The sequence below is a fragment of the Arthrobacter sp. Bz4 genome (assembly GCF_003075455.1).
In the GTDB taxonomy this organism is placed as follows: domain Bacteria; phylum Actinomycetota; class Actinomycetes; order Actinomycetales; family Micrococcaceae; genus Arthrobacter_D.
On the sequence record NZ_QDAE01000001.1, the window covers coordinates 230,687 to 287,376 of the forward strand.

The 56,690-nt window shown below is 64.3% G+C and carries 51 protein-coding genes, 6 tRNA genes, 2 pseudogenes and 1 riboswitch (1 of these 60 cut by a window edge); of the genes and pseudogenes, 24 read left to right on the forward strand and 35 right to left on the reverse strand.

Annotated features, from left to right (window positions below; all coding sequences use genetic code 11):
• The 9 genes from DDA93_RS01080 to DDA93_RS01115 form a co-directional block, all read right to left on the reverse strand.
• A protein-coding gene (locus tag DDA93_RS01080) for a shikimate dehydrogenase (RefSeq protein WP_116777857.1) crosses the window boundary here: on the reverse strand, positions 1-289 show its 5' portion. 623 nt of this gene lie to the left of the window's left edge; 289 of the gene's 912 nt are visible here — the first part of the coding sequence; its start codon is at positions 287-289; its stop codon lies off the left edge, out of view.
• On the reverse strand, positions 290-646 hold the full coding sequence (locus DDA93_RS16585) for an endolytic transglycosylase MltG (RefSeq protein WP_243400480.1): 357 nt from the start codon (positions 644-646) through the stop codon (positions 290-292).
• Positions 601-1,527 (reverse strand): endolytic transglycosylase MltG, encoded by a 927-nt coding sequence (locus DDA93_RS01085; RefSeq protein WP_243400473.1) that lies wholly within the window; start codon positions 1,525-1,527, stop codon positions 601-603. Before DDA93_RS01085 ends, DDA93_RS16585 begins: the two co-directional genes overlap by 46 nt.
• Entirely contained in the window at positions 1,524-2,117 is a 594-nt protein-coding gene (ruvX, locus tag DDA93_RS01090) for a Holliday junction resolvase RuvX (RefSeq protein WP_019482824.1), read from the reverse strand. The genes DDA93_RS01085 and ruvX overlap by 4 nt, the downstream gene beginning before the upstream one ends.
• Positions 2,118-2,135: 18 nt before the next feature.
• Entirely contained in the window at positions 2,136-4,814 is a 2,679-nt protein-coding gene (gene alaS, locus DDA93_RS01095) for an alanine--tRNA ligase (RefSeq protein WP_024476970.1), read from the reverse strand.
• A gap of 98 nt (positions 4,815-4,912) precedes the next feature.
• On the reverse strand, positions 4,913-5,170 hold the full coding sequence (locus tag DDA93_RS01100) for a DUF6167 family protein (RefSeq protein WP_237715275.1): 258 nt from the start codon (positions 5,168-5,170) through the stop codon (positions 4,913-4,915).
• Between the two features lie 7 nt (positions 5,171-5,177).
• On the reverse strand, positions 5,178-5,552 hold the full coding sequence (locus DDA93_RS01105) for a DUF948 domain-containing protein (RefSeq protein ID WP_019482827.1): 375 nt from the start codon (positions 5,550-5,552) through the stop codon (positions 5,178-5,180).
• A 147-nt stretch (positions 5,553-5,699) separates the two neighbouring features.
• Positions 5,700-6,326: a 30S ribosomal protein S4 gene (gene rpsD / locus DDA93_RS01110; protein ID WP_019482828.1), complete on the reverse strand. Its 627-nt coding sequence runs from the start codon at positions 6,324-6,326 to the stop codon at positions 5,700-5,702.
• 277 nt (positions 6,327-6,603) lie between these two features.
• Positions 6,604-7,998 (reverse strand): replication-associated recombination protein A, encoded by a 1,395-nt coding sequence (locus tag DDA93_RS01115; protein WP_024477095.1) that lies wholly within the window; start codon positions 7,996-7,998, stop codon positions 6,604-6,606.
• A gap of 92 nt (positions 7,999-8,090) precedes the next feature.
• On the opposite strand from DDA93_RS01115, the gene DDA93_RS01120 reads away from it, so the two are divergent.
• Complete coding sequence (locus DDA93_RS01120; RefSeq protein WP_024477094.1) at positions 8,091-8,768, forward strand: acVLRF1 family peptidyl-tRNA hydrolase; 678 nt, start codon at positions 8,091-8,093, stop codon at positions 8,766-8,768.
• A 114-nt stretch (positions 8,769-8,882) separates the two neighbouring features.
• Here DDA93_RS01120 and rpe read toward each other — a convergent pair whose 3' ends face one another.
• The 5 genes from rpe to DDA93_RS01145 all read right to left on the reverse strand — a co-directional run bounded on the left by rpe (position 8,883) and on the right by DDA93_RS01145 (position 13,774).
• Positions 8,883-9,557, reverse strand: a complete 675-nt coding sequence (gene rpe, locus DDA93_RS01125) for a ribulose-phosphate 3-epimerase (protein WP_116777858.1) — start codon at positions 9,555-9,557, stop codon at positions 8,883-8,885.
• Between the two features lie 120 nt (positions 9,558-9,677).
• Positions 9,678-11,246, reverse strand: coding sequence for a transcription antitermination factor NusB (locus DDA93_RS01130; RefSeq protein WP_024477092.1), 1,569 nt, complete (start codon positions 11,244-11,246; stop codon positions 9,678-9,680).
• 13 nt (positions 11,247-11,259) lie between these two features.
• Positions 11,260-12,204: a methionyl-tRNA formyltransferase gene (gene fmt / locus DDA93_RS01135; protein WP_024477091.1), complete on the reverse strand. Its 945-nt coding sequence runs from the start codon at positions 12,202-12,204 to the stop codon at positions 11,260-11,262.
• Positions 12,201-12,809, reverse strand: coding sequence for a peptide deformylase (gene def, locus DDA93_RS01140; protein WP_019482834.1), 609 nt, complete (start codon positions 12,807-12,809; stop codon positions 12,201-12,203). The genes fmt and def overlap by 4 nt, the downstream gene beginning before the upstream one ends.
• A 104-nt stretch (positions 12,810-12,913) precedes the next feature.
• A complete protein-coding gene (locus tag DDA93_RS01145; protein WP_116777859.1) occupies positions 12,914-13,774 on the reverse strand; it encodes a cytochrome in 861 nt (286 codons plus the stop codon).
• A 173-nt stretch (positions 13,775-13,947) separates the two neighbouring features.
• Here DDA93_RS01145 and DDA93_RS01150 point away from each other — a divergent pair.
• From DDA93_RS01150 to DDA93_RS01165, 4 genes are all read left to right on the forward strand, one after another.
• Positions 13,948-14,021, forward strand: a tRNA-Gly gene (locus DDA93_RS01150).
• A 55-nt stretch (positions 14,022-14,076) separates the two neighbouring features.
• A tRNA-Cys gene (locus DDA93_RS01155) sits at positions 14,077-14,150 on the forward strand.
• 26 nt (positions 14,151-14,176) lie between these two features.
• Positions 14,177-14,248: transfer RNA gene (locus DDA93_RS01160), tRNA-Val, on the forward strand.
• A gap of 51 nt (positions 14,249-14,299) precedes the next feature.
• Positions 14,300-14,376: transfer RNA gene (locus DDA93_RS01165), tRNA-Gly, on the forward strand.
• Between the two features lie 172 nt (positions 14,377-14,548).
• On the opposite strand, the gene DDA93_RS01170 is transcribed toward DDA93_RS01165, so the two are convergent.
• A complete protein-coding gene (locus DDA93_RS01170) occupies positions 14,549-14,863 on the reverse strand; it encodes an SMR family transporter (protein WP_024477089.1) in 315 nt (104 codons plus the stop codon).
• A 15-nt stretch (positions 14,864-14,878) separates the two neighbouring features.
• Positions 14,879-14,940, reverse strand: a riboswitch (guanidine-III (ykkC-III) riboswitch).
• Positions 14,941-15,110: 170 nt separating this feature from the next.
• Here DDA93_RS01170 and DDA93_RS01175 point away from each other — a divergent pair.
• Complete coding sequence (locus DDA93_RS01175; protein ID WP_019482837.1) at positions 15,111-15,362, forward strand: antitoxin; 252 nt, start codon at positions 15,111-15,113, stop codon at positions 15,360-15,362.
• A gap of 90 nt (positions 15,363-15,452) precedes the next feature.
• On the opposite strand, the gene zapE is transcribed toward DDA93_RS01175, so the two are convergent.
• Positions 15,453-16,487 carry a cell division protein ZapE gene (gene zapE / locus DDA93_RS01180; RefSeq protein ID WP_116777860.1) on the reverse strand — a complete coding sequence of 345 codons (1,035 nt, stop codon included), beginning with the start codon at positions 16,485-16,487 and terminating at the stop codon, positions 15,453-15,455.
• Positions 16,488-16,643: 156 nt separating this feature from the next.
• Between zapE and DDA93_RS01185 the strand changes: the two genes are divergently transcribed.
• Positions 16,644-17,543 (forward strand): sulfurtransferase, encoded by a 900-nt coding sequence (locus DDA93_RS01185; protein ID WP_116777861.1) that lies wholly within the window; start codon positions 16,644-16,646, stop codon positions 17,541-17,543.
• Positions 17,540-17,983 carry a SufE family protein gene (locus DDA93_RS01190; RefSeq protein WP_024477086.1) on the forward strand — a complete coding sequence of 148 codons (444 nt, stop codon included), beginning with the start codon at positions 17,540-17,542 and terminating at the stop codon, positions 17,981-17,983. Before DDA93_RS01185 ends, DDA93_RS01190 begins: the two co-directional genes overlap by 4 nt.
• Here DDA93_RS01190 and DDA93_RS01195 read toward each other — a convergent pair.
• Positions 17,980-19,233 carry an alpha/beta fold hydrolase gene (locus DDA93_RS01195; RefSeq protein ID WP_116777862.1) on the reverse strand — a complete coding sequence of 418 codons (1,254 nt, stop codon included), beginning with the start codon at positions 19,231-19,233 and terminating at the stop codon, positions 17,980-17,982. The genes DDA93_RS01190 and DDA93_RS01195 overlap by 4 nt on opposite strands.
• Positions 19,234-19,347: 114 nt before the next feature.
• Between DDA93_RS01195 and DDA93_RS01200 the strand changes: the two genes are divergently transcribed.
• The 4 genes from DDA93_RS01200 to DDA93_RS01215 all read left to right on the forward strand — a co-directional run bounded on the left by DDA93_RS01200 (position 19,348) and on the right by DDA93_RS01215 (position 22,528).
• Entirely contained in the window at positions 19,348-19,839 is a 492-nt protein-coding gene (locus DDA93_RS01200; protein WP_116777863.1) for a hypothetical protein, read from the forward strand.
• A gap of 14 nt (positions 19,840-19,853) precedes the next feature.
• Positions 19,854-20,276 carry a peptide-methionine (R)-S-oxide reductase MsrB gene (msrB, locus tag DDA93_RS01205; RefSeq protein WP_116777864.1) on the forward strand — a complete coding sequence of 141 codons (423 nt, stop codon included), beginning with the start codon at positions 19,854-19,856 and terminating at the stop codon, positions 20,274-20,276.
• 126 nt (positions 20,277-20,402) lie between these two features.
• Positions 20,403-21,779, forward strand: a complete 1,377-nt coding sequence (locus DDA93_RS01210) for a DUF6421 family protein (RefSeq protein ID WP_243400474.1) — start codon at positions 20,403-20,405, stop codon at positions 21,777-21,779.
• Positions 21,776-22,528, forward strand: coding sequence for an SDR family NAD(P)-dependent oxidoreductase (locus tag DDA93_RS01215; RefSeq protein ID WP_116777865.1), 753 nt, complete (start codon positions 21,776-21,778; stop codon positions 22,526-22,528). The genes DDA93_RS01210 and DDA93_RS01215 overlap by 4 nt, the downstream gene beginning before the upstream one ends.
• Positions 22,529-22,536: 8 nt before the next feature.
• Here DDA93_RS01215 and DDA93_RS01220 read toward each other — a convergent pair whose 3' ends face one another.
• On the reverse strand, positions 22,537-24,096 hold the full coding sequence (locus tag DDA93_RS01220; RefSeq protein ID WP_243400475.1) for an LTA synthase family protein: 1,560 nt from the start codon (positions 24,094-24,096) through the stop codon (positions 22,537-22,539).
• 249 nt (positions 24,097-24,345) lie between these two features.
• On the opposite strand from DDA93_RS01220, the gene DDA93_RS01225 reads away from it, so the two are divergent.
• The 5 genes from DDA93_RS01225 to DDA93_RS01245 all read left to right on the forward strand — a co-directional run bounded on the left by DDA93_RS01225 (position 24,346) and on the right by DDA93_RS01245 (position 31,013).
• Positions 24,346-25,446 carry a beta-eliminating lyase-related protein gene (locus DDA93_RS01225; RefSeq protein WP_116777867.1) on the forward strand — a complete coding sequence of 367 codons (1,101 nt, stop codon included), beginning with the start codon at positions 24,346-24,348 and terminating at the stop codon, positions 25,444-25,446.
• Between the two features lie 67 nt (positions 25,447-25,513).
• Positions 25,514-26,149 (forward strand): DUF3000 domain-containing protein, encoded by a 636-nt coding sequence (locus DDA93_RS01230; protein WP_116777868.1) that lies wholly within the window; start codon positions 25,514-25,516, stop codon positions 26,147-26,149.
• Between the two features lie 74 nt (positions 26,150-26,223).
• On the forward strand, positions 26,224-27,531 hold the full coding sequence (locus DDA93_RS01235; protein WP_019482849.1) for an HRDC domain-containing protein: 1,308 nt from the start codon (positions 26,224-26,226) through the stop codon (positions 27,529-27,531).
• 114 nt (positions 27,532-27,645) lie between these two features.
• Entirely contained in the window at positions 27,646-28,905 is a 1,260-nt protein-coding gene (locus DDA93_RS01240; RefSeq protein WP_207771294.1) for an acetyl-CoA C-acyltransferase, read from the forward strand.
• Positions 28,902-31,013 (forward strand): 3-hydroxyacyl-CoA dehydrogenase NAD-binding domain-containing protein, encoded by a 2,112-nt coding sequence (locus DDA93_RS01245; protein WP_116777869.1) that lies wholly within the window; start codon positions 28,902-28,904, stop codon positions 31,011-31,013. Before DDA93_RS01240 ends, DDA93_RS01245 begins: the two co-directional genes overlap by 4 nt.
• Positions 31,014-31,313: 300 nt before the next feature.
• Here DDA93_RS01245 and DDA93_RS01255 read toward each other — a convergent pair whose 3' ends face one another.
• From DDA93_RS01255 to DDA93_RS01285, 7 genes are all read right to left on the reverse strand, one after another.
• Positions 31,314-32,033 carry an EAL domain-containing protein gene (locus DDA93_RS01255; RefSeq protein WP_237742126.1) on the reverse strand — a complete coding sequence of 240 codons (720 nt, stop codon included), beginning with the start codon at positions 32,031-32,033 and terminating at the stop codon, positions 31,314-31,316.
• Between the two features lie 36 nt (positions 32,034-32,069).
• Positions 32,070-33,032: an aldo/keto reductase gene (locus tag DDA93_RS01260; RefSeq protein ID WP_116777870.1), complete on the reverse strand. Its 963-nt coding sequence runs from the start codon at positions 33,030-33,032 to the stop codon at positions 32,070-32,072.
• 73 nt (positions 33,033-33,105) lie between these two features.
• Positions 33,106-33,522, reverse strand: a complete 417-nt coding sequence (ndk, locus tag DDA93_RS01265; protein WP_019482854.1) for a nucleoside-diphosphate kinase — start codon at positions 33,520-33,522, stop codon at positions 33,106-33,108.
• A 47-nt stretch (positions 33,523-33,569) separates the two neighbouring features.
• Complete coding sequence (locus DDA93_RS01270) at positions 33,570-34,037, reverse strand: DUF4233 domain-containing protein (protein WP_035747804.1); 468 nt, start codon at positions 34,035-34,037, stop codon at positions 33,570-33,572.
• An 11-nt stretch (positions 34,038-34,048) separates the two neighbouring features.
• Positions 34,049-35,401 (reverse strand): Mur ligase family protein, encoded by a 1,353-nt coding sequence (locus DDA93_RS01275; RefSeq protein ID WP_116777943.1) that lies wholly within the window; start codon positions 35,399-35,401, stop codon positions 34,049-34,051.
• 83 nt (positions 35,402-35,484) lie between these two features.
• Positions 35,485-38,832 carry an isoleucine--tRNA ligase gene (gene ileS, locus DDA93_RS01280; RefSeq protein WP_116777871.1) on the reverse strand — a complete coding sequence of 1,116 codons (3,348 nt, stop codon included), beginning with the start codon at positions 38,830-38,832 and terminating at the stop codon, positions 35,485-35,487.
• A 300-nt stretch (positions 38,833-39,132) separates the two neighbouring features.
• Positions 39,133-39,903 (reverse strand): SDR family oxidoreductase, encoded by a 771-nt coding sequence (locus tag DDA93_RS01285; RefSeq protein ID WP_116777872.1) that lies wholly within the window; start codon positions 39,901-39,903, stop codon positions 39,133-39,135.
• Between the two features lie 31 nt (positions 39,904-39,934).
• On the opposite strand from DDA93_RS01285, the gene valS reads away from it, so the two are divergent.
• Entirely contained in the window at positions 39,935-42,553 is a 2,619-nt protein-coding gene (gene valS / locus DDA93_RS01290) for a valine--tRNA ligase (protein WP_035747805.1), read from the forward strand.
• Between the two features lie 85 nt (positions 42,554-42,638).
• Here valS and DDA93_RS01295 read toward each other — a convergent pair whose 3' ends face one another.
• The 6 genes and pseudogenes from DDA93_RS01295 to DDA93_RS01320 all read right to left on the reverse strand — a co-directional run bounded on the left by DDA93_RS01295 (position 42,639) and on the right by DDA93_RS01320 (position 48,035).
• On the reverse strand, positions 42,639-43,268 hold the full coding sequence (locus DDA93_RS01295) for a DsbA family protein (RefSeq protein WP_024475454.1): 630 nt from the start codon (positions 43,266-43,268) through the stop codon (positions 42,639-42,641).
• Positions 43,269-43,327: 59 nt separating this feature from the next.
• A complete protein-coding gene (gene clpX, locus DDA93_RS01300; RefSeq protein ID WP_024475453.1) occupies positions 43,328-44,620 on the reverse strand; it encodes an ATP-dependent Clp protease ATP-binding subunit ClpX in 1,293 nt (430 codons plus the stop codon).
• 163 nt (positions 44,621-44,783) lie between these two features.
• Entirely contained in the window at positions 44,784-45,458 is a 675-nt protein-coding gene (locus DDA93_RS01305) for an ATP-dependent Clp protease proteolytic subunit (protein ID WP_019482862.1), read from the reverse strand.
• A gap of 52 nt (positions 45,459-45,510) precedes the next feature.
• Entirely contained in the window at positions 45,511-46,107 is a 597-nt protein-coding gene (locus tag DDA93_RS01310; protein ID WP_024475965.1) for an ATP-dependent Clp protease proteolytic subunit, read from the reverse strand.
• A 235-nt stretch (positions 46,108-46,342) separates the two neighbouring features.
• Positions 46,343-47,874 (reverse strand): annotated as a pseudogene (gene tig / locus DDA93_RS01315) (trigger factor).
• 87 nt (positions 47,875-47,961) lie between these two features.
• A tRNA-Pro gene (locus DDA93_RS01320) sits at positions 47,962-48,035 on the reverse strand.
• Positions 48,036-48,167: 132 nt separating this feature from the next.
• Between DDA93_RS01320 and DDA93_RS01325 the strand changes: the two genes are divergently transcribed.
• A tRNA-Gly gene (locus tag DDA93_RS01325) sits at positions 48,168-48,241 on the forward strand.
• Positions 48,242-48,331: 90 nt separating this feature from the next.
• Here the strand turns inward: DDA93_RS01325 and DDA93_RS01330 are convergent.
• Positions 48,332-49,255, reverse strand: a complete 924-nt coding sequence (locus tag DDA93_RS01330; RefSeq protein WP_116777873.1) for a zinc finger domain-containing protein — start codon at positions 49,253-49,255, stop codon at positions 48,332-48,334.
• 4 nt (positions 49,256-49,259) lie between these two features.
• Entirely contained in the window at positions 49,260-49,733 is a 474-nt protein-coding gene (locus DDA93_RS01335; RefSeq protein WP_019482866.1) for a ribose-5-phosphate isomerase, read from the reverse strand.
• Positions 49,734-49,909: 176 nt separating this feature from the next.
• On the opposite strand from DDA93_RS01335, the gene pepN reads away from it, so the two are divergent.
• From pepN to DDA93_RS01355, 4 genes and pseudogenes are all read left to right on the forward strand, one after another.
• Positions 49,910-52,462: an aminopeptidase N gene (gene pepN / locus DDA93_RS01340; protein WP_116777874.1), complete on the forward strand. Its 2,553-nt coding sequence runs from the start codon at positions 49,910-49,912 to the stop codon at positions 52,460-52,462.
• 31 nt (positions 52,463-52,493) lie between these two features.
• A pseudogene (locus DDA93_RS01345) lies at positions 52,494-52,987 on the forward strand (OsmC family protein).
• Positions 52,988-53,300: 313 nt separating this feature from the next.
• Complete coding sequence (locus DDA93_RS01350; RefSeq protein WP_024475970.1) at positions 53,301-53,948, forward strand: mechanosensitive ion channel domain-containing protein; 648 nt, start codon at positions 53,301-53,303, stop codon at positions 53,946-53,948.
• On the forward strand, positions 53,945-54,430 hold the full coding sequence (locus DDA93_RS01355; RefSeq protein WP_116777875.1) for a globin: 486 nt from the start codon (positions 53,945-53,947) through the stop codon (positions 54,428-54,430). The genes DDA93_RS01350 and DDA93_RS01355 overlap by 4 nt, the downstream gene beginning before the upstream one ends.
• 7 nt (positions 54,431-54,437) lie before the next feature.
• On the opposite strand, the gene DDA93_RS01360 is transcribed toward DDA93_RS01355, so the two are convergent.
• Positions 54,438-55,106, reverse strand: coding sequence for a hypothetical protein (locus DDA93_RS01360; RefSeq protein ID WP_116777876.1), 669 nt, complete (start codon positions 55,104-55,106; stop codon positions 54,438-54,440).
• 3 nt (positions 55,107-55,109) lie between these two features.
• Complete coding sequence (locus tag DDA93_RS01365; RefSeq protein ID WP_116777877.1) at positions 55,110-55,592, reverse strand: thioesterase family protein; 483 nt, start codon at positions 55,590-55,592, stop codon at positions 55,110-55,112.
• A 156-nt stretch (positions 55,593-55,748) separates the two neighbouring features.
• Here DDA93_RS01365 and DDA93_RS01370 point away from each other — a divergent pair, with 156 nt between their 5' ends.
• Positions 55,749-56,630: an acyl-CoA thioesterase II gene (locus DDA93_RS01370; RefSeq protein ID WP_019482873.1), complete on the forward strand. Its 882-nt coding sequence runs from the start codon at positions 55,749-55,751 to the stop codon at positions 56,628-56,630.
• The last annotated feature ends 60 nt before the right edge of the window (positions 56,631-56,690 follow it).

Genomic DNA, 56,690 nt, shown 5'->3' on the forward strand with positions numbered 1-56,690 from the left:
CTGCGTGCCCACTCACCTGGTCGACCAGGTCAACCATCGCAGCCTTGTGCGGCATGGTCACCGACAGTCCACGCCAGCCGTCAGCCGTCCGGACCTGGCTGACAAACGACTGGAGGTCTTCGGGCAACACCTCGATGGCCTCATAGCTGCAATCAAACCCCAGGAGCCGATAGGCGGCCCGGTGAAGCGCAGGCGATTTTGAGTGTCCGATCGGTGACCCAATCACTGCTGCCCGCAGTGGCTGCCGGGCGCGCGCTGTGCTGGCGGCGGCGTGCGCCGACCGATTCACCTAGCTGCACCGGCCGGGGTTGTCAGCGCACCAGGCCTGGTATTCCGCGACATAGACGGCGTGCTCGGCGAGTGTTTCCGAGAACTTTGTTTCGCCTGTGTCGAGGTTAACGGTGACCCAGTAGTAGAAGGGCACGTCCGCGGGATTCACCGCGGCATCGATTGCTTCGGCACCGGGTGACCCGATTGGCCCCACCGGCAGACCCGGGTTGGCGAAGGTGTTGTACGGGTTGGACTCGTCGGCGCGTTCCTCTTCGGTGAAGTCGAAGCTGCGCCGGTCCAGCCCATAGGTGACCGTCGCATCCGACTGGATTAGCCCGTTCGTCTCGGTGTTGTCTTCTCCGAGCCGATTCTCGATAGCCCCGGAGACCGCGGCGTAGTCGCTTCGCCGGCCTCGGCTTCGATGATGCTGCCGATCGTCAGAATTCTGAACTGCTCCTCCGGGTCGGTGACCCCTGCGTCCTCGAGGAGGGCGAATGTCCCATCGACCATCGTCTGGATCATCTCAATTGCGGTAGCGTCGACGTCGAACCGGTACTCTCCCGGAGCGAGATAGCCTTCAAGGCTCAGAGCGTCGTCGGGAAGCCCGAACTGGGTGGGATCGGCGGCCAATTCTTCAAACTCGTCCCGCGCGATGCCGGTCGACTCGGCGAGAATGTCAAGCGTTTCCCCCTGCCGGAGTCCCTGCGCGACAGCCGCGTAGAGGACCTTGTTCGCTTCGACGTCCAGCAGTGCCAGCGCCGCACCCTCGGAGGACATCTGGTAGCTGAGTTCGTACTCGCCGGGCTGCACTTCGCGTCCGTCTGCCACTTGTTGCAGCGCGGAAACGAATTCGGAGCCGTCAGCGACAATATCGACAGATTCCAGGCCGTTGCCGATGGCGAGTGGGCCCGCACCCTCGGGCACCGTGAAGACAACGCTGCCTTCGCCGGGTCCGGGATAGTCGGTGATGTCGTTCAGTCCAAGCAGATCGCGAAGCATCAGGGACACCGCAACGACTACCCCGATGAATCCGAGGATGACCACCAGCATGACGATGGTGCGACGACGGCGGCGACGCTGCCTGGCTTTCGACGGACGGCGGTTGCGCCGGTGGCCCGACCGGGGTTCGAAGAACTGTTCGACGGGTTCGACTGTTTCGTCGTGGGAACCCTCGTACCCGTCGTCGTGCTGGGCGTCGTCGGTGTGACGCTCCGGTTCGCTGTCGGCGGCCGGGAACTGGGGGTGGTGGTGGCTCACAGTTCCAGGTTCCTTTCGCGGCTGTTCTCCGTAATGTCCTGCTCCTTGTTAAGGGTCAGCGGGTCCCCTTGTGGGCGGGCCCGCTGTCGCGCTGCAACCGGATCCCCCACATCCCGCATTTGTGACCTTTGCATATCCATGGCGTGCTGCAGAATTTCGACAGCCGCCGCCTGATCTACCACCTTACGGTGATCGCGGGTATTCAAGCCAGCTTGCCTCAGGGAACGATGTGCCGAAACGGTGCTCAACCGTTCGTCGATCAGCCGGACGCTGGCGGTGAGACCGGCCCTCTGGATCGCGTTCGCCAGCTCCAGCGCATAGCCGCGGGCCATCTCGGCGGACGCCGATTCGGTGCCGCTCAGGTTCCGCGGCAGACCCACGAACACCTGGACGGCCTCCCGTTCGGCAATCTCCCGGACCAGAATGTTGAGGTCCGATTTTTTCTTCAGATCCCGTTTCATCGTCCGGACGGGGGTGGCGAGCAGCGACCCGCTGTCGCTGCTGGCTACCCCCACCCGTACCATTCCGACGTCGACGCCAATTTTGACGCCCCGCGGGTAGTCCCCGGTGCCGGGTGAAGTGTCAGTCATCGCTGTGCAGGCGGGTGATCAGCGGGACGCGACAGCGGACCGGATGGCGGTCAGGGCAGCCTCGATCTGCGCTGGATCGGACCCTCCGCCCTGGGCCACGTCGTCCTTACCGCCGCCGCCGCCGCCGAGGATTCCAGCGGCGACGCGGACCAGCGCGCCGGCCTTCACGCCGGCGGCGCGGGCGTCCTCGTTGGTCGCGACCAGGACAAGCGGACGGTCGTTGCTGATTCCGGCGGTAGCCACCACTGCAGCGCCTGATCCTAGCCGGCTTCTGAGGTCGAGAGCGAGAATCCGCAGGTCGTCGGCGCCGCTCACCGTTCCAGCGTCGTGCGCAAGGAGGCGGACGCCGTCGACGTCGACCGCGGAGCCCACCAGGGCCGCAGCCGACGCGCTGAGCGCTTCCTTCCGCAGCCGTTCAAGTTCCTTTTCGGCGGTCTTGAGCTTCGCCAGGGTGGCTGCGAGCCGTTCCGGCAGCTGGACTGACGGCACCTTGAGCATGTCCGACAGCTCGGTCACCAGGGCACGCTCAGCCGCGAGGTGGCGGAACGCGTCCATTCCAACGAACGCCTCAACCCGGCGGTTACCTGAACCGACCGACTGTTCGCCCAGCAGGGTCAACGATCCGATGAGCGACGTCGATCCGACGTGGGTGCCTCCACAGAGTTCCCTTGACCAGTCACCGTCAATTTCGACCACCCGGACGGTGTCGCCGTAGGCTTCGCCGAACAGGGCGGTCGCGCCGAGTGCTTTCGCCTCGTCCAGCTTCATCAGCTTGGTTTCTACCGTGTGGTTGTTGCGGATGGCGATATTGGAGACTTCTTCGATCTCCGACTTGGCGCTGGCGCTGATGCCTTCGCCCCAGGAGAAGTCGAACCGCAGGTACCCGGCCTTGTTGAAGGAGCCGCGCTGCAGCGCTTCGGGGCCGAGGATCTGGTGGAGGGCGGCGTGCACGATGTGGGTACCCGAGTGGGCCTGCTCCCCGGCGTGACGGCGCTGCCGGTCCACGGCCGCCACCACGGGTGCGGTGACCGAAATGTCGCCTTCCCGGACAACCGCGCGGTGGACGCTGAGGCCTTTGATGGGGCGTTGCACGTCGAGGACTTCGACCACGAAGCCGTTGCCGGTGATGAGCCCGGCGTCTGCGGCCTGGCCGCCTGCCTCAGCGTAGAACGGCGTCTGGTCCAGGATCAGGTCGATCTCTTCGCCCTGCGATGCCGCGGGCACGGCAACGCCGTCGCGGACAATTCCGGTGACGATGGCTTCGGTGGTCAGCTCGTCGTACCCGGTGAACACGGTCTGGCCGCTGGCCAGCAACTCGGTGAAGACGGACAGATCGGCCTGGCCAGCCTTCTTACCGCGGGCGTCAGCCTGGGCGCGTTGGCGTTGCTCGAGCATCAGCGATCGGAACCCGTCGGCGTCGACCGCGAGGCCGGCTTCGGCAGCCATTTCGAGGGTCAGGTCGATGGGGAAGCCGAAGGTGTCATGCAGCGCGAAGGCGTCCTCACCGGACAGCGGGCGTCCTGCGGCCTTCGATTCCAGGACCGCGCCCTCAAGGCGGGCGGTACCGGAGGCGATGGTGCGCAGGAAAGCACGTTCCTCGGCGTAGGCGATCCGGCTGATCCGTTCGAAGTCCTTCTCCACCTCGGGGTAGGTGCCCTTCATCGCGTCCCGGGACGCCGGCAGCAGTTCGGGGAGGCAGGCGCGTTCGACGCCGAGCAGACGCATGGCACGGACGGCCCGCCGGATCAGGCGGCGCAGCACGTACCCGCGGCCCTCGTTGGAGGGGGTCACACCGTCGGCTATGAGCATCAGAGCTGAACGGATGTGGTCGGCCACGACGCGCATCCGCACGTCATCGGTGTGGTGCGGGTCCGTGTCTGATTCGGCACTGGTGTAGGTCTTGCCCGAGAGTTCCGCGGCGCGGTCCAGCACCGGACGCACCTGGTCGGTCTCATACATGTTCTCGACACCCTGCAGCACCATGGCGAGGCGCTCGAGGCCGAGCCCGGTGTCGATGTTCTTGGCCGGCAGTTCGCCGGCGATGTCGAAATCTTCCTTGCTACGGACTGCTGACAGCTGGTATTGCATGAACACCAGGTTCCAGATTTCGATGTACCGCGGGGAGTCGGTGGCCGGTCCGCCGGCAATGCCGTACTCGGGGCCCCGGTCGTAGAAGATTTCCGAGCAGGGTCCGCCGGGCCCGGGCTGCCCGGTGCTCCAGTAGTTTTCCGCTTCGCCGAGCTTCTGGATGCGTTCAACGGGGATACCGACCTGGTCGCGCCAGATGGCGAGGGCCTCGTCGTCATCCTGGTAGACGGTGACCCAGAGACGATCGGGGTCCAGCCCGAAGCCTCCGGCGTCGAGTGGGGAGGTCAGGAGCTCCCACGCCATCGGGATGGCGCCTTCCTTGAAATAGTCTCCGAAGGAGAAGTTGCCGCACATCTGGAAGAACGTTCCGTGGCGGGCCGTTTTGCCTACTTCTTCAATGTCGCCGGTCCGGATGCACTTCTGGATGCTGGTGGCCCGGTCGAAGGGTGCCTTCTCACGAGCCGTCAGGTACGGGATGAACGGGACCATTCCAGCGATGTTGAAGAGCAGCGACGGGTCGGTCGATACCAGCGACGCCGACGGCACAACCGTGTGCCCCTTGCCCTCGAAAAACGCGAGCCAGCGCCGTGCAATCTCATGGGATTTCATTGAAGCTTTCAGTCCTTATGGTTTTTTCAGGGCCAGGATCCTGTGGGTCGCACCCCAGCTCGGGGCGCGGGACGGGCTGCCAGGCAGCCCCGGTCCGGTTACTGGCCGGGACGTTCCGGGCGAACTTCGGCGGGGTCGATGCCGAGGGCGGCACGGAGGTCGGATTCGCGCTCCTGCATCCCTGTCCGCAGCGCATCAGCGAAGTTGGCGACACCATCAGTCACTTCGCCCATCGCACGGTTCAACCCGGCAGGCCCGTAGCTGTCGGCGACGGAGGCGAGTTTCCGTACGGCGATGACGCCGATGGCAACTCCTGCGCCCATCCAGATGACGCGCATGATCATTGTGTTTTTCATCGTTTCCTTAGCGGCTGCGGCGGCGGGGAGCGGGCTTGCCTCGACCGGCCAGGGCGGTGCGCACCCCGTAGGAGAACGCGGCAACCTTGATCAACGGCGCGCCGACGGTAGCGGCGATCAGGGATGACAGGGCCGAGAGGTTGGCGGTCGCGTCGGAGACGTTGGACGTGATTCCGTCGACATTCTTCAGCTGCTGATGCGTGGTGGTGACGGTGCTTGTCACTTCCTCGATCAGGGGTGTGGTTTCGTTGCTGACACTCCTGATGGTGGTCCGCAGTTCGTCAAACACTTTGCCGAGCTTCCACACCGGTATAGCCAGCAGTGCGACCAGCACCGCGAACACACCGGCTGCGATGAGACCGGCGATATCTCCACCAGACATGGATCGTGTCTCCTTTTGAATCAGGTAGGCCGCCTGGGCGTCGATAGCTCAGCGGCGATAACTTACCTATGTACCTTACCTACTCAAAGGCCCGCGGCGTGTGCCGCGGGCCTTTGAGCGCCGGTCCTTGCTGTAAAAGCTAAGGAACTAGCGTGCGTAGTACTCCACCACGAGCTGCTCTTCGCAGGTCACTGGGACCTCGGAGCGCTTCGGGCGGCGCACCAGGCGCGCCTGGAGCTTGTCCAGCTGGACCTCCAGGTAGCCGGGTACTGCGGGCAGCACATCGCGGTGCGCGCCTGCGGCGGCAACCTGCAGTGGGTCGAGGACCTCACTGCGTGGGTGTACGTGAATGAGCTGTCCTTCGGCGACGCGGTAGGACGGGCGGTCAACGCGTGAACCGTCGACCATGATGTGACGGTGAACGACGAGCTGGCGAGCCTGCGCGCTGGTGCGGGCGAAGCCGGCGCGGAGCACCAGGGCATCGAGACGCATTTCGAGCAGTTCAATCAGGTTCTCACCGGTCAGGCCCTTGGTGCGGCGAGCTTCCTCGAAGACCCGGGTCATCTGGGCTTCGCGGATGCCGTACTGGGCGCGCAGACGCTGCTTTTCGCGCAACCGTACAGCGTAATCGCTGTCCTGCTTGCGGCGGGCGCGTCCGTGCTGGCCGGGCGCGTACGGCCGACGTTCCAGATACTTTTCGGCCTTAGGGGTCAAAGCAATGCCGAGGGCACGCGAAATGCGAACCTTACGGCGGGCACGTGTGTTGTTAGCCACGAATACCTTCCATTATTTTTGCGGCAAAGTTGCGCTGCTGCCCAGTTGGTTTCCCAGTTGAACGGCAGGCACTTTCAGTGTCGCTGGCCTCCACTTGCGGAGAGCCGGGAGTGGCCGCTTCCCGGTACTACAGTTCGCAGTGCGCGCAGCCCTGCCCCGAAGTGAACCGCCGGAGCGGGTCATGCCTGAATGAACCAAACCTTCGATGGTGGGTTGCGCAGAACGCGACTTGCCAGTCAACCGTCAATCCTAGCAGTGCTGCGGGCACCGAGCTGAATCACTTGCCGCGGATGATCCGCCGCAGTCGGGCGAGCCTGGAGCCAATGTCCCGTTCGGCCCCACGATCGGTGGGCTGGTAGTAGTCGTGGCCGGTCAGATCATCAGGTGCGTATTGCTGCGCGGCGATGCCGTGCGGCTCGTCGTGGGAGTAGAGGTAGCCGCTGCCGTGCCCCAGTTGTTTGGCCCCCGGGTAGTGGGCGTCCCGCAGGTGCTGCGGAATGCCCTGCCCCCGCCCGGCGCGCACATCGGCAACGGCTGCGTTGATTCCGTTGTACGAGGCATTGGATTTGGGCGCCGTCGCGATATGCACCACCGCCTCGGCCAGGATGATCCGCCCCTCGGGCATGCCGATCAACGCGACGGCCTGTGCTGCAGCGACGGCCGTTTGCAGGGCGGTCGGATCGGCCATCCCGACGTCCTCGGCGGCCGAGATCATCAGCCTCCTAGCCACGAAGCGAGGGTCCTCCCCCGCCTCCAGCATCTTCGCTAGATAATGCAGCGCCGCGTCGACGTCGGACCCCCTCAACGATTTGATGAAGGCACTGGCGACGTCGTAGTGCTGGTCGCCGGCACGGTCGTAGCGCAGGGCGGCCACGTCGACTGCTTTCTCGGCATGTTCGAGCTGCACCAGAACCTGCTCCCCGGGCTCGTCGGTGGCCGAGTGGGCCACCCCGGCTGCGGCTTCGAGGGCGGTCAGTCCCCGGCGTGCGTCCCCTGCGGCCAGCCGAACCAGGTGTTCGAGAGCGTCGTCGCTGACCCGAACCGACCCGTCGAGTCCCCGCGGATCATTCACCGCGCGGGTCAGGAGATCGGCGATGTCCGCCTCGGTGAGAGGTTTCAGGGTTTGCAGCAGGGACCGGGACAGCAGGGGTGATACCACCGAGAAGGAGGGGTTTTCGGTGGTGGCGGCGATAAGCACCACCCAGCGGTTCTCGACCCCGGGCAGCAGCGCGTCCTGTTGTGCCTTATTGAAGCGGTGAATTTCATCGAGGAAGAGGACCGTGGTGGTGCGGTGCAGATCGCGGGCGGTGAGGGCCTCGTCCATCACCCGGCGGACGTCCTTCACCCCGGCGGTAATGGCCGACAGCTCAACAAAGGTCCGGCCGCGACCCCGCGCAATCACATGTGCGAGGGTGGTCTTACCGGTGCCTGGCGGCCCCCAGAGGATCACCGAGGACGGTCCTGCCGGGCCGGTACGGTCGGCGTCGCCCGCCAGGGTCCGCAGCGGCGACCCTGGGCCGAGGAGGTGTTGCTGACCCACCACTTCGTCAATTGAACGCGGCCGCATCCTCACGGCCAGGGGGCTGCGGTGGCGTTCGGCACTGCTGACGCTGTGGCTGGTGACGTCGTCGTCGTCGTCGGACCCGTACGCCGCGCTGAATAGATCATTCACACAGCCAAGGCTACTGTGAAGCACTGACGGTCGGGCTATCGGCAGCCGGCCCAGCTGAGGGACAACCAGTCGCAGAGGAAACGGAGACGCTAGTGGGATCACCGCGCCAGGTGCTGGTGTCACCCGAGCGGCTGCCCGGCTGGGTGGAGCGGTTCAGTGCGGGGAACGGCGGTTTGGCTCCGACCGACGGGCTCGACCACGACGCCCGGTCGCGCGGGGCGCTCATGCTCCGCGGCGCCAACGGCTGCGTGGCCGTGCTCCACCCGCCCGGGGAGTCCGGCGGGGAGTCCGGCGGGGAGTCCGCCGGGGACAGCCCGGGGGGCCCAACGGTCGATGACCTGGTCGCGGCGGCCACCAGCCAGCGTCTCATTGGGCTGCTGCTGGTACGCCGGGGCGGCTATGCGGTGGGTGTGGCCGAGCACGGCAAGCTGGTGGCGTCGAAGACCGGCACCAAATATGTCCAGTCCCGGACCGCGGCCGGCGGCTGGTCACAGCAGCGCTTCGCGCGGCGGCGGGCCAATCAGGCGGCCGGGTTGGCCGATGCAGCAGCGGTTCATGCGGCGCGGCTGTTCGCCGAGCACAGCCCCGGCAGCCTGCAGCTGGGCGGAGACCGGCCGCTGGCCAGCGAAACCCTGGCGAACCCGGTCCTGCGCAGCTATCGGGCGCTGCCGCAGCTGGCATTCCTGGTGGTACCCGATCCGCGGCTGGACATCCTCAAGCAGGCAGCAATCGACGCCCGCTCGATCAGGATTACCATCACCGACCCGTGACTCGGGTGCGGGTTGATGCATCGCTGAGCCGGTTGCGGTGCCGGTTACCGGTTGATGCGTCGGTTGACCTGCCTCAGCCGGTTGATGCGTCGGTTGACCTACCGGTTGCCGGGCTTACCGGCGTTCGTCCGAGGCGCGTTGGGCGGCGTCGCGGAGACGTATGACAGCCTGATCGGGATCGTCCGCACCGTACACCGCGGAGCCTGCGACAAAGACTGTTGCCCCGGCGTCGGCGGCCCGGAGGATGGTGTCCCCGGTGATGCCACCGTCCACCTGAAGTGCCACCGGCAGACCGCTCCCCCTGATCGCTTCGGCCGCGCGCCGGATTTTGGGCAGCATGACGTCGAGGAACGGCTGGCCGCCGAAACCGGGTTCGACCGTCATGATCAGCAGGAGATCCAGTTCGCCCAGGAGGTCGAGGTAGGGTTCGACGGGTGTCGCCGGGCGTAGCGCCATGCCTGCCTTGGAGCCGATGCTGCGCAGTTCGCGGGCCAACCGGATCGGCGCCGCCGCTGCTTCGGCATGGAACGTCACTGAGGCTGCACCGAGTTCGGCGTAACCGGGAGCCCACCGGTCGGCGTCGTCAATCATGAGGTGCACGTCCAGCGGAAGGCTACTGACTTCGTGGATCCGTTTGACCACCGGAAGACCAAGGGTCAGGTTGGGGACGAAACTGTTGTCCATGACGTCCACGTGCACCGCATCAGCCGACGCAATACGTGCGAGCTCTGCCTGCAGGTTGGCAAAGTCGGCGGACAGGATGCTCGGGTTGATGCAACAGGCGGTCATGGCGCTCCTTGGGCGGGGACAACTTCGGGTGGCTTCCCTCAACCTACCCGCCGAACCGTGAGCTCTGGCGACTTCCGTAGCGTTTCCAGGGTTTACTCGTCGTCGGAGTTGTGGATATCTTTACGCAGTGCGGCGGATCAGGGCCAGATACATCGCATCCGTGCCATGGACGTGTGGCCAGAGCTGGGCTGTCGACTCGTGCCCGGCGGCCAGCGACCCGGTGAGGCTGACGCCGTCGAGGACAGCGCCCGCGTCGATGAGTTCGACGTCGTCACGGCGGCGCAGGCAATCCTGGACCACCGCCGAGGTCTCGGCCGGGTGCGGGGAACAGGTCACGTAGGCCACAACTCCCCCGGGTCGGACGGCCGTCAGCGCCGCGGCCAGGAGTTCACGCTGCAGCTTTCCGAGTCCGGCAATGTCGGAAGGCTTGCGCCGCCAGCGGGCTTCCGGGCGGCGGCGCAGCGCGCCGAGTCCGGTGCAGGGGGCGTCCACCAGGACGCGGTCAAAGGTGTCGGGAAAATCCTCGGCGACCGTTCGACCGTCGCCGACCCGGACGGACCAGACCGCAGGGTCGAGCGGCCGGAGTGCCTGCCGCACCAGCTGGGCCCGGTGCTCCAACGGCTCATTGGCCACCAGCGTGTTGCCCCGCTGCTGTGCCAGGGCACCCAGCAGTGCCGACTTGCCGCCGGGGCCAGCGCACAGGTCCAGCCACTGCTCGGAGTGGCCGGCAGCGCCGGTTTTCACCGACCCCGCTCCGTCTTCCGCCGCCTCCGGTTTCACGGCTTCCGACTCAACTGGCTCCAGCTTCACTGCCGCGAGGGCACGGGCAACCAACTGGGATCCGGCATCCTGGACCCGGGTGGTGCCGGTCCTGATGCTTTCCAGGCGGCCGACGTCGCCCGCTGAGAACAGTGCCGATCCTTCGGCCAGCTCCCCGGGAACAGCCCCGGCTTCGAACGCCTCATCGAGGGACCCCAGCCCGGGGAGTGCCAGTAAATTGACTACCGGTGCCGCGTTGTTCGCCGCGAGCAGCGTTTCTATCTCGGACACGTCCCGGCCGTGGTCGACGAGGGCCTGCCGGAGCGCCCGGACAATCCACTCCGGGTGGCTGTGGGTAAGCGAACTGATCTTGGTGGCATCGGTCAGGCCAGCGGTGAGTTCTGCTGTCCACTCCTCAAGGGATTTCGATGAAACCCGCCGCAGGACTGCATTGATCAGAGCCGACGGTCCGGCACCGATGACGGCGCGGGCGAGGCCGACGGTCTGGTCCAGTGCAGCATGAGCGGGAACCCGCATGGCGAGCAGCTGGTGCGTGCCGATCCGCAGGGCATCGAGGATGGCAGGATCGAGCTTCTCCAGGGGGCGGTCGACGCACTTCGCCAACACCGCGTCATACGTGCCCTGGCCGCGCAACGCTCCGTAGGCCAGTTCGGTGGCAAAGCCTGCGTCGCGCTTGTCGAGCTTGTGTTTGCGGATGCTGACCGGCAGCACCAGGTTGGCGTAGGCGTCGTCGGCGGCGACGGCGCGGAGCACCTCGAAGGCGACCAGTCGTGCCGGGTCGGCGCGTCGGGTCCGCTCCGATGGTGCGGCGGTGGAGAACCCGCGCGGCTCTGACCTGTTACGTTCCCGTCCGGCCGCATTGCGACGGCGGTCGGAACCGCCCGCTTTGCCCTGCCCTGGATTGCTCACGAAAATAACCTCGTCACGAAAAAACCAGCTCTCCTTGTTGAAGGGCGCCGCGCGCCCAGTCCTGTGCACGCATCATCTTTTTCCCAGCAGGCTGAATATCGCCCAGCACCACGGGAGTGGAGCCTGTTCCGACCAGCACGGCAGCGCCGGCCATCGTCACTTCGCCCGGGGCGAGAGCCGCAACCGCGTCCGCACCCACATCGGGATTCGCGACCCACGGCGACACCGGGCCCACCTTTACCCGCTGATCACCCAGCTGGGCCCAGGCGCCCGGCTCGGGTGTCACACCATTGATCCGTCGGCGGACAGCAAGAGCCGGCTGGCCCCAATCCACCCGGGCATCGTCGATGGTGAGTTTGGGTGCCAGGCTGATATCTCCCTGTTGGGGAACTGCCACGGCCTGGCCGGCCGCGATGGCCGACAGGGTCTGGACCAGCAGGACGGCGCCACTGTGGGCTAGCCGTTCCAGCAACTCGCCACTGGTGTCGCTGGGTTGCACCGTTTCGGTCATGGTACCGAAGACCGGCCCCGTGTCGAGGCCCGCTTCCAGGCGGAAGGTGGAGGCTCCGGTGATTTCGTCGCCGGCGATGACTGAGTGCTGCACCGGGGCGGCACCGCGCCAGGACGGCAGCAGCGAGAAATGGAGGTTGATCCAGCCATGCTGCGGCAGCTCCAGCGCTGGCTGCGGAACCAGCCCGCCGTAGGCAACGATGGCTGCCACTGCGATATTGAGGTCGGCAATCTGCGCGGTGACTGCGCCGTCAATCCGGTTGGCGCGAATGACCGGGAGATTTAGTTTAGCTGCTCGGGCGGCTACCGGACTGGGCGTCATGATCCGTTTACGGCCCAGTGGCGCGTCTTCACGTGTCAGCACCGCGACGACGTCGAACCCGGCAACCACCAGCGCGTCGAGGGAGGGCACCGCCACGGCCGGAGTGCCTGCAAAGAGCACCCTCATGATCGTCTGGCCCCACTCCGGCTCGTCCCAGTGGTCGGTCGGGCGGTTGACGCTCCGAGCCCGAAACTGGAACCGAGTGACTGTGACCGGTCACGGGTGGTCTGGTCGGCAACCGAGGAGTAGGCCGAGCTCCGGATGGCACGCATGGCGGCTTTGCGGTGCTCCCCGTCGAGGCGTTCGATGTACAGGGAGCCGTTGAGGTGGTCGGTCTCGTGCTGGAAGCAGCGGGCGAGCATACCGGTGCCCTCATAGGCGACAGCGTCACCATGGATATCCACGCCAGTCACCCGCGCCCAGTCCGCGCGCTTCAACGGGTAGCCGAGTCCGGGGATCGACAGGCAACCTTCCAGTTCCTCGTCCCCGGTCCCGGTTTTTACCTCCAGGACAGGGTTGATGACGTACCCGGAAACGTCGTCGATCCTGAAGGTGAAGACCCTCAGGCTCACCCCCACCTGGGGCGCTGCGAGTCCGGCGCCATGCACGTCGTCCATGGTTTCCATCATGTCGGAAACCAGTCTGGCGAGCTCGGGTCCAAAACTGGTGACCTCGGCAGAGGGGGTTCTCAGTACCGGGTCGCCGATGATCCGAATGCTCAAGACGGCCATGCTCTCCGTGGTCCTAACGTTGGGAATACTTCACTTTGGGTCGATGCCATTCTAGGCGCGAACCTCGTCGACCTCGGTCAAAGGAAGGCTAGCGACCATCCCGCCTACCGTGCGCCCGCGGCGGGTACCGGCGGTGGGCCGATGGGCAGCAGCGCGCGGCCGGCGGCGGCGGCGTCGAGCCCGGCCTCCCAGGACCGGCGCAGGGCGCAGAACCGGAACCAGTGCTCTTTCAGGACCTCGGGGTTGGCGCGCATGGCGCGTACCTCGGTCTTACCGATTGCGACTCCCAACAGGATCAGCTCGTGGTCATACTTCCACGGCTCCCAGACCCCCTTCTCACCGTCGACCAGGCTTTCCTGAGCTTTCATGCCGGCCACCAGCTGCATCACCACTTTGTCGTCCAGCGGCTTGACCTGTCCGTCACGGTCGGTGTTCTTGGTCTTGAAGTCGATCAGGCACAGCCGTCCCCCAATCTCGGCCAGTAGGTCAAGTGTCCCGGCGTAGCCGACCTCGTCGTTCCAGACGGTCAATTCAGCAGCGATCGGGCGGACCTGGTAGAGCGTCCACCATTCGTCAAACCGGTCAGCGAAGGCTTCCTCGCCGTTCTCCACCAGGGCTAGCCGGGCGGCGTCGACGTCGTGCGCCTGTTCCAGCTCACGAAGCGCCACCTGTTCGCAGTAGTAGTGCACCCGGGTGCCTCTGCCCGCTGCCTCATCGCGGTACCGCTCCGCAGCGACGGATGCGTCCTTCACGACGGTCCGGAGCTGCGCCGGATTGCCCAGTGCCGCGGGGACGCGGGGATCATTGGCGACGGCGTTGGCAGCCATGTAGCCGATCCACCCGTCCAGCGACGCAGCAGCCTGCGAGATCACTGTGGTGATCGAGGGGACTATCGGGCGGTCCCTGGTGGAGCGGGAATACATGCGTCCGTGCTCTGTTGAGTGAGCCAGCAGCGGTTGTGTCATGCTTCCAGTCTGACATCGGATACTGACAATCTACATTTGGCCCGAATCTGACGCTGGTGGACGCGGATTGGACGAACCCCATTTCCTCCTATAGAGTTTTTACTCGTTGGAAAACGACGAATAACCCTGCAAATCCAAGGATTTTCACAGGGTTATGGATCATCACTCAACATGCGGACGTAGCTCAGCTGGCTAGAGCACCACCTTGCCAAGGTGGATGTCGCGGGTTCGAATCCCGTCGTCCGCTCGCAAGTCACTGTAGCTGTTGAAGTACGTTTCGGCAGTCCTGGTTTACTAGGCACGGTGGGGTGGCCGAGAGGCGAGGCAGCGGCCTGCAAAGCCGTATACGCGGGTTCGAATCCCGTCCCCACCTCCAGTACAGAAGCTTGCACCCATCTCGATGGGCGATTGGCGCAGCGGTAGCGCGCTTCCCTGACACGGAAGAGGTCACTGGTTCGATCCCAGTATCGCCCACTCAAAGCGGTTCCCGTGGTTTCTTCGGAATTCACCGGGTACCGCTTTTTCGCGGACGTAGCTCAGCTGGCTAGAGCACCACCTTGCCAAGGTGGATGTCGCGGGTTCGAATCCCGTCGTCCGCTCCACACCACGCAGCACCCAGGACACCCCCAGCTTCGTTTGGGGGTGTTTTTTCTTGCTGGTTCGGCTGCATGCGACCCCGATGCCCTCGCGGTGGACGGTTTCACTGGGCCTGAGCACCTCCGCCCAGCGACAGCCCGCCGGTAGCGGGCCTCCGTGCAGGGCTTGGCCCCGGGGTCAGTGCAGCAGTTTCAGGCCCACCACGCAGGCCACAATCCCGAGGACCAGCAGCACTTTGATGACGGACGCGGATTCGCCGTCGAAAATCATCGCGTAGGCCACGGTCAGCGAGGCGCCGATTCCCACCCACACCGCATAGGCGGTCCCGACGGGCAGTGTGCGCATGGCCCAGGCCAACCCGACCATGCTCAGCGTCACCGCGACACCGAAAACGATTGAGGGCACCAGCCGGGTGAACCCCTCGGACTTTCCCAGGGCCGTAGCCCAGACGGCTTCAAGTACGCCGGATATCACTAGAACAATCCATGCCATGACAGTCTCACTCCTGAAACGCCGTCTTGTCGCTGACCGGGTACGGCGCACCTCGTCCGGGTGCCATCTGGCTCGTCAAGGGTGTCACACCCCCGGTGCCGGGGCAATCTGGGTGGGAACTGGGTGGAAATACGCCGAGGGCGGACACCCAGGTGTTGCACAGGTTACGTCCTTGGAACTGCCATTCCATCGGCCTAAGATATTTAGCAGAGGGAACAACAGGTTCCCGGATCGAAAGGAGGTGCCTGTGTCTGTATTTGACGGGCTCAAAGGCAAGGCCGGGATGCTGAAGGAAAAGGCGACCGAGCTGGTGGGCGAGAACTCTGGCAAGATCAAGGACGGCATCGGTCACGCTGGCAACTTTGTTGACAGCAAGACCGGAGGCAAGTACGCCGACAAGATCGACAAGGTTCAGTCCAAAGCCTCCGAAATGGTCGATAAGACCGACCGCGGGGACACCAACCGGCCAGCTGGCCCCGGGACTCCCCCGGCCGTATAAGACCTACTGCTCGACAAGAAAGTGCCGGTCCTGCCGCGAGGCAGCACCGGCACTTTTTGCGTGCCAGGGGTCTGGCTAGGTTTCACTGCCCTAGGCTTCGCTGCCCTGGCGTGCCAGGGCTGTCAGGCGTGACACCGCACGGTGATACTTCTTCATGTAGCCGCCGGTCATCATTTCCTCGGTGAAGAGCTGGTCGAAGGCTGCGCCGCTAGCCAGCACCGGAATGTCCTTGTCATAAATCCTGTCCGCGAGGACCACGAAGCGGAGCGCTACCGCCTGCTCCGAAATAGTTGTCACATTGTGCCAGGCAATGAAATCGACGCCGTCGATCAGCTGGCGGTACCGGCTTGGGTGCACTCCGGACAGGTGCTTCACCAGATCGCTGAACGTATCCTCGGCGAGGATGCCGTCCGGGCCGGTCCTGAGCTCACGTACCCGGTCGTGAAGGCCGGATTCGCTGAAGGGGACGGGTGCCTCGGGAAGGCCCCGGTGACGGTAATCCTCGCCATCAATCCGGAGCACGTCGAACTGGTCGGCGAGGACCTGGATCTCCCGCTGGAAATCCACTGCCGCAAAACGCCCATCCCCCAACGAACCGGGAAGGGTGTTGGACGTGGCCGCGAGCTTGACCCCGGCATCCGCCAATTCACGCATCAGGCGGGACATCAGGACCGTGTCGCCTGGATCGTCGAGCTCAAACTCGTCAATGCAGACCAGCGCGTAACCGCTCAGCGCGTCGACGGCCCGACGGAAGGACAGCGCACCGACCAGGTTGGTGTACTCGACGAAGGTGCCGAAGGCCTTTTTACCGGCTGTTGCATGCCACAGGGAAGCGAGGAGGTGGGTCTTTCCGACACCAAAACCGCCGTCGAGGTAGATTCCGGCCCGCGCCGCTGGCTTCTTCGCGCCGAAGAGCTTCCGCAACCCTGTCGGCTCCGGCTGATTCACCATGTCGGCGAACTCGGACAACGCCTTGACGGCCGCGGCCTGCGACGGCTGCGCGGGGTCCGGACGGTAACTGTCGAAGGACACCTCACCGAATCGAGGGGACGGATAGAACCCGGTCAGGAGTTCGTCGACCGAAACTTTGGGGGTCCGCTGGGAGAGCTGCTCGATTGTTGCCACGGTAGGCAAGAATACGGCACTTTCGCTGGCCGCCGCGCCCTGCGACGACCCCACGGCCCGCCATTTATGGCATGCGGTGAACGCATCGGAAATAAATGGGGGAACGCGTGGTTAGGCTAGTAGAGACCACAAGAACGTCACGAGAAAGGCCAACGGATGTCAGTCGCAGCAGACCCCCATGAGAAGTTCGCTCACTATGCCCACCCGGAACGGCTCGTCTCCGCGGACTGGCTCGCCCAGAATCTCGACAACCCGTCGGTCGTGGTGGTGGAGTCTGATGAAGATGTTCTGCTGTATTCCACGGGCCATATCCCCGGTGCGGTCAAGGTCGACTGGCACACGGATCTGAACGATGAGGTGACCCGCGACTATGTCGACGGCGCCGCTTTCGCCCGGCTGATGTCGGCCAAGGGAATCACCAGGGATTCGACAGTCGTCATCTACGGCGACAAGAGCAACTGGTGGGCAGCCTACGCGCTCTGGGTTTTCAGCCTGTTCGGGCACGAGGATGTCCGGCTGCTGGATGGCGGCCGCGACAAGTGGCTCGCCGAGGGCCGGCCCACCACCACCGAGGTGCCGGCGCCCCAGACCGCCGACTATCCGGTGGTGGAACGCAACGACGCGCCGATCCGCGCCTATCTGAGCGACGTCCTCGGTCACCTGGGCAAACCGCTGATCGATGTCCGCTCAGTGGACGAGTACACCGGCGCACGGACCCACATGCCTGCGTACCCGGAGGAAGGCGCGCTTCGCGGCGGTCATATCCCAACCGCGGCTTCTGTCCCGTGGGCTCGCGCCGCCGCCGAGGATGGCACCTTCAGAAGCCGGGCCGAACTCGATGCAATCTACCGGGATGAGGTGGGCCTGAAGGACGACGCCGACGTCGTCGCCTACTGCCGTATCGGTGAACGGTCGAGCCACACCTGGTTTGTCCTGTTCCACCTGCTGGGCTTCACCAAGGTCCGCAACTACGACGGTTCGTGGACCGAGTGGGGCAACGCTGTGCGCGTCCCGATCGTCAAGGGTGAAGAGCGCGGCGGGGTTCCGGCGTCATGACCACTGAACTTCCCACCAAATTGAGTGAGATTGTCGAGGACTTTCAGGCCCTCGACGAACCTGACCGGTTGCAGCTGCTGCTCGAATTCTCCCAGGGTCTCCCCGAGCTCCCCCAGCACCTTCAGGAGCATCCGGAACTGCTGGAACAGGTGGTCGAATGCCAGACTCCCCTGTTCCTCAGCGTCGACATCGACGACAGCCCGGAGCAGATCGTGCGCCTGTACTTCTCGGCCCCGCCTGAGGCTCCGACAACCCGCGGGTTCGCCGGGGTGCTGCTGGAAGGTCTCGATGGGCTCTCCTCGGCCGACATCCTCGCCGTGCCGGACGACGTTCCGGACCGGCTGGGACTCACCCGGGCCATCACGCCGCTGCGGATGCGCGGGATGACGGCCATGCTGGGGCGGATCAAACGCACCGTCAGGGCCGGGCAAACCAGCTAACCGGCTTGCCCGTTCCGGACGCCCGGGCGGGCGCGGCCGTGGAGTACGGGGGCAAGCCAATTGGCCACCGTCTGCTCCCATTTCATCGGGTCCACATTCCATTCCTTGGTATGGCGGGCCCGGTGGAACCGCTCGAAGGTGACAAACGCAGGGTTGCGTTCCGCAAGTTCAGCCGAAGCACCCACCGGCACGAACTCATCGTCCTCGCTGTGGATGATGAGTGTGGGAATGGTCAGCTGCTCGGCCCGTGACACCCAGTCGAGGCTCTTCAGGTCAAGCGGTGCCGCGAGGCCTGTGGCTTTCCGGCCGGCCCGGTTGGTCAGCAGCCACTGGCCAAGCCGGCCAATCGGTGCGGGGATGCGGTTGAGCTGGGCGTGATACGCCAGCACCTCAATCCAGTTGACCACCGGACCGTCAAGTACCAGCGCCTTGATCCGCTGACGATGACCCGAGAGGTCGGCGGTCTGCAGGCAGATGGCGCCACCCATCGACCACCCAAAAAGCACCACGCCCTCGGCACCGTGTGCCACCGCGTAGTCGATTGCCGCCTCAACGTCACGCCACTCGGTCATCCCGAGTCCGTACCTGCCATCGGCTGCGTGCGGGGCTTCGCCGTCGTTCCGGTAAGAGGTCAACAAACTGGTCATGCCCAATGACCTGGCCAGACGCACCGCCCGCAGTCCTTCGGTCCGCTGCACTCCCCTGCCGTGGACCATGACCGCCCAATCCTTCGAGGCTTCCTCGGCGCGGATCAGCCAGGCCGGAGCTACTCCCCCGTCAACCGGGATGTCCACCTCTTCATCAGCGAAGCCAACCGTCGACGGCGACGGGAAGACCGCGCCGCTCCACCAGCCCCGCGTCGCGCTGGCCAGATGCCCGGAGTACACCGCCTCCACCTCGCGTTGCACAGTCCCTTCACGGGGAACGTAGGACAGGATCGCCCCAATCCGGGCATGTCCTGCTCCACCGTCGAAGTAGAGACTGTAGGTCCCTTCGACGGTGGTGTCGTCATTCGCGGGGAGAATGACCTGCTGGCTACCCCCGGTGCCGATCACCGCCAGGATGTCGAGGTTTTCGTCCCTGACCCGGGCTGGGGTCACTACCTGACGCGCGAAATGCGCGGCGAGACCGGAGGTGCCGGCCGCAATTGTTGAGCCGACGGCACCACCAATCCCCACCCCGAGCATGGTCCATTTGACCCAGGGGGCGGTGGTGGACTGCTCCGGCACCGTGGCGGAAAGTTTACGCATACCCCCATTCTTGCCTGTGGACCGGAGGATCGGCGGCACACGGGAGCGGGGTGTCGTGAGAGCTGCTGTCTCCGTGCACTAGGGCGCCACGCGTTGGAGCACTAGTCTTGGCTCATGTCCGAGACGATAGTGGTACTAACCGAAGAAAGCCTCAACGACGGCGACGCGAAGAACCTGTTGACCCTGGTGGGTGAGGAACAGGCCACACTGCTGGTGTTGATCCCCGATGACCGGCACAAGAATGTGATGGCCGAGTTCTTCCATCACCTGAGCTTGCTGGAGTTCGCCGACGCGTTCCGCGAATTGTCCCAGGGGCAGCCATCGGCCCAGAAATCACGTGGGAGCGCCGAGGCGGATCTCGAAGCGTCGTTGCGGGTGGCCGAGGCCCACGGACTTACCGCCCACGGGATTATTGCCACCGGCAACGCTGTCGAGGCAATGGTCGACGCCGTCAGCCAGCATGGCGCACAGCAAGCGGTTGTCATCACCCGACCGCACGCCGTCGCCGATACCCTCCACACCGACTGGGCGAATCAGGCCCAGGACCGACTGGGTGTGCCTGTCCTGCACCTCTATTCCGGTTCGGGATTTATCGGCGGTTCTTAGGCGTTGAAGGAATCATGAGCACAATAGAACCCAGCGATGTCCCTGTCCAGAAGACCGACGACGAATGGCGCTCCGAGCTAACCAGTGAGGAGTACCGGGTCCTTCGTCAGGCTGGTACTGAGCGGCCTTATACCGGCGAGTACTACGACACCAACACCAAGGGTGTTTACCAGTGCCGCGCCTGCGGGCACGAACTCTTCACCAGCAACGAAAAATTTGATTCACATTGCGGTTGGCCATCCTTCTGGGCGCCCCTCGCCGAGAACACGGTCCGCTACCTGCACGATAATTCCATGGGGATGCAGCGCACCGAGGTCCGGTGTGCCAACTGCGACTCGCACCTCGGCCACCTGTTTGAGGGTGAGGGTTATGGCACCCCCACCGACCAGCGCTTCTGCATCAACTCGGTGTCCATGAAGCTGCTCGAACAGTCCTAGCGGAACCGCGGGGAGGTCCAGCATGTCTGGGCCTCCCCACCAGTGCAACCCAGTCAAAAATAAGAGTTGCTTATGCTCAAGGGTTTTTTGAGTAAGTAAACCTTTTCAGTTGCTACGCTCGCTTCCATGACTTCGACGACCATTGACACCAGCCTCGCCTCACCTGCCGGAGCCCCTGAGCGTTCACCCGCCTGGCATCAGCTCAAAGCCGCCGCTTCGGCCCTTCAGCCGCTTCAGGTCAAGGACGGATCCGTCCCGGAAACCTCGAACCATGCGTTGGCGTCCGAACTGGTCGACGCTATTGTCGAGGCGATCAGGACCCTGGCTCCGTCTTTCCCCCACGACGCCGGCTACCTCACGGCCCTCGTGGAGGACTTCCAGACCTGGCAGTCCTCGGACTTCGGAGTGCCCGATTTCCTGAGCTCGTTGCTGCAGTTCCAACCGCAGGAGCATCGGGTCGATGGCCTCAGGCACCTGGTGGTGTTCCCCATGTACACGCAGAACGGCAGCACCAACCGGCTGGTCGAAGCGGTGCTCATTGAAGTGCTCTGGCCCGAGTTCATTGCCGAGCTCGAAGCCGGTGACTACTCCAACAAGCTCTTCGTCCCCATCCGCTTCCTCGACTTCACCGCCGGATACGACACCAACTCGGCAGTCCTCTTCCCGGAGACCGTCGCCGTCAGCACCACACCGCAGTTCACCTGGGGCGCCATTTTCGCCGACCGCGAGGCGGCACGCTTCCGCCGGGTGGTCACCGCCGCGGCGGAGATCACCAAGCTGGAACTGCCTGCCGAAGCCAGCGAGCTCGTGGGAGACCAACAGCTGGCCGAGCAGACCTTCGTCATGTGGGACCTCATCCATGACCGCACCCACATGCGCGGCGACCTCCCCTTTGACCCGTTCATGATCAAACAACGCATGCCTTACTTCCTGTACTCCCTGGAGGAACTTCGGTGCGACCTGACGGCGTTCCGCGAATCAGTGAAGATCGCCCTCGACGAATCGGCTCCCGACGAGACCCGCCGTCATGCGCGACTGGTGCAGTACGCAGTCATCTTTGACCGGATCTTCCGCTTTTCCATCACCGGCAGCAGGGTCCGCAACTACGACGGTCTGGGCGGTCAACTCCTGTTCGCGTGGATGCACCAGCACCACGTGCTCCACTGGACCGACAGCCGCCTGAGCATCGACTGGGCGGAGGTTCCCAACGTCGTCATCGCCCTCGGCGAGAAAATTGAGCAGCTCTACTGGCGGTCCATTGACCGGCCGAAGACCGCCCACTGGCTTGCCGCCTACCAGCTGGTCACCGAAACCGTGACACCCCACCCGGCGTCGGTCTGGGCCAAGGGCCCGGACGCCCTCGAACTGACTGGACCACCTCGTGGATTGACCGATGCCGTCCTCGACGACGAATTCCCGCTGTCGATGTTCTTCGAGGCATTGGACCGCAAAATGAAACCGGTCATCGAGTCCACCGCCGGTATCACCGGGGCCGCTGAATGAGCAACGCGTTGCCAGCACTCGACGGACTGACGGTGGTGGTGGCCGGCGCCGCTGGCGCTTCGGGGATCGCGTGCGCCACCCTGCTCCGCCAGCAGGGTGCCGCGGTGGTAGCTGTCGGATCCCACGCCGGCCGGCTTGAGCAGGCGCTGGGCCAGCTCGACGACGTCGACCGCCGGGTCTGCGACCTGGCCGATGCGCAGGCTGTCACTGAGTTATGCCATGCGCTCACTGCCGACTATGAGTCACTGGACGGCCTGATTCATCTGGTGGGCGGCTGGCGCGGCGGCAACGGAATCACCGGGCAGACGGATGATGACTACGAGGTGCTCCACACCAGCGTGCTCACCACCTTGCGGAACACCACTCGTGCCTTCTACCCCCCACTCCTCGCATCGTCCAGGGGGCGGGTGGCCATCGTGTCCTCCACGGCCGTGGACAGCCCGACGGCGGCGGCCGCCTCCTATGCGGCTCTCAAGTCAGCCGCGGAAGCCTGGACCCGGGCGGTGGCCGACGGATTCCGGCGCGATCAGGACGCCGCCAGCGACAGCACCACTCAGGGCGCCGGTCAGACATCAGCTGCCACCATCCTCGTGGTGAAAGCCCTCGTCGACGACGCACTGCGGGCCGCGCATCCGGAACGCAGATTCCCCGGGTACACCCATGTCGATGATCTGGCCGCAGCAGTGGTTGGTCTTTACGCCGCCGAGGCGCAATCGGTGAACGGCCAACGCATCACCCTGCCCAGTTAGGGCAAACGCTACTGCGCGGCGGCGTCCTCGCCGCCCCAGGCCTTCGCGTAAAACCGCGGGGAAAGTGAGCTCACCAGGTCCGCGTAGTGACTGGGCTGCAGCGCCTGCGCTGAACCGGCCGGGACACGCGAGGCGAACGCTGAAACACCCAACCCTGCCTCCTGACCCGCCAGCGTCAGGCCGGCAGCTTCCAGGATCGTCGGGTACATGCTCAACTGGTCCACGCGGGGGCGCAGGTCACTGTTACCGTCCTCGCCCGGCACCCAGATCCGGTTGAAGATGGTGCGGTTGTTGTGGTCCGTCAATTCCGCCTGGAACGCATGGCCGCCACCTATTTGCTTCAGGTGGTCACCCATAATCACTACGGCAGTGTCCTCGAGATAACCCTGCTGCCTCATGTGGTCCACGAATCCGGCCACCTGCGTCATGGAACAGGAAAACGCGGCGGTTACCTCGCTCTGCGTATCCACGGTGCAGTAGTCATAAATGTGCACCGGCTCATGCGAATCCAGGGTCAGCATCGAGAGGTTAAATGGCTGACCAGTCTTCTCCGCCTCGGCGTGCAGGTCGTCGACCTCGTCTTTCGCGTGGGCCAACAGGCGTTCATCGCTCAGACCCCAGTCACTGCGGAAGGCCTTCTCCGGCTCACCCGCGGCACGCCAGTCCGGCAGGTCCTTCACCTCGGAGTAGCCGTGCCCGCCCAGGAAGACGTCTTTCGCCGCGAACGAGGCATTAGCGCCGCCAAGGAATACGTTCGTATAGCCGTGCTCAGCGAGCACATCGCCCAGGCAAGTCACCCCTTCGAGGTACGTCTGGACGTTACCGCCGAGCGCGTTGTAGGCGCCGCCGCCCGAGGTGGAGCCGATACCCTTGAGCGGGATCCCGCACTGCGTCGCGGTGATCCCGGACATGGTCCAGCCGCCCCCCTCGTACTGCTTCAGGTTCTCGACGCTTTGCCAGCCATCCGACGCCTTCGTGGCCGCCTTGAGCGGAGCGAAGACATCCTTCCCGAAGAGCTGGTCGTCCTCGAGCGTGGCCTCCCCGGACTCGAGATAGATCAGTACCAGGTTGCGTTTGTCCGTGTCGTCGGTGATGGTCGGTTCCACATAGAAGTCGCCGACGTCGTACCCGGAGTTGGCCGCCTCAAGGTAGTCCCGAACGCCTACCGTGGCGGCAAAAGCGGTGGTCCCGCCGATGACGACTGCGGCCACCAGGGCGGCAGAAACGGCGCGCATGATCCACTGCACGCGAGGCGGCCGCCGAAGGTCGCCATCACGGCGGCGCTTACGGCGCCGGAAAAACAGCCAGAGCGCGATCCCCACCGTAACCAGCAGGGGCACCACAGCAATGCCTAGGATGCTGATCCAGACGATGGACCCGCCACCACCATCGGCTTCCACGGCGACGATATTCAGGAGCATCTGGTTGACCGAAATCTCGCCCCAGTAGAGGCGGATGATGGCGGCAGCCATGAGGAGGGCAAGCCCCACTCCGATCAGAAGGTGGACCACAAGGTGTCCGACCACGACGCCGGCCCGGCGGGTCACCTGAAGAATACGACCAAACATGGCACCCCCTGCCTTTCGGATGCTTGGATGCCCGATGACCATCCGTGTCACCAACCCATTCCCGGGCCCACAAAAGCGTAATACCGTTTCATGCCCCGTTCAACAGGCGTTCAGCTGGCGGTGGTGAATCGTTCACCCCAGCGCAACCTCGGGCCTGTTCCGGCGTCGGGAGAGGCATCAGGGGAAAATCAGGGGAAGAGTCAGGCTGAAACGCTGAGGATGACCCACCGCCTAGGTGATAATTGATAGGTGACTGAAACAATTGCGCCCCCTGCCTCCCTGCACAACCCCGACGTTCGCGGCTTCGCGTCCGACAATTACTCGGGAGTACATCCGGAAATCCTCGCGGCCTTGGCTGCCGCAAACGGCGGCCATCAAACGGCCTACGGCGAGGACGTCTACACGCACCGCCTACAGGAACTGATGCTGGAGCACTTCGGCGCCGGCACCGAAGCGTTCCCGGTCTTCAACGGGACCGGAGCAAACGTCCTGAGCCTGCAGTCCCTGCTGCCACGGTGGGGCGCCGTGATCTGCGCTGAAACGGCCCACATCAACAAGGACGAGAACGGGGCGCCCGAACGCATTGCCGGAATCAAACTCCTCACCGTTCCCACCCCGGACGGCAAACTCACCCCGGAACTCATCGATCTGGAAGCCTGGGGCTGGGGCGACGAGCACCGGGCCCAGCCGCTGGCCGTCTCCATCACGCAAACCACCGAATTGGGGACGCTCTACACGGTTGAAGAGATCAGGGCGATCGCCGACCACGTGCACGCCCGCGGCATGCATCTGCACCTGGACGGCGCACGGATCGCCAACGCCGCAGCGGCCCTCAACCTGCCGCTGCGCGCCTTCACGAGGGACGCGGGAGTCGACATCCTCTCCTTCGGCGGTACCAAGAACGGCCTGATCTTTGGTGAGTGCGTCGTGGTGCTGAACCCTGACGCGGCCACCGGCCTCACCTACCTGCGCAAAATGAACATGCAGCTCGCGTCCAAGATGCGCTTCATCTCGGCGCAGCTCATCGCCCTCCTTGAGGATGGGCTGTGGCTTCGTTCGGCAGCCCATTCCAATGCCATGGCGGCACGCCTGACCGCGCTGGTCCAGGAAATTCCCGGGGTGCAGCTCACCCAGCAGACCACCGCGAACGCCGTCTTCGCCGTCCTCCCCCGGGACGCCGCGGACCGGGTCCGTGAGCAGTTCAAGTTCTATGACTGGGACACCGTGACCGGGGAAGTGCGCTGGATGTGCTCCTTCGACACCACAGCCGACGACGTCGACGCCTTCGCCGAAGCGATCCGCCGGGAAACGGCCGCCAGCCCACACCAGATCGGGGCTCCCCGGGCCTAGAACAATCTCGCCGGCCGCACCGGCGAGCCTGCCCGGCACGGGGGTCGGCGTGCCATAGCCTTCCTGAGTGAGCGCAATTGGCGATCTGACCCCCCTGCCCCGCGAGTTCCAGTCAGCACTGACCGAACTCCGCCAGGCGAAGTGCCGCGGCGAGATCCGACTGGACGAAATTCCGGCGCCCTCGCGGCTGGCACCCTTTGCTGTGGCCCTCGGCGCTGAAGTATTCCAGGCTGGCCCGCACCGGATGCCGGTGCACGGCCCGGCAATGGCCGCTTCCGCCGGCAATGAGCCGGAAGAATTAGCCACCGGACGCTTCATCCTCCTGCATGACCCCAATGGGTCCGACCTGTGGGATGGCACTTTCCGGATTGTCACCTACATCAGGGCGCAACTCGAACCCGAGATGGGCAACGACTCCCTGCTGGGATCAGTCGCCTGGACGTGGCTGGTGGAAGCCCTCCAGAACCACGGCGCCGACTACGGCTCCGCTGGGGGAACAGCCACCCGGATCCTCTCCGAAAGCTACGGCACGCTGACCGACCGACCCGACAGTATCGATATTGAACTACGTGCGTCCTGGACCCCTGACTCGTCGATGGTGCGGAACCATCTGGAGGCCTGGGCGGATATGGTGTGCACCTTCGCCGGTCTACCACCGCTGCCCGACGGCGTCACCTCGCTGCCGAACCGTCGCCGAAACTAGCCCGCCGTGACCCAGCCGCACCCCGCCGTCGTGCTGGCTCACCACTCCGAACCGCGCGGCTAGACTGGATCATCATGACCTCGCAGATTTCGCAGCACCCTGACGATCGCACTCCAGGTGATGACGCACCGGTTGAAGACGTCATCGAACCGCTCCCCCTCCTCAACGAACCCAAAGACGGCGTCCCCCTGGTCATCAACACCCAGGCGGGTCTGGAACGTGCAGCCCGGACGCTGGCTCAGGGCACCGGCCCGGCCGGCGTCGACGCGGAGCGCGCATCCGGATTCCGGTACGGGCAACGCGCTTTCCTCGTGCAGATCCGGCGTGAAGGAGCCGGCACCTGGCTGATCGACCCCGAGCCATTCACCGACCTCCGCATCATTGATGAGGCACTTGAAGGAGTCGAATGGATCCTGCACGCGGCGTCCCAGGATCTGCCCTGCCTGTCGGAACTTGGGATGTGGCCCGACCGGCTCTTCGACACCGAACTCGCTGCCCGCCTCGCGGGGATGCCCCGCGTGGGGCTGGCGGCGGTCATCGAGAGTCTCCTCGGATACACCCTTGCCAAGGAGCACTCAGCCGCTGACTGGTCGCGCCGCCCGCTGCCCGAACCGTGGCTTCGCTACGCCGCCCTCGACGTTGAGGTGCTGACCGAGCTACGCGGCGAACTTATTGCCCTGTTGACCCGCGACGGCAAACTCGACCTTGCCGAGCAGGAATTCGAGCACATCCGCAACACCCCACCCGCCGAGCCGCGCGTCGATCCGTGGCGCAGGACGTCGGGCCTGCACCAGATCCGCGACCGGCGCCAACTGGCAGTGGTTCGCCAGCTCTGGCTGGAACGCGAGGACCTCGCCAGGAACCGGGACATTGCCCCGGGCCGTCTGATCCCTGATTCGGCAATCCTGGCCGCGGCCAAGGCCATGCCGACAACAGTCCCGCAGCTTCTGGGCACCAGCGGCTTCCATGGCCGAGCGGCGTCACGGGAGGCGCCCAGGTGGTTGCGTTGCATCAGCGACGGACGGTCATCGGATGATCTCCCGGATCTCCAGGTGCCCACCAACGCGCCCCCACCGCCGCGGGTCTGGGCGGACAAGGATCCCGAGGCCGCTGCGCGCCTGGCGACTGCGCGCCCCCGGCTGGCAGCAATAGCGGAATCCTCAAATCTACCCATCGAGAACCTGCTGACTCCCGACTACCTGCGCCGGGTGGCCTGGCGTCCGCCGGCCGAGATCACGCTCGAGTCGATCAGCGCCGCCCTGGCCGAGCTTGGCGCGCGTCCGTGGCAGATCGAAAAAATAGCTGCGGTGCTCACGGTCGCGTTTCTGGACCCCGATCCGCTGCCCGAGAAAGCACCGAGGACCGCAGACTCAACCCGGTAGCCCCTCACTGTTCGACACTTCCGCCGGGCAATCCTTGCAGGCTAAGTTACTCACAAGTAACATAGGGTCGAATCACTATCTCGGATCGAATAAAGACTCAATGAGGAGCAATAGGTGAGCACCACTACAGTGCCAGCGCAGTCCGGCTCAGGCCGCCGGATCAAGGATGTCGTATTCGTCGACGGTGTCAGGACACCATTCGGCAAAGCCGGTGAGAAGGGCATCTACGCGGGCGCCCGTGCCGATGATCTGGTGGTGAAGTGCATTCGCGACCTGATGCGCCGCAACCCAACCCTGCCCCCTGAGCGAATCGACGACGTCGCCATCGCCGCCACCACCCAAACCGGTGACCAGGGCCTGACCATTGGTCGCACCGCTGCCCTGCTGGCGGGACTCCCCCGGTCCGTTCCCGGCTTCGCGATTGACCGGATGTGCGCCGGTGCGATGACAGCCGTGACGACGACCGCCTCGGGCATCGCTTTCGGTGCGTACGACGTGGTGATCGCCGGGGGCGTGGAGCACATGGGCAACCACCCAATGGGCGCGGACACCGACCCCAACCCGCGGTTCATGTCCGAACGGCTGGTTGACCCCGCGGCGCTGAACATGGGAAACACGGCAGAAAACCTGCATGATCGCTTCCCCGCCATCACCAAGGAACGAACCGACGCGTACGCAGTAGGCAGCCAGAAGAAGCTGGCCGCCGCCTATGCCAGCGGCCAGATCCAGCCCGATCTGGTGTCCGTCGCTTCCCGAAAGGAAGGGGCAGGCTGGACGCTCAATTCTGTCGACGAGCCACCCCGCCCCGAAACCACCACCGAGGACCTGGCTGCGCTTCGCACCCCGTTCCGTGCGCACGGTCGGGTCACTGCAGGAAACGCCGCCGGGTTGAACGACGGCGCCACCGCCGCGTTGCTCGCATCCTCGGATGCCGCCGCCGAGCTGGGCCTGCCCGCGAAGATGCGCCTGGTGGCGTACGCCTTCGCCGGCGTTGAGCCTGAGGTGATGGGCATTGGACCGGTTCCGGCGACCGAGAAGGCACTGCGGCAGGCGGGCCTGTCCATTGACGACATCGGCCTGTTTGAAATCAACGAGGCATTTGCCGTGCAGGTGCTTTCGTTCCTCGATCACTTCGGCATTGCCGACGACGACCCCCGCGTGAACCGCTATGGCGGCGCCATCGCCGTCGGGCACCCCCTGGCGTCCTCCGGAGTGCGGCTGATGCTGCAACTTGCCCGGCAGTTCGAGGAAGACCCAGCGGTGCGGTACGGCATGACCACCATGTGCATTGGCCTCGGCATGGGCGCCACAGTGATCTGGGAGAACCCCCACCACCCTGACTACTCGTCGAACACAGCAGAGGACGCAGCATGAGCTTTGACCGTTATGAAGAACTCGCAGCCCTGGTTCCGGACGAGGTAATCACCCACTCCTACGTGCAGGACATTGCCCTCCCCCAGGGCGCGGGAACCCTCGCGTTGATCACCCTGGACAACGGGTTGGACCACACCAAGCCGACCACCCTCGGCCCGAACACCCTGATCGAACTGGGTCGGGTACTTGAGGGCCTGAAACTCCGGGCCGCCGCCGGTGAGCTGGCCGCCGTCGGGATCACCGGCAAGCCCTATTTCCTGGTGGCGGGCGCTGACCTGTCGACGGTCAAGTCACTCAAGGCCGCACAGTACGGCGCCCTGATGGCCGAGCTCGGACACGAAGCCTACAACCTGCTGGGCAGTCTCGGCGTGCCCAGCTTCGCCTTCATCAACGGCGTGGCGCTCGGCGGCGGCCTGGAGGTTGCCCTTGCGGCCGATTACCGCACCATCTCCACCGGAGCCAACGGCATTGGCCTGCCGGAGGCATTTATTGGCCTGGTTCCGGGGTGGGGCGGGGTCTACCGGCTGCCACGCCTGATTGGTCCTGCTGCGGCGATAAAGGTCATGATCGAGAACCCCCTCAGCAACAACCGGATGCTCGACGGGCGTGCGGCCTATGGCCTGGGCATTGCCGATGTCCTGCTTGAGCCTGCCGATTTCCTTGAGCAGTCCCTCGCCTGGGCCGCGGGCGTCCTGAAGGACCCCTCGGCAGTTGCAGCAAGCCGGGCCAAGCACGCCGCCTACACCGACGCCGACTGGGACGCGGCGGCCGCCGCCGGGCGGGCCTTCGTGGCCGCCAGGACCTCGAACGCCGCACCGGCGCCGGGGAAGGTGCTGGACCTCTTTGAGGCTGGGAAGACCCTGACCCGCGAAGAGTCGGCCGCCGCCGAGTGCGAGGCCCTGACCTACCTCATGCAGACTCCCGAGTTCCATGCGACCGTCTACGCGTTCCTGGATCTGGTGCAGAAGCGCGCCAAACGTCCGGCAGGCGCGCCCGACCGCAAGCTGGCTCGGAAGGTGACCAAGGTCGGCGTCGTCGGTGCTGGTCTGATGGCCGGGCAACTCGCCTTGCTGTTCGCCCGGCAGCTGAAGGTGCCGGTGGTCCTCACCGACATCGACCAGCAGCGCGTCGACAAGGGTGTGGCCTATGTCCACGCAGAAGTAGACAAGCTGCTGTCGAAGAAGCGGCTGTCCCCCGATGCGGCGAACCGGACCAAGGCCCTGGTCTCGGGTTCGGTCTCGAAGGAGGCGTTCGCTGACGCCGATTTTGTGATCGAAGCGGTCTTCGAAGAGATGGCGGTCAAGAAGACAGTGTTCGCCGAGGTTGAAGCGGTGGTCTCTGCCGAGTGTATTCTCGCGACCAATACCTCGTCACTGTCGGTCACCGAGATGGCAGCTGACCTCGCCCACCCGGAACGTGTGGTGGGTTTCCACTTCTTCAACCCGGTCGCTGCCATGCCATTGCTGGAAATCGTCAAAGCACCGCACACGGATGACGCCGTGCTGGCGACAGCTTTTGCGCTGGCCAAGGAGCTGAAAAAGTCGGCGGTGCTGGTGCAGGATGCTCCGGCGTTTGTGGTCAACCGCATCCTCGGCCGGATGTTTGGCGAGATCACTGCGGTCTTCGATGAGGGCACAGACGCGGCGACAGCTGACAATGCGCTGCGCCCCATGGGCCACCCGATGACGCCGTTCCGGCTGCTCGCGCTCGTGGGCCTGCCGGTCGGCCAGCACGTGCAGGAGTCGCTGAACACCGCGTTTGGTGACCGTTTCCATGTTTCCGCCAACCAGCAGAAACTCATTGACGCCGGAATCAAGGGTCTGTGGGTGAAGGGCGACGACGGCGCCGAGACCGTGCCCGAGTCGACCCTGGCCCTGATGACCCGGGGCGATTCGCCGTCGGACAGCGCGGAGGTGCTCCGCCGAACCCAGGATGCCCTCGCCGACGAGATTGGCCGGATGCTCGATGAGGGAGTTGTTGCCGCACCCGAGGACATTGACCTGTGCGTCATCCTGGGCGCCGGCTGGCCGTTCCACCAGGGCGGCATCACACCGTACCTGGATCGGGTGGGCGCGGCCGAGCGGGTCAATGGGAAGACCTTCCACTAGGCACTTCCCCGCCGCTCGTCGTCACCCGACGACACTGACGCGCCCGCACCGGCCTTGGTGCGGGCGCCGTTCTGTGTCTGGCTCAACTGGCCTAACTGGCACAACTGGCTCAACTGGCTCAACTGGCTCAACTGGCTCAACTGGCTCAACTGGCTCAACTGGCTCAAGATTGGTGACCCGGCTGACCTCCCGCGGTTTGGTGAGCAACCCGGTCAGGTGGGGTCAATCTGGCATCGGTGCCGGGAATGTTGACCACCGGCGTCCAGGTTCCTCACGACCCAGCCTAAAACCTGACCGCTGCTAGAGGACAGCCGCCCCGAACTGTAGCTGCGGGAGCTCCTCGAAGGCGGGCTTCGCGAACCAGTATCCCTGGAAGAGGCCGATACCGGCTGCCTTCAGGGTCGCAAACTCCGCCTCCGTCTCAATGCCTTCCGCGAGGACCGTGATACCGAACTCCCTGGACATGCCCACGATGCTGGACACAACTGTCTGCCGCGCCGGGCTGGTATCGATGCCGCGGATCAGCAACATGTCGATCTTGATCAGGTCGGGTTGGAAATCGACCAGAAGACCCAGTCCCGCGTGTCCGGCACCGAAGTCGTCGATGGCGGTGGTGAACCCATGTTTGCGGTATTCGGTGATGATGTTCGTGAGGTGGCCGGTGTCGGAGACCTCCTCGTTCTCGGTAAATTCGAACATGATTGACGACGGCGGGAAGCTGAAGCGGGCGGCGGCCCGCAGCGTCGCGCGCAGACAGGCAGCCGGTTCGTAGACAGCGTTTGGCATGAAATTGATTGAGAGCTTCAATTCCTCGCCCGCGGGGAACAGTCGTGAGGCCAGCTCGATGGCCTTGACCCGGCAATCCTGGTCGAAGCGGTACTTCTGCTCCGGCGACACCCTGGAGAGGACGTCGTAGGCGCCTTCGCCCGCGAAGCCCCTGACCAGTGCCTCGTAGCCCCAGACCCGACCAGCGACGGCGTCATAGATGGGCTGGAAGGCCATGCTGAAGTCGAAGTCCAAGGTTGACGATGTCCTGCAACCGTCGCATGCCATGGTCTAGGCGACCCGGGGGAAAATCCGGTCCAGTTCCTGAAGTTCAGTCTCTGACGGGACCCAGCACACAGCTTCGGCATTCTGTTGAATTTGCTCCGGTTTGGTGGCTCCGGCGATCACTGACGCGACGGACGGCTGGGCCGCCAGCCAGGAGAATGCTACCTGCAGTTCGGTCAGGTCACGGGCCCGGGCGAACGCTCCGAAGTCGGCCAGCTGGTTCCAGTCAGCCCCTTCGAGCAGGTTCGTCCGGGAGTGGGTCAGCCGGCTACCGGCCGGAACCTTCGAGGCACTGTATTTGCCGGTCAGCAGACCGTTCGCCAGCGGGAAGAACGGCAGCACGCCAATCCCATAGGCTTCGGCTGCCGGAACCACCTCGGCCTCGATGCTGCGCTCCAGCAGGTTCCAGTGGTTTTGCGCGGAGATGAAGGGCGTGTACCCGCCGAGCTGGGCAACAAACTCGGCTTCGGCGAGCTGCCAGCCTGCCCGGTTTGAATGGCCGATGTACCTGACCTTGCCGCTTTTGACCAGTGCGTCGAGGGCCGAAAGGGTCTCCTCGATGGGGGTCAGCGGGTCCGGTGCATGGAACTGGTAGAGATCAATAAAGTCCGTGCCCAGGCGCCGCAGTGATGCCTCGACCGCCTTCATGATGTAGCGCCGCGACCCCCTGGCGCCCCAGTCCGGGCCGTTGGCACCCTTGAGGTCCAGTCCAAACTTGGTGGCGACCAGCACGTCATCGCGATTTTTGACCAGGGCTTTGCCGAGCATTTCCTCGCTCAGGCCAGGCGTCCTTCCATAGGAGTCCGCCACGTCGAAGAAGTTGATTCCCGCGTCGACAGCTGCGCCGATCACCGCGTTGGTGCCGCGCTGGGTTTCGGTTGGCGTTCCGGGGCGGCCCAGGTTGTTACATCCGAGTCCCACCACTGAGACGTTCAATCCGGAGTTGCCGAGCCTGCGATATTCAGTCATGGCTCTACGCTACAACACCGGTTACCCGAGGCATCTTTCGGCGCCCCGGGTAACACCCGGCGTCGACGAGGGGTCAGGCGAACCAGATACCGATTTCACGCTGTGCCGACTCCGCCGAGTCCGAGCCGTGGACGAGGTTCTGCTGTACCTTCAGGCCCCAGTCGCGGCCGAGGTCGCCGCGGATGGTGCCGGGTGCGGCTGCCGTCGGCTCGGTGGCGCCGGCAAGGGACCGGAATCCCTCGATAACCCGCTCGCCCTCGAAAATCGCAGCCACGATGGGTCCGCTGAGCATGAACTCGACGAGTGGTTCGAAGAAGGGCTTCCCAACATGCTCGTTGTAGTGCTCTTCGAGCATCTCGCGGCTGGCCGAGACCAGCTTGAGGTCCACCAGGGTGTATCCCTTGGCTTCCACCCGGGACAGGATGGTCCCGGACAGTGCGCGGGACACGCCGTCGGGCTTGATCAGTACAAGAGTGCGTTCAGCGCTCACAGAAGTCCTCCAAAGTGTTGGGTATGGCCAGTGGAACTCTACTAAACTTATCCTGCGGGCTCTGACCCGCCCTCCGGGTTGGCCCGCTCCCATTCGGCCTGCTGGCGGTCCCGCTCGACGTTCTCGGCGTCGAGGCGGATGCCGGTACGAATCCCGTACAGCCAGGTCAGGGCGAACAGCACCCCAATCAGGAACATGGTGGGTTCGATGAACCCGGTCGCGATGATCACCAACTGGAGAATCCAGCCGATGGCAATGCCGTAGGGCTTGGTAAGGAACGCGCATGCCCCGACCAATGCGATGGCCAATGCGATCCCCACCGAGAGGATCAGCACCGGTGAGATGGTGTCGCGCAACAGGCCGAATGCGGTCAGGGTCGCGAACAGCACCACCAGCGCCTCGAGGGTGAGGACCACCGAGGCGAAGGTGACTTTGATGGAACGCCGTTTCTTGGGCATTCCGGGTCGCCATTCGCGTTGCGCCTTGGTCATGCGACGCTTTCGATTCTGCTCCATCAGAGTCAGCCTCACTTGCCCAGCAGGGTGCGGGCTTCCCCCACCACCGTGATGGAACCGGTGATCAGGATGCCCCCTGCGAGGTCGTTGTTTTCTTCGGCCTTCATGACCGCCCATTCGAGGGCGTCATCGAGCCGCTCGGCGATGTGGACGTTTTCCTCGGCGAAACCAGCCGCCAACGCATCCTGCAGGAGCTCGGCCGCGGGAATGGCGCGGGGCGAGGTTGACTGGGTCAGGCAGATGTCCTCGAGGATGCCACCGAGTTCCTCATGCAGTTCGGCCAGGATGGCCCCCGCGTCCTTGTCCTGGAGCACACCGACCACCAGGATCAGCCGGCTGAAGTCGAAGGCTTCCTTGACCGCCGCTGCTGCTGCCTTGGCGCCGGCGGCATTGTGCGCGGCGTCGACAATGATGCTCGGTGCGGTCCGCACCACCTCGATCCGGCCCGGCGAGGTCACGGTCCGCAACCCTTCGCGGACCACCGCCGCATCAAGTTCACGGGTCCCGCCACCGATGAATGCCTCGACGGCGGCGACGGCGACGGCGGCGTTCTGCGCCTGGTGCGCCCCGTGCAGGGGCAGCAGCAGTTCCTCGTACCGGCCGGCTATCCCGTTGATGGACAGCACTTGGCCGCCGACGCCGATCGTCCGGGTTTCAACCCCGAACTCAACGCCTTCGAAGCGGAACTCAACGCCGACTTCGCGGGCCTTTTCGAGGAGCACCTGGGCGGCCTCCTGAGGTTGGGCCGCACTGATCAGGAACCCGCCGGGCTTGATGATCCCCGACTTTTCCAGCGCAATGTCGTATTCGGTGTCGCCGAGGAGTTCCGTGTGGTCCAGGGAGATCGGCGTGACGACAGCAACCTGGCCGTCGCCCACGTTGGTGGCGTCGGTGATCCCGCCGAGGCCCACCTCGATGATCGCGACGTCGACCGGCTCGTCGGCGAAGACCGCGAACGCGAGAATGGTGATGCTCTCGAAGTAGGTCAGCCGGGGGTCGCCCGCCGCTTCCAGTTCGCCGTCGATGATTTCCAGGAACGGCCTGATCTCGTCCCAGATCCGCACGAAGGTTTCGTCGGAGACCGGTTCGCCGTCGATGCTGATGCGCTCGGTGACGCTGCTCAGATGTGGGCTCGTGTAGCGCCCGGTCCGCAGCTCATGCGCCCGCAGGATGCCCTCGACCATGCGTGCGGTCGACGTTTTCCCGTTGGTTCCGGTCAGGTGGATGATCGGGAACGCCTTGTTGGGTTCGCCGAGGATTTCCATTGCCCTGATCATCGGGGCCATCCGCGGTTCCATTTTGTTCTCAGGTGCCCGGCTCAGCAGTTCCGCGTAGACACTCTCCACCGAAAACTTGTCGAACACTGTGGGCGCCGGGCCGTTTGACTCCGAATCCATTGATTCTGAATCCCTTGGCTCTGAATCCCGTGGCTCTGGGGTCTGCTGGCTCATGAGTGCCTCTCTACTGTGACGGTAAACTCGCCGTCCGTTGGCGCAGCAGCGACAACGTGCAGTTCGTTGGTCAGCGTTTCCGCTTTGATGAGTGCCGCGTTCGATGTCAGGGCATCGACCAGGTCCGGTGCGACGCCAAGCGTGGTCACGATCCGGTCGCTGATGTGCAGGTCCGCGTCGCGGCGGGCCTGCTGGATGGCCCGGATCGCGTCCCGGGCCGCTCCTTCGGCGGCGAGCTCCCCGGTGACGACGGTATCGAGCACGAGGAAACCGCCCCCGGGCAGGAAGCCCACCTCGGCATCAACCGCTTCCGTGTTCGCCGTCTGTTCTGGTTTGGCCCAATCGGAACTTAAACGAACCACAACAGGTTCGTCCCCCCCTGAGATTGTGACTGTCCAATTATCAGGACCATAGCCGTCGTAGCGGTCAGCCTTGACCTCCTTGAGTACATCCTTCATCCTCTTGCCGAGAATGGGTCCTGCTTTTCGGGCGTCAATCTTAAGCTCGGTTCCAATTCCGTATTTCTCAAGAAGTTCAGGAGTTGGTGCAGCGAATTTGACCTGTTTGATATTCAGTTCGTCCGCGATGATACCTAGATAGTCTTCTGAAAGCTGCTCCCGCCCTATGTCAAAGACGGTGAGGTGGGCCAGCGGCAACCTGACGCGCAGGTTGGCTGCCTTCCGGAGGCTCGACCCGGTGGAGCAGATTTGGCGGGTGCGTTCCATCCGTTCCACGAGGTCGGGTGCCTCCGGGAATGCCGACGCCTCCGGCCAGTCGGTCAGGTGCACCGAGCGCCCGCCGGTGAGCCCACGCCAGATTTCCTCGGTGACCAGGGGCAGCAGGGGCGCTGCGGCCCGGCAGACCGCTTCGAGGCAGGTGTAGAGCACATCGAAGGCGTCGGCGTCCTCATCGAAGAACCGCTGCCGGCTCCGGCGGACGTACCAGTTGGTCAGCGTGTCCAGGTAGCGGCGCAGCGTCTCGCAGGCGTCGCTGATGTTGAAGGCATCGAGCGACGCTGTCATATCCCGCACCAGGTTTCCGGTGTAGGCGAGGATGTAGCGGTCCACTGGTTCGGCGAGGCGATTGGCCCGTTCGGGGCTGACCGTTTTTGCCTCGTAGCCGGTGCCGCCGGCTGCCGCGTTGGTGTAGAGGCTGAAGAAGTGCCAGACATTCCAGAGCGGCAGGATGACCTGCCGGACGCCGTCGCGGATGCCCTGTTCGGTGACGATCAGGTTTCCGCCACGCAGCACCGGGGAGGACATCAGGAACCAGCGCATGGCGTCGGCGCCGTCCCGGTCGAGGACCTCGGTGACGTCCGGGTAGTTGCCCAGGCTCTTGGACGCCTTCTGGCCGTCGTCGCCCAGGACGATGCCGTGGCTGATCACGTTGCGGAACGCCGGCCGGTCGAACAGCGCCGTGGAGAGCACATGCAGCATGTAGAACCAGCCGCGGGTCTGGCCGATGTACTCGACGATGAAGTCAGCAGGGTTGTGGGAGTCAAACCATTCCTGGTTCTCCATCGGGTAATGCACCTGGGCGAAGGGCATGGAACCGGAGTCAAACCAGACGTCCAGTACGTCCTCGACCCGGCGCATGGTGGACTGGCCCTCAGCTGGTGTGCGGGGGTCGTCGGGGTTGGGGCGGGTCAGCTCATCGATGAAGGGACGGTGGAGGTCCGGCTCCCCCGCCTTGTTCAGCGGCAACCGGCCGAAGTCCGCCTGGATCTCGGCGAGCGAGCCGTAGACGTCGGTCCGCGGGTAGGCGGGATCGTCGGACTGCCAGACCGGGATGGGGCTGCCCCAGTACCGGTTCCGGCTGATCGACCAGTCCCGGGCGTTGGCCAGCCACTTGCCGAACTGCCCGTCTTTCACGTTCTCGGGGATCCAGTTGATGCCCTGGTTCAGGTCCACCATCCGGTCCTTGATCTTGGTGACCTCCACAAACCAGGACGACACAGCCCGGTAGATCAGCGGGTTGCGGCACCGCCAGCAGTGCGGGTAGCTGTGCACGTAGCTGGCCTGACGGACCAGGCGTCCGCTGTCCTTCAGCACCCGGCTGATGGGCTTGTTCGCGTCGAAGACCTGCAGTCCGACGATGTCGGCGAGAGGCCCCTGCCCGTACATCGGGAGGAAGCGCGCACCTTCATCGACTGAAAGAATGACCTGGATGCCAGCCTCCTCGCAGATTTTCTGGTCCTCTTCACCGTAGGCGGGTGACTGGTGCACAATGCCGGTGCCGTCGGTGGTGGTGACGTAGTCGGCCACGAGGAACCGGAAGGCGTTGCGGTAACCGCCCTGTTCGGGGTCGGCCAGGTAGTCCCAGAGCGGTTCGTAGGCCAGGTCCGCGAGCTCGGCGCCCTGCAGGGTGCGCTCGATGGCGGCTGTCGCCTCTTTCGCTGAGGCGTAGCCGAGGTCCTTGGCGTAGTTGCCCAACAGGTCAGCGGCGATGAGGAAGCGGCGGTCGTCGTCGGCCAGTGTTGGTCCGGCGGGAACCAGTGCATAGGCAATGTCGGGCCCGACGGCGAGAGCGGCGTTGGTGGGCAGGGTCCAGGGCGTGGTGGTCCAGGCGAGGGCCTGCACCCCGGCGAGCTCCTGCGACAGCTCGGTGCTGCCGGCCAGGATGGGGAAGGTCACGGTGACGGTCTGGTCCTGGCGGTCCTGGTAGACGTCGTCGTCCATCCGCAGCTCGTGGTTGGAAAGCGGCGTCTCATCGTTCCAGCAGTAGGGCAGCACGCGGTAACCGTTGTAGGTGAGGCCTTTGTCGTACAGGTTCTTGAACGCCCAGATCACCGACTCCATGTAGTCGACGTTCAGCGTCTTGTAGTCGTTGTCGAAGTCCACCCAGCGGGCCTGGCGGGTGACATAGTCCTGCCACTCGCCGGCGTATTTCATCACTGAGGACCGGCAGGCGTCGTTGAATTTGTCGATGCCCATGGCTTCGATCTGCGCCTTGTCGCTCATGCCCAGCTGCTTCATCGCTTCCAGCTCGGCGGGCAGTCCGTGGGTGTCCCAGCCGAACCGGCGCTCCACGCGGTGGCCGCGCTGGGTCTGGTAGCGGCCCACCAGGTCCTTGGCGTAGCCGGTCAGCAGGTGGCCGTAGTGGGGTAGCCCGTTGGCGAACGGGGGGCCGTCGTAGAAGACAAACTCATTTGAGCCGTTCTCACCGTCGGGAAGGTCTGCGCTGCGGGCGTCGATCGACGCCTGGAACGTGCCATCTGCGTCCCAGTACTTGAGGATCCGTTCCTCGATCTCGGGGAACCGCGGGGACGCCGAAGAGGAGGAGGCAGCGCCAGCCGCGCTGTCATGGCTGGTGGCCTTGGGGTAGATCTGTGGCATGTTGTTCATCCTGTAGGCAAGGTGTGGTTCAGTTACCTGCGAGGACGCGTCCAACAATCGGGTCAGCCTGCAACCCGGGTGCCAAACCCGCGGTACCACCTCACTTGCCGCCAACGAGACATATCTTCTCGCGGCTGCCACTTCGTGACCGCTATGACGGGCTTACCCGTCCGGTTCTACTAGCCTGCAGCACTAAGGACGTACGACAGGGGTTCTTCCGGAAGCTCACCGGTGATGGCCGGGTCAAAGCTGTTGCACCTAGTCTAGCGGAAACTGACCGGCCCGCGCGGGGCGCCAATGCAGCTGGGACTACTGGCTCCGGATCACCTTGTGCGCTGCGGCCTGCGCCAGCGGGCGGACCACAATCTCGTCGAGGTTCACATGGTGGGGCACCGTCACCGCGTAGACGACGATATCCGCCACGTCCTCGCTGGTGAGTGGCTTTTCGACGCCGTCGTACACCTTTGAGGCGGCGTCTGCACTGCCCAGCCGGTTCAGGGAGAACTCCTCGGTGTGCACCATGCCGGGCAGCACCTCGACCACACGGACACCATGCTCTGCTTCCTCCAGCCGCAGCGCCCGGGTCATGGCACGCTGGGCAGCCTTCGCCGCGTTGTAGCCGGCGCCACCTTCGTAGGAGACCATTCCGGCCGTCGACGTCAGGTTCAGGACAGTGCCGCCATCCGTCTGGCCCCTGAGCATGGGGAGAAACGCTCGGGTCATCTTCATCGTGCCCACCACGTTCGCCTGGTACATCCAGTCCCAATCGGCAGTCTTCGCGTCGACCAGCCGGTCGGCGCCGCGGGCACCGCCGGCAATGTTGATCAGGGTGTCAGCACCACCTGCGTCGGCGACGGTGCCCAGAAGGCGCTCGACGTCGTCGTCCTCGGTGATATCGGTGGGCACCGCGATGGCCCCGGTCTCGGCGGCCAGCTCCGCCAGACGGTCGGCGCGACGGGCGACGGCGAATACCCGCCACCCCTGGGCCGCGAGCAGGCGGACCGTGGCCTGCCCAATGCCGGTGCTGGCTCCGGTAACAACTGCTGCTCGCTGCGCTGGCGTGATCTGGGTGGAAGTCATGGATCCAACTTATCGTGAAACAATTGCCGGTATGGCTGAACACACTCCGGGCACAGACACGCCCGCAACAGTAAATGTCCCTGACAAACCGGTTCTTGAGGGTCTCGAGTCCCGGCTCGCCGCACAGTGGCGGGCGGATGGTACCTACACCTTCGACCCCGAGACGTCCCGGGCGGAGGTGTATTCGATTGACACTCCCCCACCCACGGCATCAGGTTCGCTGCACGTAGGCCACATGTTCTCGTACACCCAGACCGACGTCGTCGCCCGGTATCAGCGGATGCGCGGCAAGAACGTGTTCTACCCGATGGGGTGGGACGACAACGGTCTGCCCACTGAACGCCGCGTCCAGAACTACTATGGTGTGCGCTGCGACCCGTCGGTCGCCTACGACGCCGGCTACACCCCTCCCGCTGAGCCGCCCAAGAACCAGCGCGACTTCGACGCCGTCTCGCGCCGGAACTTCATTGAGCTGTGCGAGGAGCTCGCGGTCCAGGACGAACTGGTGTTTGAAAACCTGTTCAGCACCCTCGGCCTCTCGGTTGACTGGAACCTGACGTACCGCACCATCGACGACACGTCCCGTGCCGTCAGCCAGCGCGCGTTCCTGGAGAACCTCGCCGGCGGCGACGCGTACCTTGCCGAGGCTCCCACCCTCTGGGACGTCACGTTCCGCACGGCAGTGGCACAGGCCGAACTCGAAGACCGGGAACAGCCGGGCGCCTACCACCGGATCGCGTTCCACACCCCCGGTGGGGAGAAGATCTTCATCGAATCGACCCGCCCGGAACTTCTGCCCGCCTGCGTGGCGTTGGTGGCGAATCCCGACGACGAGCGGTACCAGCACCTGTTCGGCACCACTGTCACGTCGCCGCTGTTCGACGTTGAGGTTGAAATCAAGGCGCACCCGCTGGCGAAGCCCGACAAGGGCACCGGCATTGCCATGATCTGTACCTTCGGTGACCTCACCGACGTCATCTGGTGGCGTGAGCTGCAGCTGCCTACCCGCGCCATTGTGGGCCGCGACGGCCGGATCCGCTCGGAAACCCCCGAGTGGATCAGCACGGAGAAGGCACAGGAAAACTATTCGGCAATCGCCGGGAAGACCGTTTTCAGCGCCAAGGAAGGCGTCGTTGCCTTGCTGCGCGCCAGCGGGGAGCTGGAGGGCGAGCCGAAGAAGGTGGTCCACCCGGTCAACTTCTACGAGAAGGGCGACAAGCCGCTCGAGGTTGTCACCAGCCGCCAGTGGTACCTCCGGAACGGTGGCCGCGACGAGGCCAAGCGGGAGAAGCTCATCCAGCGCGGCCGGGAGATCGACTTCCACCCCGCGTTCATGCGGTCCCGGTACGAGAACTGGATCGAAGGACTCAACGGCGACTGGCTGGTCTCCCGGCAGCGTTTCTTCGGCGTCCCGATTCCGGTCTGGTACCGCCTCGACGCCGACGGGGAGCCTGACTACGAGGCTCCGATCGTGCCGACCTACGAGTCCCTTCCCGTGGACCCGGCAGCCGAACCGGCTCCCGGCTTTGAGGAGACCGCCCGCAACCAGCCGGGTGGTTTTGTCGGCGAGAACGACGTGCTGGACACGTGGGCGACGTCGTCGCTGACGCCCCAGATTGTGGGCGGCTGGCCGAAGAACCCCGACCTGTTCGCGAAGGTCTTTCCGTTCGATCTTCGGCCGCAGGGCCACGACATCATCAGGACCTGGCTGTTCTCGAGCGCCGTCCGCGCCGATTCGCTGCAGGATTCGGCACCGTGGCGCCATGCCGCGCTGTCCGGCTGGATCCTGGACCCGGATCGCAAGAAGATGTCCAAGTCCAAGGGCAACGTGGTGGTCCCCACCGACGTGCTCGAGGAATTCGGGGCCGACGCCGTCAGGTACTGGGCCGCCTCAGCCAAGCTGGGCGCCGACACGGCCTATGAGATTGCGCAGATGAAGATTGGGCGGCGGCTGGCCATCAAGCTGCTGAACGCGTCGAAGTTTGTGCTGAACCTTGGTGCCACCGAGCACACGGTCCTCACCGATGACACCTCGGTGGTCACGAACCAGCTGGATTTGTCCCTGCTGGCTCAGCTGGGACAGGTCATCGACGCGTCGACTGCCGCGTTCGAGAAGTATGACTACGCCAAGGCTCTGCAGCTCAGCGAGACGTTCTTCTGGTCCTTCACGGATGACTACGTGGAGCTCATCAAGGACCGCGCCTACGGTGCTGCCGGTGAGGCCGAGCAGGCGTCGGTACTGGCCACCCTCGCGACCACTCTCGATGCGATGCTGCGGATGTTCGCGCCGTTCCTGCCCTTCGCTACCGAGGAGGTCTGGAGCTGGTGGCGCAGTGGATCGGTGCACCGGACCGAATGGCCGACGTCGGGCCACCTCGCCGGAACCATCCGCACCGCCGACACCGGCGTGTTGGGCACAGTGGCGCTCGCCCTCGGCGGCATCCGCCGGTCGAAGTCCGAGGCGAAGGTGAAGCAGCGCACCGAGGTGCTCAGCGCCGTCGTCAACGGCTCTGCTGCGCAGCTGCGCCAGCTCAACGCCGGCCTGAACGATCTGCTGGCGGCAGGCAATGTGCGCGAGCTGCACCTGACCGAAGCCGAGGGTGAGCTGTCGGTGTTCGAGGTGGAGCTGGCTCCCGTCGAAGCAGTCTAGCCTGCAGCTGACGCAATCCTGAAAGAGGGAGTCCCCGCAGACCGATCCGGTCTGCGGGGCCTCCCTCTTTTACGGTTACTGCTAACTAGTCGAAGGAAGGGCTCTCGGTGCGTGAGCGTTTCAGTTCGAAGAATTCCGGGAATCCGGCGAGCATGACGGCGCCGTCGAAGATGCGTCCTGCGTCTTCGCCCCGGGGGATGCGGGTCAGGACGGGGCCGAAGAAGGCCGTGCCGTTGAACGCGACCACGGGGGTGCCGACTTCATCGCCCACCCGGTCAATTCCGTCCTGGTGCGAGGCGCGGAGCTGGGGGTCGTATTCCTCGCTGGTGGCGTAGTCCGCGAGTTCGGCGGGAAGTCCGACTTCCTCGAGGGATTCGCGGATCACTGCAGCGAAATCCTGGTTCTTTCCCTGGTGAATCCGGGTGCCCATTGCATCGTAGAGCTTCTTGATGTTGTCATCACCGTGGAGTTCAGCTGCGGCAACGACGACCCGGACGGGCCCATAGGCCTGCTTCATGAAGTCCTGGTATTCCTGGGGAAGATCACGGCCGTCGTTGAGCACGGCCAGGCTCATGACATGCCAGTCCACCTTGATGCTGCGGACCTTCTCCACTTCCTCAATCCACCGGGAGGTGATCCAGGCGAAGGGGCAGGCGGGATCAAACCAGAAATCGGCCTTTTGGACATTGTCGGTGGGAACAATCGTTTCAGTCATATTCCCTACAACCCGGGTACCAACCGGCGTATTCCGGCCGGACGCCGAAATTTCCGGCGTTAGGCCGACTTGTTCCGGCGCTTCGCAACGACGTCGTGCGAGATCAGCGTGGGTTCCGCCTTCTTGGCGACCACATCTTCAGTGATGACAACCGTGGCAATGTCATCCCGGCTGGGCAGGTCGAACATCACGGGCTGAAGGACTTCCTCCATGATGGCGCGCAACCCGCGGGCCCCGGTTCCCCGCTCGAGCGCCTGATCGGCGATGGCCTCGAGAGCCTTCGGCTCGAAGGTGAGCTCGACGCCGTCGAGCATGAACATTTTCTGGAACTGCTTGATCAGGGCGTTCTTCGGTTCGGTCAGGATCTGCATCAACGACTTTTGGTCGAGGCTGGTCACCGTTGTGATGACCGGGAGACGTCCGATGAACTCGGGAATCAGACCGAACTTGAGCAGGTCCTCGGGCATGACGTCGCCGTAGCTGGCTTCCTCACTCTTGAGTGAGGACAACGGGGCGCCAAAGCCGATCCCCTTGCGTCCCGCACGGGAGCCGATGATCTCTTCCAGGCCAGCAAATGCACCCGCAACGATGAACAGGACGTTGGTGGTATCGATCTGAATGAATTCCTGGTGCGGGTGCTTGCGGCCGCCCTGGGGCGGCACCGACGCGACAGTACCCTCGAGGATCTTCAGCAATGCCTGCTGCACGCCTTCACCGGATACATCGCGGGTGATTGACGGGTTCTCGCTCTTGCGGGAGATCTTGTCGATTTCGTCGATGTAGATGATGCCCTGCTCAGCCTTCTTGACGTCGTAGTCAGCGGCCTGGATGAGCTTCAGGAGGATGTTCTCAACATCTTCCCCCACGTAGCCCGCCTCGGTGAGCGCCGTGGCGTCCGCGACGGCGAAGGGGACGTTCAGCCGGCGGGCCAGGGTCTGCGCGAGATAGGTCTTGCCGCAGCCGGTGGGGCCGATGAGGAGGATGTTCGACTTGGCAATCTCCACGTCTTCGGCAGGCACCGCGTCGGAGAGGTTTCCCGTACTCCGCGGGGCATGCCCGGACTGGATCCGCTTGTAGTGGTTATAGACGGCGACGGCGAGGGACCGCTTGGCGGGTTCCTGACCGATCACGTATTCCTGCAGGAAATCGAAGATTTCGCGGGGCTTCGGAAGCTCGAAGGTGCCAAGGTCAGCTACCTCGGACAGCTCTTCCTCGATGATCTCGTTGCAGAGATCGATGCATTCATCGCAGATGTACACGCCCGGGCCGGCAATTAGCTTCCGGACCTGCTTCTGGCTTTTCCCACAGAAAGAGCACTTAAGCAGATCTGTGCTCTCACCAATGCGAGCCATGTGTCAGTCCCCTTACGTGGATCTGTTGAAATCGACACCCGATATCCGAGCTGATGGAACCGGGCTACCTTCCACTCTAGGACAATTGGCGCGGCTATGAAGCACCAAAAGGCCCGTGGTGCGATTGTTTCGCACCACGGGCCTTGGTCCGGAGAAGAGTGCCTTACGGCTTGTTGATCTTCGGTGGGCTGATCTTGCGTGACGTCAGAACTTCGTCCACCAGGCCGTACGCCTTGGCGTCGGCGGCGGTGAGGATCTTGTCGCGTTCGATATCGATGTTGACCTGCTCGGCGCTCTTGCCACTGTGTAGGGCCAGCGTGTCCTCCAGCCAGGTGCGCATCCGCATCACTTCGTTGGCCTGGATTTCCAGGTCCGACGCCTGACCACCCTGGCCGCCGCCAAGGGCCGGCTGGTGGATCAGGACACGGGCGTTGGGAAGTGCAAGCCGCTTGCCGGGGGCCCCTGCCGCGAGCAGCACGGCTGCAGCGCTGGCAGCCTGGCCGAGGCAGACGGTCTGGATTTCAGGGCGGATGAACTGCATGGTGTCGTAAATTGCGGTCATGGCCGTGAACGATCCACCCGGCGAGTTGATGTAGAGCGTGATGTCGCGCTCTGGATCGGTCGACTCAAGCACCAGCAGCTGGGCCATCACGTCGTCGGCCGATGCATCGTCAACCTGCACGCCAAGGAAGATGATGCGGTCCTCGAAGAGCTTGGTGTACGGGTCCTGCCGCTTGAACCCGTAGGGGGTGCGCTCTTCAAACTGGGGAAGAACGTAGCGGTTGGACGGCATCTGCGGTGCGGCGCCGCCTGCTGCGGCTCCAAAATTGTGGTTCATGGTCTCTCCTGGGTGATCTCTGCTGTGGTGGGTGGGGCGCAGGCGCAGCGACTTAGTCGCGCTGCGTTCCGCCGCCGCCGGATACCGTGTTGGCGTGCGCAGCGATCTTGTCGAAGAAGCCGTATTCCAGGCCCTCCTGCGCAGTGAACCACTTGTCGCGGTCGTTGTCCTTGAGGATTTTCTCGACCGTCTGCCCGGTCTGCTCTGCCGTAAGTTCAGCCATCACGCGCTTCATGTGCAGGATCAGTTCGGCCTGGATCCGGATGTCCGACGCCGTTCCACCGATGCCGCCGGAGGGCTGGTGCATCAGTACCCGGGCGTGAGGGGTCGCATAGCGCTTGCCCTTGGTGCCCGAGGAGAGGAGGAACTGTCCCATCGACGCGGCAAGCCCGGTGGCGACGGTGACCACGTCGTTCGGGATGAACTGCATGGTGTCGTAAATGGCCATTCCCGCGGTGACCGACCCGCCGGGCGAGTTGATGTACAGGAAGATGTCTTTGTCCGGGTCTTCAGCTGACAGGAGCAGCAGCTGGGAGCAGATGGCGTTGGCGTTGTCATCCCTGACCTCTGAGCCGAGCCAGATGATGCGCTCTTTCAGGAGCCGGTTATAGATGTAGTCATCCCGGCCAGCGGGGTCTACGGTCGCCATGGTCGGGGTGGTGGGTTCGATTGCCATTGGAAGTTAGCCTCTCACTCTGGTTGGTCTACCGGGTGCCGGTAGCCGACCGTTTGTCTCTCATTGGACAGTAACTTGTTTGGGGGTCCGTTTGATCCCGCTGCGGAGGCTGTTCGCTGACGGCGCATCAGAGCGGGGGCTGCGGAACTTAACGGCCGAGGGCCGTCCTCCCGGGTGGGAAGACGGCCCTCATTCGTCAATGGTGGGGCTATGCCTTGCTGGACTCTTCGTCAGCTGCAGCCTCGGCCTTGGCTGGCTTTTTCGGAGCCGCCTTCTTCGCAGCGGGCTTCTTCTCCGCAGCTGGCTTCTTTTCAGCGGCTGGCTTCTTCTCCGCAGCAGGCTTCTTCTCAGCGGCCGGCTTCTTGGCTGCAGGAGCCTTCTTGGCTGCCGGGGCCTTCTTGGCCGGCTTCTTCTCAGCGGGCGCCTCGGATGAGTCGTCAGCTTCATCGCCGGGGCGAACGAAGTCGCTCAGGTCAACAACGGATCCGGAACTGTCCGTGACGACTGCCAGTTCAAGGACCTTCGCCAGTGCCTTACGACGACGGACCTCTCCGACAATCATCGGAACCTGACCGCTCTGATCCAGCATCTGAGCGAACTGGTTCGGCTCCATGCCGTACTGGCCGGCGGTCGACACGATGTAATCGATCAGCTCCGGCTGGCTGACACCGATTTCTTCCTTCTCGGCGATCGCGTCGAGGATCATTTCGTTGCGGAACGCCTGCTCGGTGTTCTCGCGAATCTCGGTGCGGTGCTCCTCGGTGTCGTGACCCTCGGCGTTGGCGTGGGCGTTTTCACCGGTGAAGTGCTGTTCCAGCTGATCCTCGATGAAGGCTGCTGGGACGGGGACCTCGATGAGCTCGATGAGCTTCTCAAGAACCAGGTCACGAGCTTCAACGCCCTGCTCGGTGACCTTCTCTTCGGCTGCGCGCTTGGTGAGGTCGGCGCGCAGTTCAGCGATGGTGTCGAATTCGCTGGCAAGCTGGGCGAAGTCGTCGTTAGCTTCGGGGAGTTCGCGCTCCTTGACGGCGCTGACCTCAACCTTGACCTGCGCCTTGTTGCCGGCGTTCTCGCCGTTGGCCAGCGTGGTCTCGAAGATGGCGTCCTCGTCGGCGCTGAGCCCGGTGACGGCTTCGTCCATGCCCTCAAGCATGGTGCCGGAACCGATCTGGTAGGAAACGTCCTGCGCGGCGTCAACCTGCTCGCCGTCGACCGTTGCTACCAGGTTTACGGTGAGGAAATCACCGTCGGCGGCGGGACGATCAACCGCGGTGAGGGTACCGAACCGGCCGCGCAGCTCGTCAAGAGCCTTGTCGACGTCGGCGTCGGATGCCTCTGCAGCTTCGACGGTCACTTCGAGACCGAGTACTCGGGAAGGGTGATCTCCGGGCGGACATCCAGCTCGACGGTGAACAGGAGCTGTCCATCCTTGGCGGCGGGATCCGGCACTTCGGTGATCTCAACCTCTGGGCGGGTCAGGGGACGGATTCCCGTTTCCTGAACGGCGCTCTGGTAAAAGTCATTCAAACCATCGTTGATTGCGGTTTCGATGACGTAACCGCGACCTACCCGCTGGTCAATCAGCTGGTTGGGGACGCGTCCCTTGCGGAAGCCCGGAACCTGGACCTGGGCGGAGATCGTCTTGTAAGCCGCATCGATGTTTGGCTTGAGCTCCTCAAAAGGAACTTCAACATTGAGCTTCACTCGCGTGGGAGTGAGGTTTTCGACAGCGCTCTTCACGGCGTAGTACTCCTGAATGATTGAAGATGAATGACCACACGGCGCCCGTGGAATTACCGGAACGGCATCCGCGGCGATAATGCAGAGTCGGGGTGACAGGAGTTGAACCTGCGACTTCCTGCTCCCAAAGCAGGCGCTCTACCAAGCTGAGCTACACCCCGTAAGTGCAGCCATTAGTCTACGTAACTTTTGCTCCAGTTGCACATTTGGCTAAACGGCCTTGCCTGTGGTGTAGTTATAGGCGTTCCGACGGCCTGAGCCGCTAAAGTAGTTAGTAGCAGGCTCGGGTTTTTGGGGATGTAGCTTAGTGGTAAAGCCTCAGTCTTCCAAACTGATGATGCGGGTTCGATTCCCGTCATCCCCTCCAGAATGTGGGTAGATTTCCTCAACCCAGTCCAATAAAAAAGCACCCCGCCAACCTGGCGCCGGGTGCTTTTTTCGTTTGACTACCGGGCTGCTAGGGCGCCTGGCAGCCGGGACACCAGAACAATTTCCGCGCCGCCATCTCGGCAACTGCCACCGGCGTTCCGCAGCGACGACAGGGCAGACCGGCCCGCCCATAGACGTAATGCGCGTCCTCGCGTTTGACCCGGGACGACGACGAGGACCGATCGGCCGGCGACGTCGTAATAATCCGGCCAGCACGCACTCCGTCCCCCATGATCGCGGCGATGTCCTCCCACAGGACTGTGGCTTCCTCAACGCTGACCGACTTGCCGGGGCGCCACGGGTCCAGCTTTTGCCTGAACAGTGCCTCAGCCCGATAGATGTTGCCTACGCCCGCGATCACCGCCTGATTCATCAGGAGCAGGCCCACCGGGCTGGCGCTCTTGCGCAGACCGGACGCGAACCGGGCGACGTCGTCGGGCGCATCCAGAGCGGCGCTGCCGAGCGGATCGGGGCCAAGGCGGGCGACGACGGCGTCGCGCTCCGGTTCGGTAATAACCTCACAGGCTGTCGGGCCGCGCAAATCGGCCCAGCCATAGTCGCTGACGAGGCGCAGACGGACGGCACCCACGGGAGCCGGCGGCCCGGCGTAGGTGGTGTCGGGGGTGCCGGCGACCTCCCGCTCCCCCACCTTGCGCGGCGCACCGATGCTGGACGCGCCCATGAACGACTTGTCGCCGCCGAAGCTCCAGGCACCGTAAAGCCCCAGGTGCACGCGTAGGAAAAGTGGGGGGGTAGGACTTTCGTCGAGTCCGTCGGCGAACTCGACGAAGAGTTGTTTTCCATGCGCGGCGGCTCGCACCAACACGCGTCCGTCCAGGCCCGCCGCGCCAGCAGCAAACCGACCCTGTGGGCTGGAGGCCGCGACCTGCTGCCCGCCGAACACTGAGGACAGCTGGGACGCCAGCCGGTGAATTGAATGGCCTTCGGGCATGGGACTACAGGTTGACGCTGCCGGTGGTCTCGTAGGCGGCGAGCTGCCCGATCCGCCGCACGTGGCGTTCGGCGTCGCTGAACGGCTCGGCGAGGAACGCGTCAATGATGAGTGTTGCTTCCTCGACCGTGTGCTGCCGTCCGCCGACTGCCACCACGTTGGCGTCATTGTGCTGGCGCGCCAGCTTTGCGGTGTCCAGGCTCCAGGCCAGCGCAGCGCGGACTCCCCGCACCTTGTTGGCAGCCATTTGTTCGCCGTTGCCGGATCCACCGAGCACAATGCCCAGCGCTTCGCGCCCTGCCTGCTGGTCAATGACGACGGCCTGCGCTGCGTTGATGCAGAACCCGGGGTAGTCATCCTCGGCGTCATAGACCTGTGGTCCGTGGTCGATGACCTCGTACCCGGTTCCGCGCAGGTGCTCGATCAGGTGGGCACTGAGCTCCATGCCGGCGTGGTCAGTGGCGATATGAACGCGCATGAAAGATCCGTTTCGATGAGATGGGTGTGTGCTGTCAAGGGTACTTGGTTGCCGGGTGTGCAGGTTGGTCGACGCTGATGAAAGAATGGCTGTGCTGCGTAAGCTGCATCACACCCGACGCCCGCCACCCGCAGGGCTTCCCATCATTTTTTTCGAAAGGCTCCACTTTGCCAGGCATGAATCTGACGCGCGAAGAGGCACGAGCTCGCGCTGACATTTTGACCGTCACCTCCTACGACATCAACCTTGACCTCACCCGTGGCGACACAGTCTTCGGGTCGCGGACTGTCGTGAAGTTCGAGGCCACCCAGGGTGCTTCAACGTTCATTGACGCCGTCACCAAGGACGTGTCACGGGTGACCCTGAACGGCGTCGAGCTCGACCCATCCGAGGTCTCTGATGGAATCCGCATCCAGCTGCCCCAGCTCGCGGCAGCCAATGAGCTGGTGATTGACGCTGACATGTTTTACATGAACACCGGCGAGGGTCTGCACCGCTTCGTCGACCCGGTCGACAACGAGGTGTACCTCTACACCCAGTTCGAGGTTCCGGACTCCCGGCGTGTGTTCCCCGTCTTTGAGCAGCCCGATCTCAAGGCCACCTTCAGCTTCACCGTGACGGCGCCGTCGCACTGGGATGTTATCTCCAACTCCCCCACGCCCGTCCCTGTCGACGCCGGCTCGGCCGACGACGGCGTCGCGACGTCCACCTGGTCCTTCGAGCCCACCGGTGTGCTGTCGTCCTACGTCACTGCCCTGATCGCCGGACCGTACCAGTCGGTGCGCAGCGAGCTCACCAGTTCGGACGGCCGTGTCATTCCCCTGGGTGTCTTTGCCCGGAAGTCTCTGATGCAGCACCTCGACGCCGAGAACGTGTTCGCGTTGACCCGGCAGGGGTTCGCCTTCTTCGAAGAGCAGTTCGGAACCCCGTACCCGTTCGCCAAGTACGACCAGCTCTTTGTCCCCGAGTTCAATGCGGGTGCCATGGAGAACGCCGGCGCCGTGACTTTCGTGGAAAGCTACGTTTTCAGGTCCCGGGTCACCGACGCCACCGTTGAGCGCCGGGCCATCACCATCCTGCATGAACTCGCACACATGTGGTTCGGCGACCTGGTGACCATGCGCTGGTGGAACGACCTTTGGCTCAATGAATCCTTCGCCGAGTTCATGTCCACCCTCGCCGCCGCCGAAGCCACCGAGTTCAAGCAGTCATGGACCACGTTCGCCTCGCTGGAGAAAGCCTGGGCCTACCGTCAGGACCAGCTCCCCTCCACCCACCCGATCGTCGCCGACATCAACGACCTCGAAGATGTGCAGGTGAACTTCGACGGCATCACCTATGCCAAGGGCGCCTCGGTGCTCAAGCAGCTGGTGGCCTGGGTGGGCCAGGACAAGTTCATGGAAGGCGTCAGGGAGTACTTCGGCAAGCACTCCTGGAAGAACACCGAACTGGTGGACCTGCTGTCCGAGTTGGAGAAAGCCAGCGGCCGTGACTTGAAGGAATGGTCGGCCCTGTGGCTGGAAACGGCTGGCGTCAACACCCTGCGGCCTGAACTCGAGGTCGACGACGACGGCGTGATCACCAGCTTTGCGGTCCTCCAATCGGCTGTTGCCGACTACCCCACGATCCGCCCGCACCGACTGGCGATTGGCTGCTATTCCCTGGATGATGCCGGAAAGCTGCAGCGTATTGACCGGGTGGAACTCGACGTCGACGGCGAACGCACCGACGTGCCTGAACTGGTTGGCCGGGCCCGCCCCGACCTGGTGCTGCTCAACGACGATGATCTGGCCTACGCGAAAATCCGGCTCGACGAGGTGTCGTTGCGCACAGCAACGCGACACCTCAAGGACTTCAACGACTCGCTCCCCCGCACCCTGGTCTGGGCTTCAGCCTGGGACGCAGCCCGCGACGGTGAGACACCGGCCCGCAACTACGTGGAGCTGATCCTGCAGAACATCGGCGCCGAATCCGATTCGTCGGTGGTGCTGGTCCTGCTCCGTCAGCTCGCCACGACGCTCGCGTTCTATGTGAACCCCGTCGACCGGTCAGCGATGACTATCGCGGCCGCCGACAGCCTCTGGGAACTCGCCCAGCGGGCCGACGCCGGATCGGATTCACAGTTGCAGTTCATCAAGGCGTTCGCAGGACACGCGCAGACCGGACCCCATCTGGACACCATTGAAGCGATCTTCACCGGCTCCGAGGTGCCCGCGGGGTTGGAGATTGACGCCGACCTACGCTGGGAGTTGGTCACCTCACTCGTGGCTGGTGGCAGGTTCGCACAGCCGGACATCGACGCCGAGCTCGAGCGCGATGCCACCGCCACCGGTCAGCTGGCAGCCGCCCAGGCGAAGGCGGCCATCCCCACGCCGGAGGCGAAGGCCGAAGCGTGGCACAGCATCATTGAGCGGTCGGACATGCCCAACGCGGCCCAGCGGTCAGCGATTGCCGGGTTCATGCGCGTTCACGACCCAGCAGTCCTTGCTCCCTTCGTGGACAAGTACTTTGCCGCTGCCCCTGACGTCTGGGGCAGCAGGACTCACGAGATCGCTCAGCAAATCATCGTGGGGCTGTATCCATCGCGGTTAACCACCCAGGAGACGCTGGACAAATCTGCAGCCTTCCTGGCCGCGCTCGATGCCGAAAGCACCTCGTTGCGACGCCTGATCCTTGAGAGCCAGGACGGGATTGTGCGGGCTCTGAAAGCGCAGGCCGTCGACCGGTAAATCAGGCGGTTTGGGGTGTAGTTTATAACCCATGAACCTCTCCGAGCACCACTATCGGATAGCTGTCAGATGGACCGGGAATCGTGGCGAAGGCACCCGGTCCTACCGAGCTACGGCCGGGACCACGAGGTGTCGGCTGTGGGTCCGCCGTTGCTGCTCGGCACGGCGGACCCCACCTTCCACGGAGACAAGGACAGGTGGAATCCTGAACAGTTGCTGCTCGCGGCACTGTCCCAATGCCACATGCTGTCCTATCTCCATATGGCGGTGAAAAACGGGGTGGTAGTGACCGCCTACGAGGATCCCGCCGTCGGCACCATGAGGTTGAATGACAACGGCAGCGGCGAGTTCATCAGTGTCACCCTGAAGCCTCGGGTGACCATCACCGATCCCCTGCTGAAATACACCGCGCAGGCCATCCACCGTGATGCCGCCGCGTCCTGTTTTATCGCGCGGTCGGTTAACTTTCCGGTCAATCACGAACCGGTGGTAGTGGTGGTGGAAGAGGCCCCGCAGGACGCCTAGGAAGCGTCGTCGGTCCGGCGCGGATGGAGCCGTTCCTCCGCGCCGGGATCAGACCCGATTTTCCGCTCGCTGCTTCGGGTGGCCCTCTCGGCCTGCGCCAATCCAGCGCCGCCCGGCGGGCCCGACGTCGTCCCCCGCGGCACCCAAGCCCCAAATTGAGTGTTTGGCCGACAATCCGCCGGGAGAGAAATCCGCTGCCGCCGGGGATCAGGATGCATCTCGGCTCGACCTACGGCGCTAGCCTAGGACCAGACACCCTTTCCGCCGCTGGCGGGGAGAACCCTGCGCTTGTGAAGGAAACGGTCACGCCCCCATGCAGTCGCCCACCCAGATTGGTTTAGGAGACCAGCTCCTCCACGCCGCCATCATCCTGGTGGCTGGGCTGGTGTTATGGCTGGTGGTCCGCTTCATCATCAACCGGATGGTGCGGCGGGTGCGCAGCGGGTCCGACCTGTTCAAGAAACCGCATTTCAAATGGGCGCAGCCTGTCCTTCGTACCCTCGACCACAAACGGCGGGTGCAACGAACCGAGACCATCGGAGCACTGCTGCGCAGCGTTTCGGGCCTCACCATCGCGATCATTGCCATCATGATGGCCCTGCAGGCGCTCGGCGTGGATATTGGTCCCATTCTCGCGAGCGTCGGAATCGTGGGTATCGCCATTGGCTTTGGTGCCCGCGAAATCATCAGGGATGCGTTCCTCGGGTTTTTCATCACCCTCGAGGATCAGTACGGAATCGGCGACACCATCGAGGTCGGCGACACCGTCGGAGTGGTGCAGTCGGTAGGACTGCGGATTACGCGTCTGATCGATGACAACGGGGCCATCTGGTACCTCCGCAACGGGGACATCATGAAAGTGGGCAACCGTTCACAGGGCGACTACGTGGCGCCAGTAGCTGCCGATGCCGCACCCGTTGCCCCGGTACCCGGCGCCGAACCTACAGGAGAGAAATCATGATAAACCCCGGAAATGCCGAAGGCATCCCCATCCCGTCCCGATTCGGGGAGCCGCTCGCCAGGCTCACACCGGTGGGTCCGCGATTCGACCAGCCAGCCTATACCGACAACTTCTACGAAGCAGTCGGAGGGCATCCGGTCTTCGTGAAACTGGTCGATATTTTCTACGCCGGCATCGCCGATGACGAGTTGCTGCGCCCGATGTACCCCGAGGAGGATCTCGGACCGGCCAAGGAACGCCTGCTGATGTTCCTTGAACAGTACTGGGGCGGTCCCAAGACGTACGGGGAGCAGCGTGGGCATCCGCGACTCCGGATGCGGCACATGCCGTTCGCCGTGTCACCCCTGGCCCGGGATCACTGGTTGACGCACATGCGCGCTGCCGTCGACGCCCTGGACCTCGCACCTCTCCATGAGGCGACGCTGTGGGATTACCTTGAGCGGGCTGCCCATTCGATGGTCAACTCAGCGGACGACCGCTAGGACCCGTTCATATCACGGTGGGGATCCGCGACAGCACATGGCCTCGCGAGGTGCTGATCCGGGTCCACCGCCCGTTGGTCAGGACCAGTGGACGCTCTTCCCCGGCGAGGAAACCCAGGGCGAAGGCCCCGAAGGCTGCACCCGCTGGCACCTCGACTGCCAGATCTTCGATGCTGCGACCCCAGATCGCTCCCCTGGCACTGTTGACGATCAGGGCACCCGGATTGTTCGGGACGGTCTCCGCGACTTCGCGGATACCGTTTCTGGCTGCAGTCTCGACAAGCTCGGCGCTCAGGTCGCCGCGCGGCTCCCACCCGGAGCGTGGGGGCAGCACCCCGGTCCAGCTCTCGGTGACCGTGGTCGGGGGAACCTGCAGGACGACGTCGTCGTCGGCCATCCGGGCGAGCCGGTCCGACACCGAGGCCAAAGCAACAGTGGTGTCCACGTTCGCCGGGGCTGCCAGCGGCATGGTCCGCAAGCCGAGAACGGTGGGGATCGCCTCGCCGAGGATGCGCGGCCGGAGAATGCAGATGTAGGTGGCGAGGACAGTTCCCGTCGCCTGCAGCCGGACGGCGCCGTCTTCGGCTGCCCTGGCCCGGGCGATGAACGTCCGCAGGTCGGCGACCACCAGTGGGTCGGTGAAGATCAGCTCGGTTGATTCCGGCGGTGACACCATCGGTCAGCCGTCCTGTCGGCGCCGGAAGGCCACCGGGTCGCCGAGCCAGCGCTCCAGGGCGGCGCGCTGGGCTTCGTTGAGTTTCGCGGGCCGGCCGGTGGTCCGGTTGACGAGGATCATGGTGGAAGCCGCCAGAGCGTAACTGATGGAGCCGTCCGGCTCCGCGATCTGGTAGCCCAGATCAAAGCTTGAGCCGCCGATGCCGGTCACCCAGATGCTGATCTCCAGCGGGCTGGGGCGGTAGTTCAGCGGCGCCGAGTATTCGATCTCGTGCCGTGCAACGAGCGTGAAGTGGTCCGGGCCGATCAGGTCAAGCAGGGTATCGGACGGTTCGGCGCCGCCCTGGCCCGGGTCCGAGAGGGGCAGGTGAATGAACTGGACGCGCGCGTCTTCAAGGTACTGCAGGAACCGCACGTTATTGACGTGTCCGTAGGAGTCTTCGTCGCCGAAGCGTAGCTGAATAGGGAAGCGCTGGATCCGGGGCATGCTCCCATCCTCTCAAACGTAACCCGGCCCGGCTAAACGCTTCACCACTGGTGTTGAGGGGCGGACGCGTGTGCAACTAAGGTCAGAGGTACTTTCGACGTCGTTCCCGCGACGGACCTAGCCCACGCATCACCGCACTACAAGGAGAATTTACCTATGGCTGTCGAGTCCACTGTCGATCCAACCCAAACGCTGGTCGACCTGCTTGATCTGAGCAGCGCGGATGGAGCGCAGACCGACGAGGAGATCTTCGTGGGTACCTCGGTGCAACAGGCAGGGCGGCGGATTTTCGGTGGTCAGGTGTTGGCTCAGGCACTGATCGCGGCGATTCGCACCGTCGAGCCGACCAGGGAAGTCCACTCCATGCACGCCTACTTTTTGAGGGCGGGAGATGCGCTTGAACCGATCACCTTCGGGGTGCAGCGTCTGCGTGATGGCCGGTCCTTCTCGGCCCGGCGGGCGCACGCGTACCAGAATGGGGTCCCCATCCTGTCGATGATCGCCTCCTTCCAGCAGCCCGACGACGGTCTGTCCCACCAGGAGCGGATGCCTGAGGGAGTACCCGATCCTGAGTCGCTCCCCAGCACCGCCGACCTGCTCGGCGACATGGACCACCCGTTGGCACGCGCATGGTCATTTGACCGGCCGTTCGACATTCGGCATGTGGATGGTGCGCTCTATGTACAGCACGACAGCGACCGGGTGGCACGCAATGCGGTCTGGATGAAAACCTTTGCTCCGATGCCGGCAGATCAGGGACTGCACCGGGCGGCCCTTGCCTACGCCAGCGACTACACGCTGCTCGAATCAATCCTCCGCCAGCACGGCCTGAGCTGGATCACCCCCGGCATGAGTGTCGCCAGCCTGGATCACGCCATGTGGTGGCACCGTCCGGTGAAGGTGGATGAGTGGTTGCTTTATGTTCAGCAGTCCCCCAGCGCTTCGGGGGCACGCGGCCTTTCGACCGGGCAGATCTTCAACCGTGCCGGCGAGCTGGTGGCAACCGTTGCCCAGGAGGGCATGGTCCGCGTTCCCTGATGCCCCCACCTGGATCGAGTCAACAGAAATAACCGGAAAATCGCCGCAAACGCGTCCTTG

What these genes read in the sequence shown, in the direction of transcription:
- DDA93_RS01310 (WP_024475965.1), bottom strand. Translation starts at nt 46,107, where the DNA reads ATGGCGACCGTAGACCCCGCTGGCCGGGATGACTACATCTATAACCGG.
- fmt (WP_024477091.1), bottom strand. Translation starts at nt 12,204, where the DNA reads ATGAGGGTGCTCTTTGCAGGCACTCCGGCCGTGGCGGTGCCCTCCCTC.
- DDA93_RS01260 (WP_116777870.1), bottom strand. Translation starts at nt 33,032, where the DNA reads ATGACTGAATATCGCAGGCTCGGCAACTCCGGATTGAACGTCTCAGTG.
- DDA93_RS01145 (WP_116777859.1), bottom strand. Translation starts at nt 13,774, where the DNA reads ATGACACAACCGCTGCTGGCTCACTCAACAGAGCACGGACGCATGTAT.
- DDA93_RS01330 (WP_116777873.1), bottom strand. Translation starts at nt 49,255, where the DNA reads ATGCCCGAAGGCCATTCAATTCACCGGCTGGCGTCCCAGCTGTCCTCA.
- DDA93_RS01185 (WP_116777861.1), top strand. Translation starts at nt 16,644, where the DNA reads ATGTCAGTCGCAGCAGACCCCCATGAGAAGTTCGCTCACTATGCCCAC.
- DDA93_RS01360 (WP_116777876.1), bottom strand. Translation starts at nt 55,106, where the DNA reads ATGGTGTCACCGCCGGAATCAACCGAGCTGATCTTCACCGACCCACTG.
- DDA93_RS01105 (WP_019482827.1), bottom strand. Translation starts at nt 5,552, where the DNA reads ATGTCTGGTGGAGATATCGCCGGTCTCATCGCAGCCGGTGTGTTCGCG.
- DDA93_RS01355 (WP_116777875.1), top strand. Translation starts at nt 53,945, where the DNA reads ATGATAAACCCCGGAAATGCCGAAGGCATCCCCATCCCGTCCCGATTC.
- valS (WP_035747805.1), top strand. Translation starts at nt 39,935, where the DNA reads ATGGCTGAACACACTCCGGGCACAGACACGCCCGCAACAGTAAATGTC.
- DDA93_RS01220 (WP_243400475.1), bottom strand. Translation starts at nt 24,096, where the DNA reads ATGTTTGGTCGTATTCTTCAGGTGACCCGCCGGGCCGGCGTCGTGGTC.
- DDA93_RS01350 (WP_024475970.1), top strand. Translation starts at nt 53,301, where the DNA reads ATGCAGTCGCCCACCCAGATTGGTTTAGGAGACCAGCTCCTCCACGCC.
- clpX (WP_024475453.1), bottom strand. Translation starts at nt 44,620, where the DNA reads ATGGCTCGCATTGGTGAGAGCACAGATCTGCTTAAGTGCTCTTTCTGT.
- DDA93_RS01285 (WP_116777872.1), bottom strand. Translation starts at nt 39,903, where the DNA reads ATGACTTCCACCCAGATCACGCCAGCGCAGCGAGCAGCAGTTGTTACC.
- DDA93_RS01200 (WP_116777863.1), top strand. Translation starts at nt 19,348, where the DNA reads ATGTCCGAGACGATAGTGGTACTAACCGAAGAAAGCCTCAACGACGGC.
- alaS (WP_024476970.1), bottom strand. Translation starts at nt 4,814, where the DNA reads ATGAAATCCCATGAGATTGCACGGCGCTGGCTCGCGTTTTTCGAGGGC.
- def (WP_019482834.1), bottom strand. Translation starts at nt 12,809, where the DNA reads ATGGCCGTCTTGAGCATTCGGATCATCGGCGACCCGGTACTGAGAACC.
- DDA93_RS01215 (WP_116777865.1), top strand. Translation starts at nt 21,776, where the DNA reads ATGAGCAACGCGTTGCCAGCACTCGACGGACTGACGGTGGTGGTGGCC.
- msrB (WP_116777864.1), top strand. Translation starts at nt 19,854, where the DNA reads ATGAGCACAATAGAACCCAGCGATGTCCCTGTCCAGAAGACCGACGAC.
- rpe (WP_116777858.1), bottom strand. Translation starts at nt 9,557, where the DNA reads ATGACCGCCTGTTGCATCAACCCGAGCATCCTGTCCGCCGACTTTGCC.
- DDA93_RS01305 (WP_019482862.1), bottom strand. Translation starts at nt 45,458, where the DNA reads ATGAACCACAATTTTGGAGCCGCAGCAGGCGGCGCCGCACCGCAGATG.
- DDA93_RS01210 (WP_243400474.1), top strand. Translation starts at nt 20,403, where the DNA reads ATGACTTCGACGACCATTGACACCAGCCTCGCCTCACCTGCCGGAGCC.
- DDA93_RS01245 (WP_116777869.1), top strand. Translation starts at nt 28,902, where the DNA reads ATGAGCTTTGACCGTTATGAAGAACTCGCAGCCCTGGTTCCGGACGAG.
- DDA93_RS01370 (WP_019482873.1), top strand. Translation starts at nt 55,749, where the DNA reads ATGGCTGTCGAGTCCACTGTCGATCCAACCCAAACGCTGGTCGACCTG.
- pepN (WP_116777874.1), top strand. Translation starts at nt 49,910, where the DNA reads ATGAATCTGACGCGCGAAGAGGCACGAGCTCGCGCTGACATTTTGACC.
- DDA93_RS01365 (WP_116777877.1), bottom strand. Translation starts at nt 55,592, where the DNA reads ATGCCCCGGATCCAGCGCTTCCCTATTCAGCTACGCTTCGGCGACGAA.
- DDA93_RS01170 (WP_024477089.1), bottom strand. Translation starts at nt 14,863, where the DNA reads ATGGCATGGATTGTTCTAGTGATATCCGGCGTACTTGAAGCCGTCTGG.
- ileS (WP_116777871.1), bottom strand. Translation starts at nt 38,832, where the DNA reads ATGAACAACATGCCACAGATCTACCCCAAGGCCACCAGCCATGACAGC.
- DDA93_RS01295 (WP_024475454.1), bottom strand. Translation starts at nt 43,268, where the DNA reads ATGACTGAAACGATTGTTCCCACCGACAATGTCCAAAAGGCCGATTTC.
- DDA93_RS01190 (WP_024477086.1), top strand. Translation starts at nt 17,540, where the DNA reads ATGACCACTGAACTTCCCACCAAATTGAGTGAGATTGTCGAGGACTTT.
- ruvX (WP_019482824.1), bottom strand. Translation starts at nt 2,117, where the DNA reads ATGACTGACACTTCACCCGGCACCGGGGACTACCCGCGGGGCGTCAAA.
- DDA93_RS01235 (WP_019482849.1), top strand. Translation starts at nt 26,224, where the DNA reads ATGACCTCGCAGATTTCGCAGCACCCTGACGATCGCACTCCAGGTGAT.
- DDA93_RS01335 (WP_019482866.1), bottom strand. Translation starts at nt 49,733, where the DNA reads ATGCGCGTTCATATCGCCACTGACCACGCCGGCATGGAGCTCAGTGCC.
- DDA93_RS01195 (WP_116777862.1), bottom strand. Translation starts at nt 19,233, where the DNA reads ATGCGTAAACTTTCCGCCACGGTGCCGGAGCAGTCCACCACCGCCCCC.
- DDA93_RS01270 (WP_035747804.1), bottom strand. Translation starts at nt 34,037, where the DNA reads ATGGAGCAGAATCGAAAGCGTCGCATGACCAAGGCGCAACGCGAATGG.
- DDA93_RS01100 (WP_237715275.1), bottom strand. Translation starts at nt 5,170, where the DNA reads ATGAAAAACACAATGATCATGCGCGTCATCTGGATGGGCGCAGGAGTT.